This window comes from Paenibacillus sp. FSL E2-0177 (assembly GCF_037992975.1).
GTDB classification, from domain to species: domain Bacteria; phylum Bacillota; class Bacilli; order Paenibacillales; family Paenibacillaceae; genus Paenibacillus_AQ; species Paenibacillus_AQ odorifer.
In genome coordinates this window covers 3,402,621-3,460,291 of record NZ_CP150307.1, presented here as the reverse complement: position 1 = coordinate 3,460,291, position 57,671 = coordinate 3,402,621, and the positions used below count along the sequence as shown (strand labels likewise).

The 57,671-nt window shown below is 40.5% G+C and carries 51 protein-coding genes (2 of these 51 cut by a window edge); 9 read left to right on the top strand and 42 right to left on the bottom strand.

Translation table 11 applies throughout. The features are described from left to right. From MHI25_RS15550 to MHI25_RS15535, 4 genes are all read right to left on the bottom strand, one after another. Positions 1 to 217, bottom strand: partial view of a DUF1569 domain-containing protein gene (locus MHI25_RS15550; protein WP_076125859.1) — the start only. Its footprint begins 233 nt before the window's first position; only the first 217 of its 450 coding nucleotides appear in the window; the start codon lies at positions 215 to 217; its stop codon lies off the left edge, out of view. A 601-nt stretch (positions 218 to 818) separates the two neighbouring features. After that, a complete protein-coding gene (locus tag MHI25_RS15545) occupies positions 819 to 1,700 on the bottom strand; it encodes an aminoglycoside phosphotransferase family protein (protein ID WP_340395640.1) in 882 nt (293 codons plus the stop codon). A gap of 98 nt (positions 1,701 to 1,798) precedes the next feature. Beyond that, entirely contained in the window at positions 1,799 to 2,362 is a 564-nt protein-coding gene (locus MHI25_RS15540; protein WP_340395639.1) for a hypothetical protein, read from the bottom strand. A 345-nt stretch (positions 2,363 to 2,707) separates the two neighbouring features. Continuing rightward, positions 2,708 to 3,055 (bottom strand): VOC family protein, encoded by a 348-nt coding sequence (locus MHI25_RS15535; RefSeq protein WP_076125591.1) that lies wholly within the window; start codon positions 3,053 to 3,055, stop codon positions 2,708 to 2,710. 884 nt (positions 3,056 to 3,939) lie between these two features. On the opposite strand from MHI25_RS15535, the gene MHI25_RS15530 reads away from it, so the two are divergent. Further along, complete coding sequence (locus MHI25_RS15530; protein WP_340395638.1) at positions 3,940 to 6,999, top strand: ATP-binding protein; 3,060 nt, start codon at positions 3,940 to 3,942, stop codon at positions 6,997 to 6,999. Between the two features lie 45 nt (positions 7,000 to 7,044). Here MHI25_RS15530 and MHI25_RS15525 read toward each other — a convergent pair whose 3' ends face one another. The 5 genes from MHI25_RS15525 to MHI25_RS15505 form a co-directional block, all read right to left on the bottom strand. Then, positions 7,045 to 7,839, bottom strand: coding sequence for an SDR family NAD(P)-dependent oxidoreductase (locus tag MHI25_RS15525; protein WP_340395637.1), 795 nt, complete (start codon positions 7,837 to 7,839; stop codon positions 7,045 to 7,047). Between the two features lie 165 nt (positions 7,840 to 8,004). Beyond that, a complete protein-coding gene (locus tag MHI25_RS15520) occupies positions 8,005 to 9,030 on the bottom strand; it encodes a helix-turn-helix domain-containing protein (RefSeq protein WP_340395636.1) in 1,026 nt (341 codons plus the stop codon). 18 nt (positions 9,031 to 9,048) lie between these two features. Next, on the bottom strand, positions 9,049 to 9,996 hold the full coding sequence (locus MHI25_RS15515; protein ID WP_076190360.1) for an LLM class flavin-dependent oxidoreductase: 948 nt from the start codon (positions 9,994 to 9,996) through the stop codon (positions 9,049 to 9,051). Then, a complete protein-coding gene (locus MHI25_RS15510; protein ID WP_076184608.1) occupies positions 9,977 to 10,339 on the bottom strand; it encodes a hypothetical protein in 363 nt (120 codons plus the stop codon). The genes MHI25_RS15515 and MHI25_RS15510 overlap by 20 nt, the downstream gene beginning before the upstream one ends. 37 nt (positions 10,340 to 10,376) lie before the next feature. Next, positions 10,377 to 10,826: an OsmC family protein gene (locus tag MHI25_RS15505; RefSeq protein ID WP_038571065.1), complete on the bottom strand. Its 450-nt coding sequence runs from the start codon at positions 10,824 to 10,826 to the stop codon at positions 10,377 to 10,379. 151 nt (positions 10,827 to 10,977) lie between these two features. Here MHI25_RS15505 and MHI25_RS15500 point away from each other — a divergent pair, with 151 nt between their 5' ends. Continuing rightward, positions 10,978 to 11,463: a nucleoside deaminase gene (locus MHI25_RS15500; RefSeq protein WP_076190361.1), complete on the top strand. Its 486-nt coding sequence runs from the start codon at positions 10,978 to 10,980 to the stop codon at positions 11,461 to 11,463. A gap of 123 nt (positions 11,464 to 11,586) precedes the next feature. On the opposite strand, the gene MHI25_RS15495 is transcribed toward MHI25_RS15500, so the two are convergent. Beyond that, positions 11,587 to 12,486 carry a glycerophosphodiester phosphodiesterase gene (locus tag MHI25_RS15495; RefSeq protein ID WP_339174297.1) on the bottom strand — a complete coding sequence of 300 codons (900 nt, stop codon included), beginning with the start codon at positions 12,484 to 12,486 and terminating at the stop codon, positions 11,587 to 11,589. 327 nt (positions 12,487 to 12,813) lie between these two features. Here MHI25_RS15495 and MHI25_RS15490 point away from each other — a divergent pair, with 327 nt between their 5' ends. Continuing rightward, positions 12,814 to 13,788, top strand: a complete 975-nt coding sequence (locus MHI25_RS15490) for a glycoside hydrolase family 43 protein (RefSeq protein ID WP_340395635.1) — start codon at positions 12,814 to 12,816, stop codon at positions 13,786 to 13,788. 49 nt (positions 13,789 to 13,837) lie between these two features. Beyond that, positions 13,838 to 14,980, top strand: coding sequence for a glycosyl hydrolase family 8 (locus tag MHI25_RS15485; protein WP_076190363.1), 1,143 nt, complete (start codon positions 13,838 to 13,840; stop codon positions 14,978 to 14,980). A gap of 82 nt (positions 14,981 to 15,062) precedes the next feature. Here MHI25_RS15485 and araA read toward each other — a convergent pair whose 3' ends face one another. From araA to MHI25_RS15470, 3 genes are read right to left on the bottom strand one after another with little or no spacing between them, the layout of a single operon-like run. Then, a complete protein-coding gene (gene araA, locus MHI25_RS15480) occupies positions 15,063 to 16,487 on the bottom strand; it encodes an L-arabinose isomerase (RefSeq protein ID WP_038571054.1) in 1,425 nt (474 codons plus the stop codon). Positions 16,488 to 16,519: 32 nt separating this feature from the next. Further along, the gene (locus MHI25_RS15475) at positions 16,520 to 17,215 is read right to left on the bottom strand and encodes an L-ribulose-5-phosphate 4-epimerase (RefSeq protein ID WP_036677359.1); all 696 of its coding nucleotides are present in this window, start codon (positions 17,213 to 17,215) and stop codon (positions 16,520 to 16,522) included. Between the two features lie 16 nt (positions 17,216 to 17,231). Next, complete coding sequence (locus MHI25_RS15470; protein WP_340395634.1) at positions 17,232 to 18,839, bottom strand: FGGY-family carbohydrate kinase; 1,608 nt, start codon at positions 18,837 to 18,839, stop codon at positions 17,232 to 17,234. Positions 18,840 to 19,147: 308 nt separating this feature from the next. Here MHI25_RS15470 and MHI25_RS15465 point away from each other — a divergent pair, with 308 nt between their 5' ends. Next, positions 19,148 to 20,230 (top strand): GntR family transcriptional regulator, encoded by a 1,083-nt coding sequence (locus MHI25_RS15465; RefSeq protein WP_076125610.1) that lies wholly within the window; start codon positions 19,148 to 19,150, stop codon positions 20,228 to 20,230. 99 nt (positions 20,231 to 20,329) lie between these two features. Here MHI25_RS15465 and MHI25_RS15460 read toward each other — a convergent pair whose 3' ends face one another. The 7 genes from MHI25_RS15460 to MHI25_RS15430 all read right to left on the bottom strand — a co-directional run bounded on the left by MHI25_RS15460 (position 20,330) and on the right by MHI25_RS15430 (position 26,717). Further along, positions 20,330 to 21,340 (bottom strand): AraC family transcriptional regulator, encoded by a 1,011-nt coding sequence (locus MHI25_RS15460; protein WP_076184602.1) that lies wholly within the window; start codon positions 21,338 to 21,340, stop codon positions 20,330 to 20,332. A gap of 110 nt (positions 21,341 to 21,450) precedes the next feature. Next, complete coding sequence (locus MHI25_RS15455; RefSeq protein ID WP_076184601.1) at positions 21,451 to 22,044, bottom strand: AAA family ATPase; 594 nt, start codon at positions 22,042 to 22,044, stop codon at positions 21,451 to 21,453. A gap of 68 nt (positions 22,045 to 22,112) precedes the next feature. Continuing rightward, positions 22,113 to 23,102 carry an ABC transporter substrate-binding protein gene (locus tag MHI25_RS15450; protein ID WP_340395633.1) on the bottom strand — a complete coding sequence of 330 codons (990 nt, stop codon included), beginning with the start codon at positions 23,100 to 23,102 and terminating at the stop codon, positions 22,113 to 22,115. A 129-nt stretch (positions 23,103 to 23,231) separates the two neighbouring features. Next, the gene (locus tag MHI25_RS15445) at positions 23,232 to 24,206 is read right to left on the bottom strand and encodes an AraC family transcriptional regulator (protein WP_076125617.1); all 975 of its coding nucleotides are present in this window, start codon (positions 24,204 to 24,206) and stop codon (positions 23,232 to 23,234) included. 176 nt (positions 24,207 to 24,382) lie between these two features. Next, positions 24,383 to 25,288 (bottom strand): hypothetical protein, encoded by a 906-nt coding sequence (locus MHI25_RS15440; RefSeq protein ID WP_340395632.1) that lies wholly within the window; start codon positions 25,286 to 25,288, stop codon positions 24,383 to 24,385. Then, positions 25,285 to 25,941 carry a sigma-70 family RNA polymerase sigma factor gene (locus tag MHI25_RS15435; RefSeq protein WP_249267686.1) on the bottom strand — a complete coding sequence of 219 codons (657 nt, stop codon included), beginning with the start codon at positions 25,939 to 25,941 and terminating at the stop codon, positions 25,285 to 25,287. Before MHI25_RS15435 ends, MHI25_RS15440 begins: the two co-directional genes overlap by 4 nt. A 74-nt stretch (positions 25,942 to 26,015) precedes the next feature. After that, entirely contained in the window at positions 26,016 to 26,717 is a 702-nt protein-coding gene (locus tag MHI25_RS15430) for a hypothetical protein (protein ID WP_340395631.1), read from the bottom strand. 32 nt (positions 26,718 to 26,749) lie between these two features. Here MHI25_RS15430 and MHI25_RS15425 point away from each other — a divergent pair, with 32 nt between their 5' ends. Then, entirely contained in the window at positions 26,750 to 27,646 is an 897-nt protein-coding gene (locus tag MHI25_RS15425) for a GNAT family N-acetyltransferase (protein ID WP_340395630.1), read from the top strand. An 84-nt stretch (positions 27,647 to 27,730) separates the two neighbouring features. Here the strand turns inward: MHI25_RS15425 and MHI25_RS15420 are convergent, their stop codons facing one another. From MHI25_RS15420 to MHI25_RS15410, 3 genes are all read right to left on the bottom strand, one after another. Then, on the bottom strand, positions 27,731 to 29,641 hold the full coding sequence (locus MHI25_RS15420) for an alpha/beta fold hydrolase (RefSeq protein ID WP_340395629.1): 1,911 nt from the start codon (positions 29,639 to 29,641) through the stop codon (positions 27,731 to 27,733). Positions 29,642 to 29,771: 130 nt separating this feature from the next. Next, on the bottom strand, positions 29,772 to 31,532 hold the full coding sequence (gene dhaK / locus MHI25_RS15415; protein WP_340395628.1) for a dihydroxyacetone kinase subunit DhaK: 1,761 nt from the start codon (positions 31,530 to 31,532) through the stop codon (positions 29,772 to 29,774). A gap of 1 nt (position 31,533) precedes the next feature. Beyond that, entirely contained in the window at positions 31,534 to 32,670 is a 1,137-nt protein-coding gene (locus tag MHI25_RS15410) for a glycerol dehydrogenase (RefSeq protein WP_076099237.1), read from the bottom strand. Positions 32,671 to 32,873: 203 nt separating this feature from the next. On the opposite strand from MHI25_RS15410, the gene MHI25_RS15405 reads away from it, so the two are divergent. Next, positions 32,874 to 33,932 carry a PocR ligand-binding domain-containing protein gene (locus tag MHI25_RS15405; RefSeq protein ID WP_076125624.1) on the top strand — a complete coding sequence of 353 codons (1,059 nt, stop codon included), beginning with the start codon at positions 32,874 to 32,876 and terminating at the stop codon, positions 33,930 to 33,932. Positions 33,933 to 33,956: 24 nt separating this feature from the next. Here MHI25_RS15405 and MHI25_RS15400 read toward each other — a convergent pair whose 3' ends face one another. From MHI25_RS15400 to MHI25_RS15390, 3 genes are all read right to left on the bottom strand, one after another. Continuing rightward, entirely contained in the window at positions 33,957 to 34,883 is a 927-nt protein-coding gene (locus MHI25_RS15400) for a VanZ family protein (RefSeq protein ID WP_076278469.1), read from the bottom strand. Between the two features lie 158 nt (positions 34,884 to 35,041). After that, positions 35,042 to 37,000, bottom strand: a complete 1,959-nt coding sequence (locus MHI25_RS15395) for an RICIN domain-containing protein (protein WP_076278468.1) — start codon at positions 36,998 to 37,000, stop codon at positions 35,042 to 35,044. A gap of 208 nt (positions 37,001 to 37,208) precedes the next feature. Beyond that, positions 37,209 to 37,634: a MerR family transcriptional regulator gene (locus MHI25_RS15390; RefSeq protein ID WP_076190371.1), complete on the bottom strand. Its 426-nt coding sequence runs from the start codon at positions 37,632 to 37,634 to the stop codon at positions 37,209 to 37,211. Positions 37,635 to 37,803: 169 nt separating this feature from the next. Here MHI25_RS15390 and MHI25_RS15385 point away from each other — a divergent pair, with 169 nt between their 5' ends. Together MHI25_RS15385 and MHI25_RS15380 are read left to right on the top strand one after the other, a co-directional pair. Continuing rightward, positions 37,804 to 38,124, top strand: a complete 321-nt coding sequence (locus MHI25_RS15385; protein ID WP_076125630.1) for a carboxymuconolactone decarboxylase family protein — start codon at positions 37,804 to 37,806, stop codon at positions 38,122 to 38,124. A 20-nt stretch (positions 38,125 to 38,144) separates the two neighbouring features. Beyond that, complete coding sequence (locus tag MHI25_RS15380; protein WP_076278467.1) at positions 38,145 to 38,540, top strand: cupin domain-containing protein; 396 nt, start codon at positions 38,145 to 38,147, stop codon at positions 38,538 to 38,540. A gap of 68 nt (positions 38,541 to 38,608) precedes the next feature. On the opposite strand, the gene MHI25_RS15375 is transcribed toward MHI25_RS15380, so the two are convergent. From MHI25_RS15375 to MHI25_RS15300, 16 genes are all read right to left on the bottom strand, one after another. Beyond that, the gene (locus MHI25_RS15375; RefSeq protein WP_076278466.1) at positions 38,609 to 41,773 is read right to left on the bottom strand and encodes an ATP-binding cassette domain-containing protein; all 3,165 of its coding nucleotides are present in this window, start codon (positions 41,771 to 41,773) and stop codon (positions 38,609 to 38,611) included. Positions 41,774 to 41,876: 103 nt separating this feature from the next. Then, positions 41,877 to 42,293, bottom strand: a complete 417-nt coding sequence (locus tag MHI25_RS15370; protein WP_076125634.1) for an SRPBCC domain-containing protein — start codon at positions 42,291 to 42,293, stop codon at positions 41,877 to 41,879. A gap of 2 nt (positions 42,294 to 42,295) precedes the next feature. Next, complete coding sequence (locus MHI25_RS15365; RefSeq protein ID WP_038571021.1) at positions 42,296 to 42,616, bottom strand: metalloregulator ArsR/SmtB family transcription factor; 321 nt, start codon at positions 42,614 to 42,616, stop codon at positions 42,296 to 42,298. Between the two features lie 216 nt (positions 42,617 to 42,832). Continuing rightward, positions 42,833 to 44,305, bottom strand: coding sequence for a 6-phospho-beta-glucosidase (gene ascB / locus MHI25_RS15360; RefSeq protein ID WP_076278465.1), 1,473 nt, complete (start codon positions 44,303 to 44,305; stop codon positions 42,833 to 42,835). 42 nt (positions 44,306 to 44,347) lie between these two features. Beyond that, positions 44,348 to 45,646, bottom strand: coding sequence for a PTS cellobiose transporter subunit IIC (gene celB, locus MHI25_RS15355; protein ID WP_038571015.1), 1,299 nt, complete (start codon positions 45,644 to 45,646; stop codon positions 44,348 to 44,350). Between the two features lie 59 nt (positions 45,647 to 45,705). Then, positions 45,706 to 46,029 (bottom strand): PTS lactose/cellobiose transporter subunit IIA, encoded by a 324-nt coding sequence (locus tag MHI25_RS15350; protein ID WP_051490993.1) that lies wholly within the window; start codon positions 46,027 to 46,029, stop codon positions 45,706 to 45,708. A 23-nt stretch (positions 46,030 to 46,052) separates the two neighbouring features. Then, a complete protein-coding gene (locus MHI25_RS15345; protein WP_036677859.1) occupies positions 46,053 to 46,370 on the bottom strand; it encodes a PTS sugar transporter subunit IIB in 318 nt (105 codons plus the stop codon). A gap of 143 nt (positions 46,371 to 46,513) precedes the next feature. After that, positions 46,514 to 48,436: a BglG family transcription antiterminator gene (locus MHI25_RS15340; protein WP_340395627.1), complete on the bottom strand. Its 1,923-nt coding sequence runs from the start codon at positions 48,434 to 48,436 to the stop codon at positions 46,514 to 46,516. Positions 48,437 to 48,658: 222 nt separating this feature from the next. After that, entirely contained in the window at positions 48,659 to 49,549 is an 891-nt protein-coding gene (locus MHI25_RS15335) for a hypothetical protein (RefSeq protein ID WP_036677862.1), read from the bottom strand. 213 nt (positions 49,550 to 49,762) lie between these two features. Beyond that, complete coding sequence (locus MHI25_RS15330) at positions 49,763 to 50,683, bottom strand: zinc ABC transporter substrate-binding protein (protein ID WP_340395626.1); 921 nt, start codon at positions 50,681 to 50,683, stop codon at positions 49,763 to 49,765. After that, positions 50,680 to 51,522 (bottom strand): metal ABC transporter permease, encoded by an 843-nt coding sequence (locus tag MHI25_RS15325; RefSeq protein WP_036677866.1) that lies wholly within the window; start codon positions 51,520 to 51,522, stop codon positions 50,680 to 50,682. The genes MHI25_RS15330 and MHI25_RS15325 overlap by 4 nt, the downstream gene beginning before the upstream one ends. Beyond that, on the bottom strand, positions 51,515 to 52,258 hold the full coding sequence (locus MHI25_RS15320; RefSeq protein ID WP_305953547.1) for a metal ABC transporter ATP-binding protein: 744 nt from the start codon (positions 52,256 to 52,258) through the stop codon (positions 51,515 to 51,517). Before MHI25_RS15320 ends, MHI25_RS15325 begins: the two co-directional genes overlap by 8 nt. A gap of 238 nt (positions 52,259 to 52,496) precedes the next feature. After that, positions 52,497 to 54,299, bottom strand: a complete 1,803-nt coding sequence (locus MHI25_RS15315; RefSeq protein ID WP_340395625.1) for an alpha-L-fucosidase — start codon at positions 54,297 to 54,299, stop codon at positions 52,497 to 52,499. Beyond that, on the bottom strand, positions 54,293 to 55,459 hold the full coding sequence (locus MHI25_RS15310) for a glycoside hydrolase family 88 protein (protein WP_340395624.1): 1,167 nt from the start codon (positions 55,457 to 55,459) through the stop codon (positions 54,293 to 54,295). The genes MHI25_RS15315 and MHI25_RS15310 overlap by 7 nt, the downstream gene beginning before the upstream one ends. A gap of 47 nt (positions 55,460 to 55,506) precedes the next feature. Continuing rightward, positions 55,507 to 56,538: a glycoside hydrolase family protein gene (locus MHI25_RS15305; RefSeq protein ID WP_339174252.1), complete on the bottom strand. Its 1,032-nt coding sequence runs from the start codon at positions 56,536 to 56,538 to the stop codon at positions 55,507 to 55,509. A 16-nt stretch (positions 56,539 to 56,554) separates the two neighbouring features. Next, on the bottom strand, positions 56,555 to 57,671 hold the 3' portion of the coding sequence (locus MHI25_RS15300) for a glucuronate isomerase (RefSeq protein WP_340395623.1). The gene runs 83 nt beyond the window's last position; only the last 1,117 of its 1,200 coding nucleotides appear in the window; its start codon lies beyond the right edge, outside the window — the gene reads right to left on this strand; the stop codon is at positions 56,555 to 56,557.

Below are 57,671 nucleotides of genomic sequence, written 5' to 3'. Positions count from 1 at the left end.
CATTGTAAAAAATAGATTTCACAAACCCTCCTATTAATATTCCTAGCCAACTTCTAGGAGGAAAGGAGTTTCCATTTGCGATGTCTTGAAATGCTGAACAGTGAGCCAACATTTGAGAAACATTCATTTTTCCCCACTGTGGGTTTGAATTAGGACTTAAATTCTCGATACGGCTCAGTATTTCCGCTGTATGTAATTTGTTATATATATTTTCCATAAACACACTTCCATTACGTTTTTTGGGTTTTCGATTTTTTCATTATTAGTTCTGGTGATCCATATATCACGATAAGCTATTGTATTCATGATTGCATCATAATAATTTTACAGTATACTGCCGATCTAATATTCGCCATTTCCATTATTCTATCCTTTATTCACTATCATGTCCTTTAACGTAATAAAGCTATCCATCATGGAGGTAGCTCCTCGTCTTAAACTGTTATTGAACTATTGTTTCCCTTTAGCTTAATATACTACGGAGAAATTTAATCCACTTCGGCTCGTATGCTTCACTAATTGGAATCCCTGTATAATAACTATGATAAGGGTCCATTTCCCATATCTTTAAAAGCCCCTCGGAAACTTCATACTTAAATATGGGAGAGCTTTTGTCCGCCCTAATATAATACTTATTGCATACAACACAGTACAAAATCTGCGATTCATCGGAGAAATATGAATAAATATTAAGCTCAGTGTTACAGGCTTCACATCGACGTATTCGATCGCGGTTTAGCCATTCAATAATTAGTTTCAGATTATCATCTCCTCCGTAAAACAAGGAATATCCTTCGCAAACTAACGTGTCCGTCAGTTCAACAACCTACGGATTTCTGCAATACAGAAATACTTTCCTTTAGGAACGCCCTATTCTTTTCAATCCCTCTATTTTTACACCAGACAACAGCACTAAAAGCATCGTAAAAATCATAAAAGGGTAGTACTGTTTCCAAATCCATTAGAGGACGAATTGTTGAATATCCCTCTTTATACGAAATTCTACTTTGAGGATTCACTTTCCAAACATATCGGTTAATTTTTGTGAAATCAATTTCCGAGGATCCACTCCGTGCACTCTCAAAATCAATAATTCCAACAACCATATTATTATTTGTTAGTATATTACCTTGTCGAAAATCCATATGAACAACACACGGGCCATCAGGAGGAGGTAAAACTGAGAAAGCACCCTCAAAGTAATTAATACATTTTTCGAAAAGTCCTCTCTCAAGGACTTCCTTGCAAGGTTCTATAAATTTTTCAAAGCTATTTCTTATATAAAGTCTCCAATTGTTCTGATTAAAAAATTGAAAACCGTCTAATCCTTCCACACCATATCCCGGCATTTTAACTTCATGCAGCTTTGCGTGAAGTACTCCAATTTGAAATGCTAATTCATCGTCAATAGCACCTGTACATGGTATACCTTTAATCTCAGATAAAAGTAATGCACCAGAAATTAAGTCATCCCCACTCCAGAAGTCTAACACCTTTGGAACCGGTAATACCTCCCTCAACAGTTCAAGCATACGATATTCGCGATATAGTTTATCCCTGTTATAAGGGATCTTCGCATACAGCGTTTCTCCATCAGTAAGATTCAGCTTGTATACTTGTGAACTAAAGGACTCAGGAACATTATCTATACTTAATACATTAAGGTTAAATCTTTTTATGATTGTTTCTACTAAATTCAACTCGCACCTCACATGTTATGAATGAATAGTAATTAGTTCAGCTATCTTATTCTTAATTTTATTGAACTATCCTAACCATTAGTGTAATAAAATTACACTTAGCCCTTTTTCCTTCTTGCTCTCAGGTAAATGACCGAAATCACTATTAGTCCTATTGCAATTACAATATACAAATCAATATCCTGCTCAAACATTAACCACATCTTGTATTCTAGGTGTACTTGCTGTTTGGGTCGAAGTCCTTCACCGAATAGTTCTGTTGCTTGGTTAAGGTTATTCATTTCAATTGTTGAACTGCATGGACTACTGCTTGATTCGCCATCCACTTCGCTAATGTATATTAAGTATTTATTACCTTCCTTGAAATCAAAACCCCAAGTGTAGTCTGTTCTCACAATAATTTGAGAGTCAACTTCAGTTTTCCAACTTCGTTCAACATCCACTAATAAATATCTGATTTTCTCTTTTGGCCCCGTAAATCCTTCTTGTTTCAAATCGACCTTTATTTGTTTTACTTCACCGTAAATTGCTCCACCGTAGACCTCTAGGGCTTCTTGGGGACTTCCTAACTCGACACAGGATAAAGCTTTAGCATCTTGTCCATTTGCAATAAAGAATGCGAATGTGAATAAACATATTAACGTGATTAAACGAAGTTTCAATTTACCACCTACTCTTATGATTTTATTACATAACTTATTTATTGACATAAGTTATAGGTGAAATGTTGCACTAATTTTCCAATTCCTTCAATGAAATAGGGAGTACACCTCGACGGTATGCTCCCTATTTGGGTTGACAATAGTATTTCGTTGGCCGTGGATGCAGTGCAAGCGCCGCACCCCAGAATATAGAAGTTAAAGTTCTTTCTGGGAGCTGAAAGCTTTGAAGAAATATTCCCCACGGATTTGACAACTTTATTCCCTAATTCATTTACAATTAGATATTGAACTGAGCTTTTATAAAAAAACGCACCTGTTAGCTCAATAGCAATAATCTGCAACTCCTTACTTCTCCCAAAGCTCGATCAGTCGACCTTCTGGATCTTCAATCCAAATAAACTTTCCAAATTCACTAATCTCTATTTTCTTTGCAAGAGGTACACCAATCTGTTCAAAATGCTTAATCGTCTCGTTTAGATCATGCACTTGGAAATTCAACATCACTTGTTGTTCTATTGGAAAATAACTGTCATCCTCGGTAAAGAAAGAAAAAATAGTCTCATTTCCCACTTGAGGTTTTATCACAGTCCCATTCCAATTCTCAATGTCAAGCTTCAACACCTCACTGTACCATTTTTTTGTAGCTTCAAGATTCTTAGTTCTCCAGAATATTCCTCCGAAACCTTTAATCATCGTATCTACATTCCTGTCTGCATTGAATTTTCTAATAATATACCCTTTAGGATTAAGGAGAATCCACCGTTAACCTCCAGTCATTACACCGAAGGTTAGTACTAACGGGGTATTCAAAATCACATTCACAATAAACGAGAAGCCAAGCATATAACAAATGGCATTAGAAGCAGGAGTGAAGTCTATCGGACCCTATAGTCGCTATTAACCATAATTCGGCTCATTTGAGAACCTATCGGACTCTATAGTCGCTATTGGCTCGAAAAGCCCTCATATCACGCATGTTTGGAACAAATAACGCCTCTGGGGTCCGAAACACTTCTTAAAAGTCAAAATTCAGCCGAATAGCTGCATCTGAGTCCGATCGCTCATGGTGAAGATAGCGTGTGGGAATACAATACGCACAACAAGCAGCATAGTCGCACATCCGGTATCACAAACGCCAAACCAGCAGCATAGTCACAAATTAGGTAACACAAACGCCAAACCAGCAGCCAAATAGCACATTCGGTAATCCAGACGCCCAACAGAGAAGCACCAATCAAGTATCCGAGTGTTCGAGTGTTCGTGTGTTCGTGTGTTCGTATGTTCGAGTGTTCGTGTATTCGTGTGTTCGTATGTTCGTGTGTTCGAGTGTTCGTGTATTCGAGTACGCAAATGTTCAAGGAGATACATCATGCTTCTTCCATGTGGAGAACATTCCTCTTAGCCCCACGCAGTGTCCGTTGCTCACTACTTCTCCTTCTTATGTAAATAATCTTCATTTTAGATTCTAGATTAGAATTATTTGCTATAATGTTCTCATGAAAAATAAAACTATCCTAAACAAATTAGCTATCATTCTACTTTTTATAAGCATTCTCTTTGGCCTACGCTGCATTTGGTTGAGTATATTTAAGGTTTCCGACACTGTACCTGTGATTAACAATGGGGTACTGGATTTACGCGGCCAGGATCTGGAGCAGGCTAACTTATTCAGGCTGGATGGTGAATGGAGCTTCTATCCTTCGCAATTCGTTTCATCGAAGACTTCTACTATACCAAAGCTATCCCACTCGCTTCAAGTTCCTGGAAATTGGAGCCATGTTATGGGAAGCGATCAGAATTCTTCTTATGGTTATGGTACGTATCGTCTGCGAATTTTGGTAGACCCGCTTCAGCAACCTGTCTCTTTCTGGATCAAACAAATTTATTCCGCTTCCAGTGTGGAGATTAACGGCACTCCTATTCTCAATAATGGGGTAATAGCTCTTGATGCCGATACATATGTACCCAAAACCACCTCATATACAGCAGCTTATTTTTCAAAAAACACCACAGTGATAGATGTATTTATTCACGTAGCTAACTTTGATCACCCCTATAAGGGCGGTATAAAAGGCCCTATTTTCTTTGGCTCTCAGGAACTCATTGACCGGACATACTTTTACACTGTCGGATTTCAAATGCTTACAGCAATTATCTTACTACTGCATGGGCTTTATGCCTGTATTCTGTACTTATTTAATCCTAAAGAACGTGCTCTGTTTCTTGTAGGGTTAATGACCTTATCTGTAGCTGTAATCCTTTTAGCTCGAAATGACAACTTAGTGCTTTCATTACTGCCGATTAATTATACTTGGTCCTTAAAAATCCGTTTGATCGCCTTCTTATGGCAAAACCTTTTTATTCTGCTTGTTTTCAGGAAATTCACCTCAGGTGCCAAAGTCAACAAGTGGTTACGTGCTTACACATGGTGTCTTTTCCTTTATACCTTGTTTATATTTATTGTCCCTGCTTATTTAGTCAGCACATCCATTCATTTGGGAATCATTCAAGTGTTCCAGTATATTCCCTTCATTTGGTTGCTCTATAGCTTAGGGCGCTTATTGTTCAAAAAGCAAGATGATAAAGATGTTGTTTTTCTGCTGTTATCAGGTGCGGCGATCGTTTCTAATTTGTTATGGAATTTGTGGGATAGTAACGGACACTATTCAATTGTCTATTATCCTTTGGATATTATCGCAGCCATCGTGGGCTTCTCAGCTTATTGGTTTAAAAAGTATTTTCAAAATGCTAAAGAGAACATGGAACTAAATGAGCAGCTGAAAAAAGCAGACAAACTTAAGGACCAGTTTCTCGCTAATACCTCACATGAGCTGCGTACACCGCTTCACGGAATCATGAATATCGCGCAAAATATTGTCACAAAAGAAAAGGACAGACTTTACGAAAGTAGCCGTCAAGATATGGAACTGCTGATTACAATCAGCCGCCGTATGTCTCATATGCTTGGTGATCTACTGGATGTGGTCCGTCTTCAGGAGCATCGTGTTATTTTACAACAGGAACCTATTTCGGTTCAATCGGTAGTTCCCGGTGTGATTAGTATGCTTCAATATATGATTGAAGGTAAGCCAGTACAGCTATCTATGGATATCCCGGAAGCTATGCCGCCAGTTCGTGCGGACGAGAAAAGACTGGTGCAGGTTTTATTAAATCTGGTGCACAACGCGCTCAAATACACCGAAGCAGGACTTGTAACTGTTAAGGCTGAGGAACAGGACGGACAGGTTCTTATCTATGTGACAGATACCGGAGTAGGCATGACTGAAGAGACTATGGCACGGATATTTCTACCCTATGAGCAAGGCCCTCACGGAATAAATGACGGGCGTGGAATTGGGCTGGGATTAAGCATATGCCGGCAGCTGGTAGAACTGCATGGAAGCAGCCTAAGCATTCAATCAGAGCTTGGTAAAGGTTCAACTTTTAGTTTCACACTCTCTCTTGCCGATTCTTACAGCGAACAGATAATAAAACAGACGGAACCTACAGTTTCGTATATGGCAGATGAGATTCATAGACAGATGACTGAGTGGGGAATTTCCGAACATCAGCCAAGTAATCACTCTGAAAAAATTCCGCCGCTTTTTACAGAGATTAAGGTAAATATTCTGGTGGTAGATGATGATCCTGTCAATCTGAATGTACTAAAGGGTATTCTTGAAACCGAACCTTATATCATAACTACCGTGAACTCAGCCCATGAAGCATTAGAATTGTTGGATAAAAGGAACTGGGACTTACTTATTGGCGATGTTATGATGCCACAGATGTCGGGATACGAATTAACACAGAAGGTTCGTACTCGTTACTCCTTATATGAGCTTCCGATTCTACTGCTTACTGCCCGTAGTCAGCCTGAGGATATTTATACTGGATTTTTGTCCGGTGCCAATGATTATGTCACAAAACCTGTAGATGCAGTGGAGCTTAAATACCGTATTCGGGCTTTAACTGCAATGAAGCTATCCTTCAATGAACGGGTGCGGATAGAAGCAGCCTATCTTCAAGCACAGATACAACCGCATTTTTTATTCAATACGTTGAACTCTATTGCCGCACTCAGTGATTTGGATACTAAAAAAATGCAGGAGCTCATTGGTGCGTTTACTTCTTTCTTAAGAATCAGTTTTGACTTTTTAAATATCGGAGAGCTCGTAAACCTCTCCCATGAACTGGAATTGGTAGAATCTTATCTGTATATTGAACAGACTCGATTTGCAGAAAGGATATCTGTTGTCTGGAAGATAGATCCGAATATTGACATCCTAATCCCTCCTCTATCCATCCAACCGTTGGTAGAAAATGCTGTTAAGCACGGTATACTTAAGCGCCAACAGGGTGGGACTGTTGAAATACGTATTATCCGTCTGCACAACGCTGTAAAGATTGAGGTGGAGGATAATGGGCAAGGTATGGATTCCGGGACCCTCTCTTTACTGCTGAAGCCAATGATGGAAGGCAAAGGTGGCATCGGGCTGGCCAACACCCATCGGAGGTTAAGTCAATTATATGGTCAAGGTCTCTCGATCCAGAGTAAGCCTGGAGAAGGCACCTTGGTATCCTTTGTTGTACCAGAGGACAGTGATAATTTTTCAAGCAAAAAAGCCGCTCCATAAGGAGTGGCTTTTTTGTATCGTTATCTATATCCTTTTAGAGTAAGCTTAAAAAATAGTCGGCACCATTCCCCCATCCATGCGAATTGGAGAACCTTTAAATGCAGAGGCATAAGGACTGCATACAAATGCTGCTAGTCTGCCTATTTCAAAAGGTTTAGTAAATCGTTGTATTTCAGATTGAGGAAGATTTGTAGTCATGAATTTTCTTTCTTTTTCTGAAAAAGTCATATCTTCATTGGAGTATATCCCATCAATAATTTGATGCACATTTTCAGAAAGTGTTGGTCCTGGCATGATTGTATTGACTGTAACTTCAGTTCCTATCGTTAACTTAGATAAGCTTTTTGACAATGATAATAACATTGATTTGGTCATTGCATATTGAGGCATTTGGCCTGAAGGCATAATGGCTTCTTCACTAGCAATAAAGAGAATGCGGCCATAATCTTTTTGTAACATTTTAGGTAAATAGAATTTTGTTAATCCATTCGCAGCAAGGACATTAGTACGGAAGTATTTTTCGAATATTTCGTCGTCAACGTCCTCATATTTCATAATTTCATAGATACCCATATTATTAACTAAAATATCTATATTAGGGTATTTTTCGAATAAGGCTTCTCTTTGTTCAATATTCACAATATCCGCTGTAGCATTTTGTGGAGAGGTAGCCGGGAAATTTGACTTTATTTCATTTACAGTTTGTTCTACCTGATCATAATTCCGTCCATTAATTAGTACATTAACTCCTTCTTTAGCAAGTTCAAAGGCGATTGCTTTGCCAATACCTTTTGTTGATCCTGTAATTAAAGCTGTTTTATTATTTAATCCCATATCCATATTACATTTCTCCTTTTATCACGGCGTGCTGAGTAGTTGTCATTTTAAGAACAGTCCTGTGTGCCGGCTAGGATTATATTATCGTACCGGGGTTGTTCAGTAACTAGCGGATTGCGCCAAAGTTCTTGTTTAACACGCCAATGATAAATCTCTGAAATACTGTCTTTATGAAGAGGGTATCGAGTTTAAACCTAAATGTTCAGTGCGCCAATTTGAAGGAGTATCACCTTCCCAAAGACGAAAGGCACGGTAGAACGAGTTCTGGTCTTCATATCCAATCAAGAAAGCCACTTCTTTAATATCAAGCGATGGATCTGCCAGATACTCTCGTGCTTGCTCATGTCTAGCTTGTGTCAGCAATTGCTTGAAGCTTGTGTTTTCTTCAGTAAGCCTGCGTTGCAACGTACGGTCACTCATACTTAATGCCTTCGCAACAGCTTGAATGTCAGGGCGTCCTCCGCTGAAGCTGCGTTTCATGATCCATTTAACCCTCTCGGTTATAGAGCGAGTGCCCTTCTGTTCAGCAAGCGTCCGGTCCAAAACGGGAGTCAGAATCTCCAGCAGCTCTTCGTTGTACGAGATAAAAGGCCGATCCAAATCATTTCGACGCAACGTCAAACGATTATATTGAGCACCTATCTGAATTCGGCAGCCGAAATAAGCTTCAAGAATCTTTACATTTCCTATAGGCTGTGAAAACTCGACAAGCTGTGCTGTCAAAGGTAGACCTGTGCCTCGCCGCCCAAGCTCTAGAAGAAATGCCAAAGTGAGGCCTAGTAGCAGCGGTGGACCAAAATGCCCGGGATGCTGCCATTCCAATTCGATTGTACATAGCTCGCCTTCTTCGGTAAAACGCAAGCTTTCAGGAGGGCACATTTGTTTGTATCGTACCATTCGCTTAAGAGCATCGCGATAGTCCTTAGCATGGTATGTTGCTAAGACCGTAGGCGGATATTGTGTAGTTTCAAAGACGGTTGCAAGCTTAATGATTCCTTCGGCTGGATCCCCAATGAGATCGGAATATGCCTGCCAGACTGCGAAATATTGGGCGGTGGTGACTTCTGACTCTGTGATCTGGCTAAGTGGAAGATTTGCTTTGCTGGCTACATCTTGTGCAGTTATTCCTAATTGACTTAATCCAGCCCAAAATCCTGGTGGGATTTTAATTTGATCAGAGGTATGAGACTTCATACATATGGACCTCCTTTATTAAGAACTCCAGCACGCTTGGGCAAGCAGTTCGAACGAATGTAACCGTTTCTCATAATCTGGAATCATGGTAACGATAATGAATTCATTAACTCCATACAAAAGAGATAACCGTTCCAACTTACCTTTAACACTTTCCGGAGTACCTACCAGCAGCTTGCGTTCCAAGGGCTCCGACTTCGCTTCGGCAGAACCTTCTTGTTGGAATAATGCCGTACCAGATGAGGCCAATCGCTCTGCCTCTTCCTCAGTCTCGGCGCAAATGACGCCAACAGCAACCATGGCCTGCGGTTCAGGAGAAAGTGAAGAAGGAGTAAAGGTTTCACGGTAAGCCTGCAAAACCTCCTCCCCTGCTACATCGCTCATGAACTGGCCGAACACATAACCTGCTCCAAACTCGGCAGCATATGCCGCGCTTTTCTTGTTTGTACCCAGCAGCCATAGCTCTGGAGATACGGGAGGGACCGGACGGGCGGTTATTGAACGTCCTTCATAGGAATAGTTACCCTGCAATAATTCAGTGACGCCTTTAAGCAGTTCTGGCATTTTCCAAACATTTTCGAGAAAATTTCCACTCAGTGCTAAACTTACTTCAGCAGTACCGCCGGGAGCTCTGCCTAATCCAAGGTCGATGCGTCCCGGGTACAAACTGGCCAGCAAATGAAATGCTTCCACCACCTTTAGCGGCTTATAATGTGGCAGCAATAAAGCGCCTGAGCCAAGGCGAATGTGTGCTGTTTTCGCTCCAATATGCGATAAAAGCACCTCCGTAGAGGTACATGCTAATCCCGGCATATCATGATGTTCAGCAACCCAATAACGAGTATATCCCAGTCTTTCTGCTGTCTGAGCCAGCTTCACTGCTTGTCCCAATGCGGTACTAGCATCCACCGTATTAAAAACAGGTACAAGATCTAATACACTAAGCTTAATGGATGTTGTTGTCATGGTTAAGTCCTACTCGAGGGTTTCGGTAAAATTCGATCATATCGATAAAAATAAGCTTGTAATCAACTGCAACCGCGGCCAGATCATACATTCGGCCATGGCCGTCTTCTTTGGAGGCAAAAACAACATCGTGCCGCAGCTTATCCATAATCATTTTGCCGATGAACTGATGCTCGTATTCCGCGTACTTCTTTTTGAAAGCTTCATTAAATTCCCACAGCTCTTGGTAAGACCGCTCTAGCATTGCGTTTACCAAAGTCAGCTCGTTGCCCTCTTTTTGTACAGCCACGTAATAATTTCCGCGCTCATCCTTGATCAAATCCTTATATAACTCAACGTTCAAAGTTAACATCTCCTCTCTGATTACCTAGGACTCAATTTTATAGGCTTGCAGTCAGCACCGTTGGCTCTGTCGTGATTTCTACATTTCCTGCAACGGCTCTGGAAATCATGCAGGAGCCTTCTGCTTTATGGGCAATTCGGATGGTTTTATCGATATCGTCCTGTGACGCATCTTTGGTAAGGGTGATTAGGGGTGAATGTTTGATGGCTTCATATGTAAAAATGTTATTCGTTACATCGACCGTCGCCTCTGAGGTTAACGTCAGCTCTGAAGTCGTAAGCCCTGCCCGCTCCAGCATTGCTGCAAGTGTAATGAGATAACAGGTTGCTGCTGCTCCCAAAAGCATCTCATCCGGATTCGTTCCTACTCCGGGTCCTCCCATTTCCTTCGGAATGGAAATTTGAGTCTTAAGCTGTCCAGCTTCAATAGTTCCGTCACTGTTACGGCCACCGTTCCATACGGCGTTCAATATAAATGGGTGCTTCATTTTTATATATCCTCCCTAGCTTGATATTGCATGATATATTTTTCATCGAATACTTTACATGCTAACATAGAAGAATGTGGTGAACAAACAGGCTCAGGCCTACTATTCATGAAACTTATCTATAAATTAAAATTCAGGAGGTTCTACCATCATGATAAACGACACGGATATCAAACATCTTAAGCGTTGTATTGAACTTGCCCAAATTGCACTCGAAGCTGGGGACGAACCCTTTGGTTCCGTCCTTGTATCAGCAAGTGGCGAAGTGCTGGCGGAAGACCGCAACCATGTAGGTAGCGGTGACCATACTCAGCATCCCGAATTCGCTTTAGCCCGCTGGGCAGCTCAGAATATGACACTGGAAGAACGTAAGCAGGCAACAGTGTATACCTCCGGAGAACATTGCCCTATGTGTGCAGCGGCACACGGTTGGGTTCATTTAGGACGAATTGTATATGCCAGTTCCTCGAAGCAATTATCGGCGTGGTTAAATGATATGGGAATTGCAGCATCACCCGTCCGTAATTTAAGTATTCAAGAGGTTATTCACGATGCGTTCGTAGATGGTCCTGTACCCGATCTTGCAGAACAAGTACGGGAGCTTCATCTACAATTTCACGAGAAAAGACTTCATTAGTATGACGAAACAAAAATAATTGATTTTTCCGTAAAAAAAGAACCTTTGGATAAAGGTTCTTAGGCTGTCGAGAAAGTCTCGACAGCTTTATTTATGCCCAGAAAAGGGTGATTTCACATCCCTTTACCTTTTATTATTCTTAATTACTTCGCTAAAGCGGTCAGGGAAATTTGTATGTACACCATCTACACCCCAAATTACGGCTTTATCCATATTCACTTGATAATTCACAGTATATGGAAACACCTTTAGCCCTGAATTTTTTGCCTGCGCGACATATGCCGCATTTATTTTTTGAAAGTTAGGACTTATGCCTACCGCATAAGTTTTTAATCTATTCACATAGGATTCTGATATTTTATAAACAGGGAAATCATACCATACAATTTGATAAAGAGGGACTGCTGGATTTATGGAATGGAATCTACGTAAACTCGCTTCACTAAATGAATGAATAGCAACATGAGCCGACAGATCATAATTTAAAATTTCTTCGTTTAACAATGCCTCGATGTTCGAATTCGACGTGGGATCTTTAATCTCAATCATATAGTCCACTTCTTTTCCGAACCTTTCAAATACCTCTTTTAGTGTCGGAATACGTAAATCTACATATTTATCTCTAGCGAACATGGGATATTGTTCATTAAACCATGAACCCGCGTCTAATTTTGAGATCTGCTCTAAAGTAAAATCCTTTACATACCCTTTAGCATTCGTGGTACGGTTTACGGTCCCATCGTGAATAACAACAGGAACATGATCTTTTGTTAACTGAATGTCTAACTCGATATAATCGGTCTTCATATCAATGGCTAGCTCGAATGCAGGTATTGTATTCTCAGGAGCATATCCTGAAGCACCACGGTGAGCGATGGTATATACTTTATCCGCAGGCATGATAATTTCCTTTACTTTAATGCGAATCCAGGGGGAATAAGCATACAAAGAGGTGAACAATAAGATTAATAAAAGCACATGTATACCTATAAAGTAGGTTCTGGAATTTTGAATTTTTTGCATTAAGCTGACCTCATCTTTTTAAAAATATAATGTAGAATACTTGGTGTCTTTCGCTCTAACATTCATTCTTGTGTAAAATTATGATTTATATTCCCTTATGTTAATCTCACCTCATCGTATTTGTAAGGTCAAAGTTTGGAGATTTCTATTGTACCAGATTATCTAGAGAAAATATTGTGAGGCAGCATAAATGGGAAGGGATCTGCAAGGTCAAGAAAGCAACATCTAAACTTTGTGGGGTATAAACTATAGTTGCTATATATACAGAGTCCTAAAGTTCTTATACCATTAACTTTGTAAGCGATTAACTTTATAGGAGGAAATGACTTGACAAAGCCAGTGCAACCCAATGAACCTCTCGTAACTCATATTTATACTGCGGACCCTTCTGCTCATGTATTTGAAGGCAAGATTTATATTTATCCCTCTCATGACCTGGATCACGATATGATCTCTAATGACAACGGTGACCAATATAATATGGAGGATTACCATGTTCTGTCTATTGATGGAGATGGCTCCCCTTGTATCGACCACGGTGAAGTGCTTCATGTGAAGGATGTCCCATGGGCTAAACAGCAAATGTGGGCTCCGGATGCAGCATACAAAAACAATACCTACTATTTGTTTTTCCCAGCCCGAGACCATGACGATATTTTCCGAATTGGGGTTGCAACCTCAGCGTCACCTTCGGGACCCTTTACACCTGAACCGAACTACATTCCTGGCAGTTATAGCATTGATCCCGCTGTTTTCGTTGATGATGATGGCAAATCATATATATACTTTGGGGGTCTTTGGGGCGGTCAACTTGAAAAATGGCAAACCGGCTCATTTGTTGCGGATGCAGAGGGACCGGCTGAAACGGCACCTGCTCTAGGACCTATCGTAGCGGAGCTGAGCGAGGACATGCTGAGCTTTGAAGGTGAGCCTAGAGAAATATCCATCGTCGATACGAACGGAAATCCGATTCTTGCTGGAGATGAAGAGAGAAGATATTTTGAAGGTCCTTGGGTTCATAAATATAACGGTTATTATTATCTTTCTTATTCCACGGGTACTACCCATAATATTGTATACGCTATCAGTAAAGATCCGCTTGGGCCTTTTGTATATCAAGGAAAAATACTTACACCCGTCCTGGGCTGGACAACACACCATTCTATTGTTCAGTTTAAAGAGAAATGGTATTTATTTTATCATGATAGTTCTTTATCTGGTGGTGCTGACAACAAGCGTTCTGTAAAATATACGGAGCTGAAATACAACGATGATGGCACCATTCATACCATCCATCCTTAGTTTTTATTGAAATGGAGTGCATGCTGTAGTGCATAGGAGGGGAAATATCATGCCAATAACACAACAAGGTGCTTTTTATACGGGGAAATATCGCAATTTATTTAAGGAGCTCGGCTTTTCTGAAGATGAAATCAACGCTAAACTCGAAGAAACTTGGAGTGATTTGTTTTACGGAGATCCGAACGTACGAATCTACTATCCGCTGGACGAGGATAAAAGCTATATTCTGGATACAGGTAATCTGGATGTTAGGTCTGAAGGAATGTCCTACGGGATGATGATGGCTGTTCAAATGAATAAAAAAGATGAGTTTGATCGTTTATGGAACTTCTCTAAGACGTTTATGCAGCACAAAGAAGGCCGTTATGCCGATTACTTTGCTTGGCACTGCAAGCCTGACGGTACAAGAATTTCTCAAGGACCCGCACCGGACGGGGAAGAGTTTTTCGCCATGGCTTTGTTTTTTGCCTCAAAACGTTGGGGGAACGGTCCGGCACCTTATAATTATTCCGAGCAGGCTCGAATAATATTGCGTGCTTGTGTACATAAAACTGAAACAGGCGCTGGTGACTCAATGTGGGACGCGGAAACGAAACTGATTAAATTCGTACCGGAATCCACCTTCAGTGATCCATCTTACCATCTCCCCCATTTCTATGATTTGTTCGCTTTGTGGGCTGATGCAGGTGACCACATGTTTTGGCGAGAAGCGGCGGAAGCCAGCCGCTCATATCTACACACTACATGTAATCCTATAACTGGTCTCGCTCCCGAATATGCTAATTTTAACGGCACCCCGGCAGAACCCCAGCCTCATGGTGATTTCAGTCATTTTTTCAGTGATGCTTACCGGGTTGCGGCTAATATCGGTTTGGACTGGGCATGGTTCCAAAAGGACAGCTGGCAGGTCGATCAATGTAACCGGATTCAAGCTTTTTTTAGGAATATCGAAGTTTCCAATTACCGGAGGTATACCATTGAGGGACAGGCATTCGACGAACCGGCGCTGCATCCGGTAGGCCTTTTGGCGACCAACGCTATGGCTTCGCTTGCTTCTGATGGCCCGGAGGCAGAGCATTTTGTCCGTTTGTTTTGGGATACACCTTTGCGAACTGGACAACGTCGTTATTATGATAACTGTCTGTACTTCTTTAGTTTACTGGCCCTAAGTGGAAACTATCGCATTTATTGAAGTAAATCGAACAAAACAATAGGACTCCATTCCTCAAAAAGCCGAGGAATGGAGTCCTATTAATCGTAATAAAGCTTTGCTATTATTTAATAACTACATATTCCAAGTTAACAAGTTTTGCGTAAGCAATAATTTGGTCTGTTGTAAGAGTTAATGAAACAACGGTGTGGTGACCGCCACCATTTTCGATCCAAGCTTTAACTCCGTCTTGGAAGTTTGGTTTAACATTCCAAAGCACACGAGCTACTGGAAGGTTTGGAGCTGGAACAGTTGGTTCAAAAGCAGTCACTTCATTAATCAAAAGTTTGTAATGCGTACCGAAGTCAGCCATGGAAACCACTACACCGTCTCCTGCTTTGCCGTCAAATACTAAACGGGCTGGATCGTCTTTACCACCAATACCTAGTGGAGACACGATGATTTTTGGTTTGTTGCTTGCCAAAGTTGGATCTACTTCAAGCATATGGGATTGAAGAATAGATTCTTGTCCAACTGTCAATTCATAAGTGTAATCTTCCATAAAGCCAGTCGATTGGTTATGGCTCATCACTTTAAGCAAGCGGTCGAGAGCTGCAGTCTTCCAGTCTCCTTCTCCAGCAAAACCATATCCTTGTGCCATCAAACGTTGAACAGCAAGTCCTGGAAGTTGTTTCATTCCATGTAAATCTTCGAAGTTTGAGGTGAAGGCATTGTAGCCACCTTGATCAAGGAAACGTTTGATAGCAATTTCATAGCTTGCTTGAACTCTTACGCTAGCTTCCCAAGCTTCTTTGCTGTTAGTGCCATAGTCGAATTCATACAGCTCTGCATATTCAGCAAACAAACCATCGATTTCCTCTTCTTTAACTTCATTAATAACTTGAACCAGGTCACCAATACCAAAGTAGTCAACCGTCCAGCCAAATTGAATTTGGGCTTCAACTTTATCTCCTTCAGTTACACCAACGTTACGCATGTTGTCACCAAAACGAGCAACTTTGATATTGAAGCTTTCGTTATAAGCAACGGCTACGTCCATCCATTCTGCAATTTGCTTTTGAACTTCAGGGCGTTCCCAATAGCCTACAACCACTTTGTTTTGTTTGTTCAAACGGGCGTTAATAAAACCATATTCACGGTCACCATGAGCTGCTTGGTTCAAGTTCATGAAGTCCATATCAATTGTTGCCCATGGAATACTTTCATTATATTGCGTAGCTAGATGAAGCAAAGGTTTTTGCAGCATTTTTGTTCCGCGGATCCACATTTTTGCAGGTGAGAAAGTATGCATCCAAGTGATGACACCGGCAACTTCGTCACGGTAGTTAACTTCTTTCATAATGTTGGTGATTTTATCTGCGCTGACAGCCAAATCCTGCAATACTAGTGGGTAAGGCAAAACTCCGCTTTTATTCAAAGCATCTGTCATCGTTTGTGCGTGCGCTTTAACTTCAGCCAATGCTTCTTCCCCATAAAGATGTTGCGAACCTACGACAAACCAAAATTCTTTTGCTACTGCTGTTGACATATTCATCCTCTTTTCATAATTTTGTGGTTTGATTATTTTTGACCGTAATAAGCGTCTTTCCCATGTTTGCGCAAGTAATGTTTATCTAGAATACGTTGTGGCAATTCTTCCGCAAAATGGTTCAACTCTCTAGCAAATAAATTCATTTTCGATACTTCATCCAACACTACGCTGTTCATTACAGCGGATTTTGCATTTTTCCCCCAAGTAAAGGGTCCGTGGCCTTTAAGCAAAACACCGGGAACCGCCATAATATCTATCCCGCGTTGTTCAAAGGTTTCGATGATTACATTACCTGTTTCCGCTTCGTAACCCCGATCGATTTCCTCTTGCGTCAAGAAACGCGCACAAGGAATGGAGCCATAGAATGTATCAGCGTGCGTAGTTCCCATTACAGGAACGTCAAGTCCTGCTTGTGCCCAGATAGTCGCCCAAGTGGAATGTGTATGCACGATTCCGCCAATTTCGGAGTAATGTTTATAAAGTACTGCGTGAGTAGGTGTATCGGAGGAAGGTCTCATCTCCCCTTCAACCACATTGCCATCCAGATCAACAACTACCATATCGCTGGCTTTCATTGTTTCATAATCTACACCACTAGGTTTGATTACGAATAATCCACTTTCGCGATCAATTGCACTCACATTTCCCCATGTATACTTGATTAGTCCATGTTTCGGCAATTCCAGATTGGCTTGAAAAACCTCTTCTTTAAGTTGTTCTAACATCTTGGTCCCTCCATTTTCAGACTAAATTATCAACAGCGGATTGCTCAATCGCCAGACCTTTTTTATAACGTTCGATAAAGGTTTCAAAACCTTTAATGTCGGTTGCATCGGGATGAATTTCTTCTCCCTTTACATCTTTGAACACTTTTTGATCGAGGAAGTCTTCCAAGCTTTCTTCCTGATTTTTGTTCATCATGTAGGAGGCAAGAATAGCCATTCCCCATGCGCCGCCTTCTCCAGCTGTCGACATTACGGAAACAGGAACATTCAGTGAAGCTGCCATCATTCTTTGGCCAACAACCGGAGTCTTAAATATACCGCCGTGTCCTAAAATACTATCTATGGCTACATTCTCTTCTTTCGTCAAAATGTCCATTCCAATTTTCAAAGCACCAAAGGCGCTGAACAAATGTGTACGCATAAAGTTAGCCAGATTAAATTTACTCTCAGGCGAACGTACAAATAACGGACGACCTTCTTCTAACCCCGTAATGTTCTCACCCGAGAAATAACCGTAACTGAGCAATCCACCGGCATCTGGGTCTGCTTCCAAAGCTTTATTCAGCAGTACGCTGTACAATTTGTCAGCTTCGACCTTTTGCCCCATCGCTTCATAGAATTCACGGAATAATCCGAGCCAGGCATTAAGGTCACTTGAACAGTTATTAGCATGAACCATACCTACTGGACTTCCGTCTGGCGTAGTCACCATATCGATTTCCGGATAAACCTTGGAAAGCTCTTTTTCCAATACGATCATGGCAAAAACAGAGGTTCCTACGGAGACATTCCCGGTACGTTTTCTTACACTATTGGTAGCAACCATACCGGTTCCTGCATCCCCTTCTGGAGGACTAAGCGGAATCCCAGCTTGTAATTGCAATGATGGATCCAGAATTTTGGCTCCTGCTTCGGTTAATAGACCTGCTTGCTCACCGGCAACATACACCTTAGGAAGAAGGTCGCTGGTCTTCAGCGAATAACCTTTGCCAGCAATAAGCTCATCAAACTGTTGTATCATAGATTCATTATAATTTCCTATGGATTCATCAATCGGGAACATACCTGAAGCATCTCCAACACCAAGTGCTTTGTTGCCGGTCAATAACCAATGAATGTATCCTGCTAACGTTGTAACAAACCGAATCTGCGGCACATGTTCTTCTTTGTTTAAGATCGCCTGATAAAGATGAGCAATACTCCAACGTTCAGGAATATTGAATTTAAATACATCTGTCAGTTCTTTGGCTGCCTTACCCGTTGTTGCATTACGCCAAGTCCGGAACGGAACGAGCAATTGATCTTGGTCGTCAAAAGCCATATATCCATGCATCATTGCAGAAAACCCGATTGAACCAACGGTTTGGAGGGTGATTCCGTAATTTTGTTGAACTTCTTGCTTCATCTCACGATAAGCATCTTGTAGACCTTTGATAATATCTTCTAGGCTGTACGTCCAAAAGCCGTCTTTCAACTGATTTTCCCATTCATAACTTCCAGAAGCGATCGTTTGAAAACTATGATCAATAAGTACTGCTTTAATACGCGTGGATCCAAATTCAATCCCTAGCGAAGTTTCTCCCTTATTGATTGCTTCTTCGATGATTAATCGATTCGATATCACGTTGGTCACCTCTCTGACAGCGCTTTTTTAATATAAAAGAATTCGCTTTCTTAATTGACAGCTTTAGTATAATTTTTTGTACGTACATTTGTCAATAAAATAGTTATATATACATACAAATATGGAGAAGATAATAATTTAACTCCGGACTTAGTTTGTTTATGATGATCTAAAGGTACGAAATATTTACATTTTTTCATAAAAAAAGAGCCCCTTTATATTTAATTCGTAGTCATGCTATAATTTGTACATACAACTTAACGAAATGTACGAATTATAAAGCGAACAAGTATGGAAAGAGGAATTACATGAAACCAAAGTATCAAGTGATTATAGAGGATATAAAAAGCAAGATCCTTTCAGGAGATTACAATGTAGGCGAACAAATCCCTACGGAGTCTGCCTTGCAGTCCTTGTACGAGGTTAGCAGACAGACTGTTAGAAAAGCCATTTTAGAGCTATCCAACGAAGGATTCCTCCGCAGCGAAAAAGGTTCTGGCACGTATGTCAGCAACCAATATCGCACAAAGACCGGCGGGAGTTCCCATAAGAAGACGATCGGTGTAATTACGACCTATATCTCTGACTACATCTTCCCTTCTATTATCCGGGGGATTGAAAGCCGAATGAATGAGGATAACTATTCACTACTATTGGCTAGTACCAATAACGATGTTGCGCAAGAAAAAAAAGCTCTCGAAATGATGTTGTCCTACGGCGTAGATGGTTTAATTATTGAACCTACGAAAAGTAATCTGTATAATCCCAATATTGCGTATTATCTGTCGTTTAAGGAGCAAGATATTCCACTCATTATGATTAATGCTTTTTATGAGGAAATAGAGCTCCCCTTCCTTTGTCTTGACGATGTGCAGTCCAGTTATCTGGCAACAAAAGAATTGATCTCCAAAGGCCACTCTCAAATTGGACTTATCGCAAAAATGGATGATTTACAAGGCAAATATCGAATGAAGGGTTATATCAAAGCCCTCGAAGAAGCTAAATTGCGGTTTTATCCAGAGCAAATATTTTCGTTCAACACCGAGACCAAACAAACCTTAGCCACGAACTTGAAGGATTTCCTAAATAAAAATAGAGATACCCTCTCTGCGATTGTCTGCTACAACGACGAGGTTGGTCTGGAAGTGGTCAATGCTTGCAGACAGCTAGACATTTCTATACCAGAGGAATTATCAATTATTGGCCAGGATAACTCCTATATTGCCCAAAATGCAAACATCAAACTGACCACTTTAACACATCCCCAAGAAACTATGGGCCGTGATGCAGCGGATTGGGTCATTAAAAAATTACAAGGAAAAAAGGATCTTCCCAACAATACTTATTATCAACCTGTGTTAATTGAAGGAGAAACAGTAGTCGAGAGATAGAATAAATTCTGAGGGATTTTGCGTTTCTCTTCATATGTAAATGTAATAACCCACCAGTCGTGACTGGTGGGTTATTTGCAACTGTTATCTCCGTATTCTTTAAAGGTTCGATTCGTGTTTTGAAGTCATCAGTACAGAAGAAGCAAACTGTTTCACAAGCTTGCCGGGATTGATCCCGTATTTCTCCCGAAACACCTCCGAGAAGTGACTTGAGTTGGAATAACCCACAGCACAGGATGTCTCATTAACGTTCAAATCACCTTGCTGCAATAGGTGTAGAGCCTTCTCCAGCCTTATATCCCGCAAATAGCCGAATACAGTTGTTCCGAACATTTCTTTAAAGCCAGATTTTAATTTGTTATCATTCATGCCAATCAATCGGGAGAGCTCCAACAGGCTTGGCGGATCTATCATCCGTTGCATCATGATGTCCCGCGCTTCACTAATTTTTGTCATGTCGCTTTTCGACAGCTTTGTTGTCCCAGAAGTACCTTCTGTTAGAATCGATTGAAAGCCCAACGACAAAAGCTCTAATGTACTACATTCGATCTCCAGATTTTTGGTGCTGCGGTTTTGAAGAGCTGCCAGCATTCGCTCAAGCACGATAGCAGTAGACGGCTGCATCGTTTCCTGAAAAACACGAAAAGATGCTTGGCCAAGAATGCGGTCAAAATCAGCGGATCTCCCACCCCCGCCTTCTTCCATGAAGTGATGGAAAGTCGAAACAGGAATACCTATGCCTAACATCAGATAAGATTCATTCCCCTGAAACTCAAATTGAGAGCCAACTTCATTCATGAGTTGTAGCGTACAGCTTCCCGGAACAAACTCATACTGGACACCATCAACAGAGACTTCTCTTTTCCCTTGCAAACAATAATTAAGCTCAACCATTGCTGTTTTGGTTACGAGAGGCACGCTGTAATCCTGGCGAAAGGTAAAATCGGATACCACCACATTGATATCAAAGCGTGGGACGAATCGACGAACGAACCCTTCTCCCCTTTGCGAATGTAGTGCCATGTGCTCTGTACGATCTCTATTCTGCCGCGGCAGCTCAAGCCCATCGAAAAAAAGATTGAAATTGTGATGAAAATCTATTCCAGTCATTGCTACCGCTCTCCGATCAAGTTTTTATAATAGTGAGAACCATTCTCATTATTATAAAGGATCCTCTCTTTTTTGACCCGCTTGAATATGGTGTTATCTGGATACGCCATCTAGGAAACACTAACATTTCTTTTACTTAATTTCTTAAATACCGAGTATTCCTTATTGGACTTAATAAAACTTAATATCTTTTCGGCACATTCTATTGAATTCATCTCTTCCGTATTTACTTCGAGGTCATATTCATCAAAGCAATATACTTTGCTAAACTGTGAAGCTGCTAGTCCAATCTTTCTATCTCCTCTTGTTTGCTCTCTTCTTATGAGTTCTTCTTTCGAGCATATTACACCTATAAATAACGTAGGCTGATCGAAAAATTGCTCAAGAAACACATTAAACCTCTTATCATTGTCGATTACGGTATCTACTATTACATTAAAACCCATTTCTATTAACAATTTAATTGTCGAGCGGTACACTGAGAATATGGAATCATCTAATATTTGGGAAACGACTTGATGATCTATTTCTCTTGTAGGTTCATCTGGAAATTTATTATTAATAAAATCATTGTAATTATTAAAAAAATCATCAATTGATAAATGATAAAAAGGAATCTCTTTCTGTTTTATCAGTTCAGTCGATATGGAGGTCTTTCCGGAACTTGAAGTTCCATTTAGAAAAACTAATATCCCTTGCTTCAATTTAATCATCCCTTCAAATAATAATCATTGCAACTCAGAGAATATTCGAGAAAAGATTAAATTATCCTTTACTGTTTGATATGTTCCTTGATTTGTTCGGATATTTGCTCCAACAATGCTTCTTTTCCTAAAGCAAAGAAAGCCTCATTATAATTTTGTCTGCTTGTCATGCGATATATATTATTCGATTTTGCAGCTTTCAGATTACTCCAGACCTTGCTTTGGTCAAGAACATTCTGGTCATTATCGGATAATAAAATGATATGGTCTGGATTAAAGGTAGACAGTGCTTCTAGACTTGTCACTTTCCCTCCCCATGGATCTGGCTCCGGTGTACCTGGCGCGAGGGGTAATCCTAGATCATTAAAAATCATATCCGCAATACCTGTGCGGGAATAGATGCGTATTTCTTTCTCTGTAGCTTCGATTACCGCAAACGTCTCTTCCTTGGTTATCTCAGTGATTTGATCATGTAGTAGTATAGCACGTTGATCATAGGCCTTCAGCCACGTTTCCATTTCCGCTTTCTTATCAAGCACCTCCGCAACAAATGCAAATCGCTCTCTAAAAGCGTTAAAGCCATAAGGCACCCTCACTGTTGGAGCAATCATATTTAGTTGATCATAGATTTTTTCTTGGGTAGGTCCTGCCAGTATCAAATCAGGGCTTGCTGCAATGATCGCTTCTAAGTTGACTTCCGTCTGAAACCATCCAGCGGGAGTTACATCAGGCAGTTCTTTTTTGAGAATAGGAGTGATTTCTAATGAATTAGCCATATCTGTATTCCCAGTAATAACAGGTTTATATCCAAGCACCAGAAGTTCTTCCGTTGAGCCGGATACATCGGCAATTCTAACCGGGTTCACCGGTATTACAATATCCCCTTTAGCATCCTTGAGGGTACGTGTTTCGGTCGAATTAGTAGCGACGGGTTCTGAATTTACCGCAGGTTGAGAATTTTCTACCTTAGCCTCCTGACCTGAATTCCCACACCCGTACAGCATCACCATCATGATTAAGGCGATTCCCACAAAAGAGATCTGTTTTAAACTGAACATTTTTCCAACCCTCTCCAATCTACTGATAATCATTCTCACTTCTAGCAAGTCCGATCATACACTCTGCTGATAGGACAGAACTACCGGCAGAGGGATTGAATAACGGTTTGGCGGATATTTATTTAATTTTTATCGTTTTTTAATTACTTCTGAAGGATTAATTCCATACTGCTTCCGAAAAGCTTCGGCAAAATGACTAAAGTTGTTGTAACCTACCATCGTCGCTGTTTGGCTGACACTAATCTCCCCGGTACTTATGATTTCCCATGCTTTTTCTAAACGTTTGTTCCGTAAATATGCAAATACAGTTGTTCCGTACTCTTCCTTAAATCCAACTTTTAATTTGTATTCGTTAATGCCTGCCAGCTTGGACAATTCGATTAGCGAAGGTGGGTTTGCCATGTGGTCAAGGATGATATCCCTGGCTTTTCGAATGTTTTCTCGGTCACTACGTGATAAATGCAAACTCCGTTTAGTATGTTTCTGCTCAAAAAGAAATGCGTCAAAATATACAGATAGGAGTTCTAATGCCTTCCCCTCTACGTACAACCGGCGCATGGAGGTATGATATGGACAGTCTCTCAATTGCACCAATAATCGGGTGGTTTCTGGAAGAATAGGCATACGGAACATTCGAAAAGCACGTGAATCTAACAGCCCGGATAAGCTGCGAGCATGTGAAGAGCCTTGATCCGCCATCCATGAATCGAATAGTGTAACCGGTACACCTATGGACAATAAACGGATAGGTTCAGCACTGCGATAGTGAAATTCCGCTTGGAAATCCTGCATGAACTGCAATGAACAACTATCGGGCATTAACTCATGGCTGGTATCTGTTACATGAACTTCCCCGCTTCCCTGCAGACAAAAGCTTAACTCAATCATCGCCGCTTCGGATTGAACCCGAACTAGGCGATCATCAGCAAAACGGTAATCACTATCAACAATTTCGATCCCGGAGGGTGTGATCACTCTATCGACGTATCCTTGTGTACTGGATTGTGCAAAATGTTTCCTCTCTGTAGTGCCCCTCATAGACGGAGCCTCAAACAAAGCATCGAAATACCCGTTATAGATGTTATGAATAGATGAACTTGTCATTCTGTTATACACTCAGCAGGTAAGCTGCACTCCGTAATCCCAATATTATGTTTTATCATGAGCAGATCACCTTTTCTCTTCTATTAAATGATAACGATTATCATTTAGATCATTATATGCGAGATATTAGATAACCTGCAATGTACAGTTTTTAAGGATCTCTTATCTCCGCCTTCTCAGTAAAGCGGTAGCACTTCTTGTGTCAGCCCTGAAAAGAGGTCGCTGGTTTGATCAAAAAAGGCATCAGGCAAATAATAATAAGCATCACCCATAGACACCACCTTTAATTCGGGAATGATATACATGGCGATATAAGTCCCGTCTTTGAGGTTGAACTGTAATTGATATGATTTTCCTTGGGATTGCGCCGCTGCAAGAGCTTCATATTCCTTAATGCTTAGCTCTGTTTTTTTTGCGCTGTACAAACCTTCGATAATGGACTCAACAATAGGATGATCAGTGATAGTCTTTTGCACGTCATTCCCCACATGATTCAGAATATAGATATCTTTTGCATGCTCCTTCAGATTAGCCAGATCTAGATACTCCTTCGCGCTCATTGCAGAATCGTCTACCTTCGCCACAATTTCAGCTAGATAATAATATTGCTCATCCTTAACTGCAATACGAAAATGGGATGGGTATGTTGGGATTTCATACAGCTTTCCACCCATAGCGAACGTAGCGGCATAATCTTTTTCCGCATTCTTATCCCCGTCATTCTTTCCGGGCTCTTGGTTGAGATCAAACTCTAATGCACCAAGCGATTTGTCAGGCTCCATACCTGTGAACTTAAACTGAGCGCCATCTGCTACGAATGCATAACGGTATCCATTGTAATTCAGAATTTTGCGAACCCCTGTGGGAGACGAGACTGGTGTCTGCTGTGATATTTGTGGTGAATTAGGCAACGGATTCTGCGGAAATTTATAAACGGCCACACCTAACACCAATGCAGCACAAGCTGCGAGTGAGCCCCACTTTACATAAGCTTTTTTATTAGTGCGTCTCGCGGAGTTGGCTTTTTCTATCAGATTTTCGTCTATGTAACCGATTGTTTTGAAGAGTTCTTTATTATTCAAAGGAAATAACCCTCTTTCTGAAGATATATTTGGAGTTTTTTGCGTGTTCTGAAAAGAATTGATTTGGTTTTACTTTCACTGATTGAGAAGCGTGCGGCAATATCGGCCAAAGAATCAGAATACCAGTAACGCCTCAAAAAAACATTCCGCTGATCTTCCTTAATGTTGTGTAGAAATTTGCTTATAGATTCGGCTATTTGTGCTTCCTCGTATTGGGTTTCAACGTTGTCTGAAGAGGATAAACAATCGTTTAATTCATTAAGAATCGTATCGAATTTTTTATTCCGTTTTTTAGCCATGTAATAATCGTATTTGTTCAAAGCAATATTTCGTGTGATTCTCCCCAGAAAAGAGGACAGCTTTGCAGGAGACTTCGGCGGTATTGCTTCCCATGCACCAAGAAAGGTATCGTTAACACATTCTTCCGAATCTTCAGCATTAGACAAAATGTTATGAGCGATCCGAGTACAATAATTTCTATATTTTTTCGATGTTTCTTCTACTGCCCTTTCATTACGTGCAAAATACAATTGTATGATTTCACTATCTTCCACTCCATCACTTCCGTTCGATTTGATTAAGCATTCACTTATAAAGTAGGAAAAGAAGTGTTTAGGTTGCATAAAAATATAATTTTCTATAAGCTTCGGCATTCAACGCTGATAATATGACATAAAAATACAAATAACCCCTCATCCTAAGGGATAAGGGGAAGTTATGATATCATCTAATTTTTAATTAATTCTACTTCCTTCATTGGAGCCCTTGTCTTACGGAGCATCATCCAGATCCCCCCCAGACAAAATAAAACACTACATCCCATGCCAAACAACGCGCTGGCGTTTAATGCCTGAGGTGAGCCTTTCATTGTAAGCACAGCCATTTGAGTGACAACAATGGAGACTAAGGCATCAGTAAAGCTAATCATTTTTAATGTTGATATAATGGGATTTTTGAGATGACGGTTAACAATATTTCCATGAATGGCAAAACCAAGTTTTGTAAAAGCGATCAGTGCTAACAAATATACAATGTAACCTTCATAAACCAAAGCGTCTCCGACTAGATAAATCCGCAGGCAGACCAACAGATAAGAAACCCCTAGAAGACAAAGTAAAACACCGCCACGCTTATAAACATAAAGCTCCATGGAATACCTTTGCTGTGGTGAACTGACTTTTTTAGCTAATGTATATTTATGAAGCACCTGTCCTTTGGCTATACACAGGATCAGATAATAAAGTGCATTTGTGATGAACCATCCGGATAATAGATATAACCCAAGAATTAACTTGCCTATACCAATAAAAGCATCGATGACTAAGGAAGCAGCGTTGAACATGGCGGTTCGATCTTGCGGATTTCCGAAGTACCGAACTAAGATTGCCTTAATATATATCATCCTTTCAAGAAAACCTTCATATCTCATTTTATGTTTCTAAGGGGACAATAGTATCATACTTGGCTCAACCCAGCAATAAAGCAATTAAAGTTCTGATTTATGATATATTAGAAAAGGTTGTGCAAATTCGGCAAGAGGAAATAGCAACAGCAATTGTTAATGGAGGCAGGTCGTATATGTTTAGAAAATTAACAGCAGCAGAGTTAGATGTTATTTTAAGCTCGATTAATAAGGAACAGCATTTTTTATATTATTCATACCTTACTTTTCGCAGACAAAACACAGTGCATTACGGTCAGTATTCTGACCAGGGCGAGTTGCTTGGAGTATTAGCCTTTTTAAGTGGCCTTCCGTTTAATGCTTTTTCTGTATATCCAGTTCAGCAATCCTTTTGTCTCAGTTCAATGTTGGCGTTCATGAAAGATGAATTACATCTACATAACCATGCGGTGGGTAGCTTTATTATTAACGAACAAGAGCTGCAGGTCTTTGCTTCTCAGCTTGAGTTCTACAATCCTCCCCAAAAATTACTTCTAATGAAACATATTCATGAAGATGTTCTACCAACAGCGGACAAGCATGTTATGCACTTAGGGCCTGCTCATTTCCAGCGAATTAAAGCAAAGATGAACGAGCTGCAAACCATGGCTTTTTCAAAAGAAGAATTACAGAATCCGTTCTATGGTGTGATGGCACAAGACGAGCTGATTGCTGTAGGAGGATACCATATATATAGTGAGGATTACGTTGAACTAGGAAATATCGGAACAGATGTGGCCTGGAGAAGAAATGGTTATGGTAAAAAAGTCTGTGCAGAGCTAACACGCCAAGGACATGCCATTTCAGCTAACGTATATTTGAATGTTTTTGAGGAGAATGTAGGAGCCATTTCTCTATATCAATCGCTGGGATATGAACTCATTTGCCAACAATACATCGTTGAATTTGTTATTTAAATTAAAAACGTACTGCAGCTAATGCAGTACGTTTTTTCTATCTAAACCTCTTACGCCGTAGGCATATTCTTCGTAGAAGATCTCTCAAAATGTAAATGTATTGGCTGCGCCCATCATCACAATAATCATACAATTCACCATGGCTCCCAGCCATATTTTTCCTGTGCACTTAAAGAGGTAACGCGAAATATAAGCTGCAATAAAAAGCTGGAAAACGAGAGGGAAAAGGACTAGTATTCTGAGCCAATCTTGATTTTGCCAAAAAGTTACGCCTGTTGAAAATAACGTTCCGTATTGTACCCCAATGAGCACTAGAATTCCAAGCACACCGCCTGTCCCGCTAATGAGCAGATCCCTCCATTCTTTCTGCCCTTCAACTGGGGTGGTAGAGTTCACGGCAATTGACTGTGCAACATAAAATATAAAGAAGAAAAGCATATAACGTAAGCCAATTAATAATTGATTCGGAGTGAATACTTTAATTGCCAGTACCCATAAGCGGAAGTCTGTCTGAAAGAAATAATCTGCAAATGCAACCAAAGCATAGAATCCAGTGAATATACATACAGCAAGTGCAAAAGTCTTCAGCAGTTCTTTCAAATTTGTTTTTATTCCCCAGCTTTCAGAGTGCTCATTATAATTTTTTCCTGATAAACGAGTGGTTAACCAGAATAACAATAGACCCACAAGGCCGTTAAAGATTGCCCAGATTAAAATAAAGTTCATGGCGGTTTGTGGAAATAAACTACGAGGCTGAAGGATATTCTGTCCAGCTATAATACTCCAGCGACTGATCGGAAGGTATGATATTGCCGAAATTACCCAGCTCATTATCCAAGAACCCCAAAAAAGAAATTTGCTTTTTCTGGTCTTAGGATCCGGTAACTTGGCAGGAGTAGGTTGAATTAGACTATTGAAACAAGGAAGCTTGAGGAGCAATACCGCAAAGGGGACAATAAATAAAAAGGATCCTAACAAGCCGATAAAGTTAAAGATCTCTTTCCATAACCATAATTGGTTGCCGGAAGATAACGGATTATTGATTTGAAACGCTTTCGTAAAAAAGTCTGCTAAATAACCAGTGCTCGCCACCGAAAAGTGTTGCCAAGGGTGGATCTCCGCTGGATTGTACACGACGCGCAAGGTTTGATCAGCTGCATTACCGTAATATTTGCCGATTTCCACAGCGTTTATCTTTTGATTCTCCGGCATTACTGAATTTATAGCAGCTAGTGATTCTGGGGCATCGCCAGAAAGATCGGCATTCCCTCTCACAAATCCGGAGCCGCCTTCATCATATTTGCCTACATTGATGCCTACATTGGCATGGATGTTTTGAAAAGTCTCATCGGTAGACTGTTCGACCTGAGAAACAATGAAAGCGGATGCAACTTTATTCAAAGCATCAGCCTTGGCTTGTTCACTTACCGTAATAACTGCGCCCTCTTCCGAAGAGGGATCTTTCGCCGCTTCGAGCTCCGCCAAATAAAGTTGGCCATAATACTGGAGTGTACTCCAGGTAATCATTCCACCCATAGAATGACCACTTATGCCGATTTTTGTAGAGTCTACATAATCAAGACTGGATGATGCATATTCCACTAGAGGAATCATCCCATTATTCTCTGACATTATCGTTGGGAAAAATGGCATATCAGGAGAGCTCGAGCCTCCATGCCATAAGAAATCCATTGCAATCACAGCAATTCCCCGACGGGAAAGTTCGATTGCGGTACTATCCTGCATCTCTTTATTATTTAAAAAACCGTGACTAGTAATGACGAGTGGAACTTTATGCTCTGCATTTGCTGAGACAGGCCTGAACAGGTTTCCCTCTATCCAAGTACCATTATCGGACGGAATCTTAAACTTACTAATCTGGACCTTGCCGTAATCTGTTTGCAAGAAAGAAGCTCCCACACAGCTGATCAAAACCATGGATAAAGCGACACATAAAAATTTCAATGCTAATCTCGTAGACAGAAACTTTTTCATCTGGTCTCCCCCCCAAAAAAAGTATCAAATGTGTAACACAAAATGGGCAAAAAAAATAACCTGAATCCGAAAAATTCATTAGTAGACCCCATGAGTAGATATCCCTCGGATTCAGGTTTATGTGTAGTTCTTATTTCATTGCTTTTGCCAGCTCTGTGAAAATAACCCCCAGCGCATGAGCACCCGCATCTGGATAACCGATGCTGCGTTCCCCCACTGTGCCGGCTCTTCCCATACGGGCAACGATTTCTATAGTATTTTTAGAACCTTGGACAGCTGCTTCCGCTGCTTTATTTGCCGCCACTTTGATATCGTCGCCTTGTTCTGCACTTTGGGTCCAGGCATCTGCAAACGGTACAAGCGCATCAATCAATGTCTTGTCTCCGACGACAGCCCCTCTGCCAAAAGATCTTTCACCCGTATCTTGAATCCCTTTGACAACAGACTGCATCATATCAGCAAACTCCTGAATGGTCAGCTCTTCCTTCTGCTGAACATTTTTGCTCGCTGCGCGGAAGCCTGATCCCCAGATCGGTCCGGATGCTCCGCCGCAATATTCCATAATGACCATGGAGCAGGCGTCAAGGAACTCACCGATATTAGTGAGATGATGAGCTAAAATATCTTCCCACTCGACTTTCAGCTGTTTAAAGCCCTTAGCTACACTCATCCCGAAATCGCCGTCTCCAGCGTGGGAGTCAAGCTCACAGAACGGAACTTCATTCTCGATAATAACCTGGCTCATTTGATCGAGCAGATAGACGATATTTTGCAAAGTAAACCGATTGTTCTTAATCACCGCTGCAGCAGCATCCGTATTATTCTTAAAGGATACATTGCTGTCTGCTTTCTCTTCTTGGATTACTTCAGTATATTTCACAGGCTCAAAAGGGCCTTTAATCGACAAGGCTGGTGTATCACAAGGCGCAGATAACCATTTCTTCAGTGTCTCATCCAGCTTCATTATCGTCACCGATGCACCTGCCATGTCAATGCTGGTCATGTAGTTACCAACAAACACTTTAAACACTTGCTTATTCTTAGCGGTTAATTCGCGGATGACAGAATTGTTCAGCAAATATAACTCTTGCAGCGGGGTGCCGCCAAAACCATTAATTAATACGGCTACTTCCTCCTGCTTCTGATCATTCATTTGGAAGTTGTCTAGCAAAGAGGTAACTATTCGCTGTGCTAATTCATCTGCGGGTACAATTTTCTCCCTGCGTATTCCAGGTTCTCCATGGATGCCAACCCCGTATTCCATCTCGTTCTCTTCAATATGAAATGTCGGAGTACCTTTGGCAGGCACGGTACAAGAGGTATAGGCGAAGCCTATGCTGCGCACATGATCAATTGCATGTTGCGCCGCTTCTTTCACTTCCGCTAAGGACAATCCAGCTTCTGCTGCTGCTCCGGCTACCTTATGAACAAGCACTGTTCCGGCTACGCCTCTTCTCCCTACTGTATAAAGGCTGTCTTCAACGGCAATATCGTCGTCTACTTTGACATAATCCACTTCGATACCGTCTTCAGTTGCTAGATGGGCAGCATTTTTAAAGTTCATGATGTCACCGCTATAATTCTTGATAATAAGCAGCGAACCTTTGGTGCTGGCTGTGCGGCGAATCGCTTGATAAACCTGAATTTGGGATGGAGAAGCAAACACATCACCGCATACAGCTGCATCCAGCATCCCGGTTCCTACAAACCCGGCATGAGCCGGCTCATGCCCGCTTCCGCCACCACTGATCAGGGTAACTTTATCTTGATTGATCTCTTTCTTAGAAATCACTTTGAATTTAGGATCGAAATCCAGCTCGGGATGCGCCAAGACAAGCCCGTTACACATTTCCCTAACCAGAGTCTCCGGCTTGTTTATTATTTTTTTCATCTTAAAGCTCCTTACTTGATTTATATTGACGGCCTAATTGATCGGCTGCCATAATTGCTGATGCAACCGCATCCTCCGTAATTGGGAACGGCATCGAATGGATAGATTCCTCAGCAATGCAAGCTTTTTTAGCAACCTCAAGCAGTTCCTCATAGGTTACATGCTCAACACCAATATCCGCTAAGCATACTGGGAGGCCAATCGAAAGACAGAAGTCCAACACTTCTTTTAATTCAGTCCGGTCTGCATTTTCAAGAACCAATTGAGCAATCGTGCTGAAGGCAACCTTTTCACCATGATAATAATGATGAGTTCCTTCCAAAGCAGTTAACCCATTATGAATCGCATGAATCGCTGCCAAACCACCACTTTCAAACCCAAGACCCGATAAAAGAATATTCGTCTCAATTATATTCTCCAAAGCTGGGGTTACGATATTCAGATCGCAAGCTTGCTTCGCCTTGAATCCATTCTCAAGCAATGTCTCATAGCAGAGCTTCGCAAGTCCCAACGCTGTTACTGTTCCTTTAGCTTCACCGCAAACCCCTTCACGAACTCCGCAAGGTAAACCTGCATTCACATTGGAGTAAGAATTTGCAGTAGCTCTTGCTTCAAAATAGGTTGAAAGTGCATCTCCCATACCTGCCACAAGAAATCTTGTAGGTGCATTGGCAATAACTGTTGTATCAATCATGACTACACTCGGGCTTTGCTTGAAATAAGCATAATCATCGAATTCACCTTCCGGAGTATAGAGCACCGCTGAGTGGCTTGTCGGAGCATCAGTTGCTGCTATCGTTGGAACGATAATCAGCGCTTCTCCTTCAGCTACACATTTTGCCGTATCAATCGCCTTACCTCCACCCAAGCCAATCGTACATGCACATTGATGTTCTTTGGCTAGCGCTTGTAATCTGGCGACTTCTTGTCTTGAGCATTCCCCGTGGAAGCCGCTTTCAACAAGAGTTATATTAAATTTCTGTTTAGTTGACTCCAGTTTGTCTTTCACACGTGTTACATCATCTGGATGGGCAATTAACAAAGCAGAATCACCAAATGTTTTTACGAAGTAACCTAAGTTCAATAATTCATTCTCACCTTGTACATATTTCGTCGGACTGATAAATGCTCTTCTCATTTTTCGTTCCTCCTCAGTTGTTTATAGTTATCATTATAGATTGCTCTAATTTAAGAAACATGAAACAATAAAAGCTTATTAAAGCGTTTTCTTATCGTATTTTTTTGTCATAATCGTGAAAAATCGAACTTTCATGTCATTGTGTTGAATTATTCTGTATAATGTTCATTAAGATTCTATAACTTACATAGGAGAATTTTGTGATGTCAAAATCCCGGTTCAATCTAGAAGAAATTATTGATTTGAAGAAATGGGAAAAGCTCCAGGATTCCTTATCTCTTGTAACCAAAATGGCTATTCTTACTGTTGATTACAAGGGTGTTCCTGTGACCAAGCACAGCTATTGCCAGCCATTCTGTCAAGGTGTGCGCCAGGACTCCCATCTCTCTCAATATTGTCAAAAATGTGATGCCCGCGCTGGGATTGAAGCGGTTCGCCAGAACAAACCGTTTATTTATTTATGTCATTTCAATATTATAGATATCGCGATTCCCATCATTATAGATAATCAATATCTAGGTGCAATTATGGCCGGACAGCTCAAGCTTCGTGAACCTGACGTGCCACAACTGGAGCAAATTGTCTCTCGCCCGCCGAATGTGGAGACGAACATGAAATTTAAAGCACTCAAAGAGGATTACCAGGCACTGCCTGTTTTATCCTACGATGAAGTAACAAAGTGTGTTGAGCTGCTGCTGCAGTTAAGTACCTATATCGTGGAGGAAGCCATTCAAAAGCATACTACTGTGGATTTGTATAAAAAGGTTCTGACCACCAATATAGAAGCACCCGCTTCTGCTGAAGCAATGGACGAGTCAGACCGTACGTATCGAAAAATCCAATCCATACAGCAGGAGTTATCCGGGGCCTTGATCGAGACCAAATTAAAGAATGGTGTACAAAAGTTCGTCTCTGTAAATTCTGTGCTTCAGCCTGCTTTTAATTACATTTATGCACACAAAAATGAGAATTTCAGCCTCAAAGAGATGGCTAAGCTTTGTCATATCAGCCCCAGTTATTTCAGCCGTATTTTCACTAAAGAAACTGGAGAGAATTTCTCCATCTTCATTGCCAGACTCAAGATTGAATGGGCTAAGCAACTGCTGGAATCCACGGATTCCCCGATCAATCAAGTCAGTGATGATTTGGGCTTTTGCGACACGGGCTATTTCATTAAAACCTTCAAAAAATACGAGAACCTCACCCCGGCTGTATATCGGAATATGTATATGAGGCGATCAGCAAAAGAAACCCTCCGTTAATAAAATTAACGAAGGGTTAGTTCCTCATTCCCACCAATGCTTCATTTCACTAAATCCTACATCCCATAACTTCACATTCCCTTTAAGGATAAAGGTTATTTCTTTTACGGTAACTAATGCCGTATTGTTGAGTTCGGCTTGGGAACTATATTGTTCACTGGATTGAAGGATCATGTTACCATCAGCTATAATCATTAGTTCACTGCTAGAATTTTCATTTTGCGGGAATCCAAAGCTGAAATATAACCATACCTCTTTTTTATCACCCAAAGTATAGGTGTATTTTTTAATATCTTCACCTTCACTGCTGTACAAATTCATTTTTGGTATTATATTTTTACCTGCGATAGTGAAACTGGGAAGATTATGCGTGGTAGGCATGCTTCCCGTAAGCTTTTCCAACGTTTGTAATCCCTGCACGGGTCTTTCACTTTTCTTCAGAGTTAAATCAATGATCTCAGAGATTCCCATGATTCCAACCAATAGCACAACAACAGATAATGCCGAAGTAAAAAGTGATCTCCTGGTGATTTCCGGGGAAAATCCAATCTTATATGCACAAAATCCGATCATTGCCCCTAACGTATTGGAGATGACATCGGCTACATCAAAGGAACCCAAAAAAGTTAAAGCTTGAAGACTTTCCAGCACAAAAATTGTTAAGATAAACAAACAAATAAACTTCTTAAAATGTGTACGATACAGCAAAGGAAATAATACGCCAAAAGGAATAAAAGCAGCGATGTTCCCAAAGTCATAAACCCAAGAAAAGGATAGGTCAAAGAGATCAGGAAAAAGAAGCGGAACACTTTCTGGAATCAACATAAACGTATATTCATACTGGCTTGTTGCATGCTCTACTCTATTGAAAGCAAAAAACAAAAAATATAAGATCAACAGTGTATACAAAATAGTTCCTATAATAAGAATCTTTCGTAATTTCACTCCCATAATAACTTCACAATTCCCTCCATATGTCGATGGAAATAGTATATCTCTCCAAAGTGACATTCCCGTGACACTGAAGGTGACGATTTAGTCATTCAAAGCTTATATCGACCAAAAGTCATCACCCTTAATTTAAGGTCGATGACTTTTGGTTACATAAATTATCTATTCGAGACTAGTTTCCAGTGCTGGCCAGCAGAACCTGTATTATTTGTTTGAATAATATTTGCCCCCTCTGTCGTCGAACCCTGATCTACTGCCAGAGCTTTTCCACTATTACGATTAATAATATTGTAAAATTCACCTGAGGACTCCAAAGTCCACTGCTGGTCATTCGATCCGTTATCATTCCATTGTACACTTTGAGCACCGTTAGCTAATGAACCTCCTAAAATGCCCAGGTTTTTACGACTATTAGTATTGACCAGCTTCGTATAGCCATCAGCTGTGCTGACTACAAACCAATTTTGGTCATGGGATGAAATTCCGCTGGTCCACTGAACCGCCTTCCCTTCATCCGCCATCGAACCTTGATAGATACCCAACACCTTACCACTGTTCTCATTAACTAATCGATAACTGTCCACCATAATATGTCCTTCATCTGGAACCAACTCCCAGAGCTGATCAGTGCTGCCTGCATCAGTCTGCTGTATAACTTGGGTACCCTCTTCAGTAGAACCCTGCGCTATACCTAACGTCTGACCACTGTTACGGTTAACAATCTTGTAGTAGTTACCAGAGGCTTGTAAAGTCCACTGCTGGTCATCGGAATGGTTTTCAGTCCATAAAACGGCTTTAGCTCCTTCTGTTATTGATCCTTCTAATATTCCGGCGACCTTTCCACTTTTTGCATTCACAATGGATTTGTAACCGTTAGGAGCATAACCACTTTCCGCTGTGGAAATGAGCCAATATTGATCCAAAGAATTAGTCCCGCTGCTCCATTGGACGAGCGGATTGCCATTCGCAGTTCCACCTTCCAATACACCTAGAGCCTTCCCACTCTTCACATTAATTAATTTGTAGTAACCTACGGACATATCACCATATTTCACCGTGTTTTTCCCACTAAAAAATCCGGCTTGAGGGATAAATAAGCGGCCATTGCTAAGCGGCAGTAGTTGGCGGTTATACCCTGCATCTACGGGCGGATTATATGGAACCCAGCTTCCGGATGCATCCAATCTAGAAGAGTTGATCAGCACTTCTTTTTTTCCTGCAACGTTTAATACGAGTCTCCCATCTCCCAAAGCAGAAATATAGGGACTTCCTCCGTACCCTACAAGAGATCCTACTTCAGTTGGATTCCAGCTCTCAGGATCTGCTGAAATTTTCAAATAATTGGGCACGCCCGGGTATCCGACCATCTCATAGGTCATTGCGTAATTACCATTGCCCAGCTTAGCGATTGTAGGCATTCCTGGACGTAATTTACTGTCTGCAAATGCCACATCAACTACCACAGGTCCCCAGTTTGTACCCTCCAACGTAGTCTGATGAACTAACTTCTGGGCATGGGCAGGATCACGTTCATCTGAATAATAAACAATGAGTTTGTTGTTGTGAACCAAAAAGAAAGGCTCCCAAATGGGATCGTAACCAATATCGTTTCGTCCACCTTCAGCAATGGTGCTTACATATGTCCATGTTCTACCTAAATCATTGCTTTTATATAATTCCAACTTGGTAGCTGCTTTGTTGCTTGGCACAGAATTTCCTGCAAGAAGCATAGTACCTGCAGGCATGTTACCTATAGATTGGGGGAGTTCAAACAATTCAGGGCAATTTAACATTCCCCAACCGTTTTGAGTATCCTCCACTTCTCCAGCCTGATTCCAAGTGACACCATTGTCAACGCTTTCATAAATAGGGAAAACAGGGGTGGTATTAGAGGTTTGTTCAAATGTAGCATACATTTTATTATTGTTGATGCCACTATATTTAAGCTGGATTGCCCTAGGTGATAAAGCCCCATAGGATGGTGAATCTGCTGGTGGTACATATAAGACATTAGGACCGAAAGCGTTTACAATATTGCCGTCAAAGCTAATCCCTGTGCCAACCACTGTCACTAAAACCAACAAAAAAGACAAAACCTTCCTCAGTTCTCTTCTCAAAAGTAATTTCTCCTTTACTCTGGTTTTTTTAAACGAATACAGCTTCAATATAATTAATAAACGGATAAATGAGAATGTAATATCTCGACCGGATCATGCAATATAATTACACAAATAGACTCTCATCTTCGAATTCAAGTTTTGAAATTAGAAGAGGTAGATGAACAACCTTTGATAATCAAAAGTTGTTCATCTGCCTCTTAACTTATTAGGAATCTACTTTTTCTTCTTGATGTGATTTCTTTTCATTGTGATAAAGGACGAATTCGTATTTATTCCCCGTTAGTTGATCATTATAAAATACAATTTTACGGTTCAGTATATCTAAGTTTTGTTGCAACGCCTTAATTTCTTGTTCCACTTGTTGCTTACGCTGTTCAAGTAAATTTTTCCGTTCAGGAATTGTCTCGTCCCCCATAGCCCGCCACTCGGTATATTGCTTCAATTCTGCCATCGTCATTCCTGAATCTTTTAAATGAAGTAAAAATTGAACCCAACCTATATCCTGATCTGTATATTCGCGTAAATTATTGTCACTTCGATGTGGAGTAAGTAAGCCTTCCAATTCATAATATCTGAGCGTGCTCTTGTTAACACCGACGATTTCTGCAAATTCTCCAATGGAATAAGGCATGATCCCCACCTCCATTTCTAATTTTGTTTCTATTCAAAGGATATACTTAAATTAATAAAAAACCAAATGGCGGAGTATGAATCCATTTTTATGGCTTGCCTTAAAGTGTACTTTAAGGTCTATACTTCATTTTGAAGCAGTTAATCATCGATGAAAGGGATGTTCTTATATGGCTGAAAAACAAACAGCAGGACGAGACTTGTTAGGAGAATTCGCTCCGAAATTTGCTGAACTGAACGATGATATCTTATTCGGTGAAGTGTGGTCAAGAGAGAAAGAATTATCTGCACGTGACCGCAGCATGATTACAGTTTCAGCATTAATATCAGGAGGAAACTTTGAACAATTAACTCCACATCTGCATAAAGCAAAGGCAAACGGAGTCACAAAAGATGAAGTAGCGGAAATCATCACGCACCTTTCGTTTTATATAGGGTGGCCTAAAGCTTGGTCGGCATTTAATATTGCCAAAGAAATTTATAAAAATTAAACGAAAGAGGTTTTTTTATTATGGCTAATGAGCAACTAAGCAACAGTACTATCTTTCCACTCGGACAAAAGGTTGAATCTAATTTTATAGGTGATGCATACTTGCAGATGATTTATACTGATGCGACACCTTTGAATGCGCCTATTGGGAACGTAACCTTTGCCCCGGGAGCTCGCAATAACTGGCACTTCCATAAAATCGGACAAGTATTATTAGTTACCGGTGGTGAGGGTTGGTATCAAGAAAAAGGCAAACCAGCTCAATTCCTCCAAAGCGGGGATGTTGTGAATATTCCAGCGAACGTAAAACATTGGCATGGTGCTACAAAAGACAGTTGGTTTGTCCACTTAGCCATTTCACCCGGAGAAACAGAATGGTTAGAACCTGTTGATGATGAGCCTTATAATCAATTATAAAAAAACGCATCGAGTCTATAGACTCGATGCGTTTCTTTTCTATATCGTCTTTTTGAGAAAACTAAACTTTATTGCTCAAGAAATTGGTAAACTGCCATCATCTCTTGTTTATTCAACTCACGAATACGATTGAAAATTGGAATATCAGCAACAGCTTCAATATTTAAGCTTTCAGAAATAACGTCACTTACTTTACCCGTTAGCCAAGTTTGAACATCTATACCTTCAACGACTTCCTTACGCCCTTCATCATTGATTCCACTCGCATAACAACTAACACAGGGAATCGTTAATTTATATACGCCATCATGAAGTCCATCTTCCGAAATAACTTTTTTCCCTTTACAGAATGGACAGGGATGGCTTGCTTTAACCTTATTAATTAAGGTGACGATTTTTTTGTAACCAAACGCTTCATAGACATAAGTCAGCTTTTTATATTTTCCATTAGTGAAATACTTATCTATGATATTTTCTCTTGTTTCGTGGATATTGGCAAAATCACAGATCGTAATCCGGTTTTTCATGCTGATGGTTTCGATACTGCCGCTAATGCTGTCCCAGAATGGCAGGGCATTTTGTAACACCATTTCATATTGCGCAAAACTTCCTAACTCTAGTTCAAGCATTTTTAGAGCGACTTGTGTTTCCCTGGGTAATAGAGAGACCTCTTCTGTCAAAACCATATCGCCGCCCACGATGGCTTTCATTTTTTCTAGTACCTGTAATTCGCCAACAGTGCTAATAACTTGATCAAGGGGCATCCCGATAATCTCACGAATATCAGTGTCGCCGTATTTAAGCTTTTTATGATGATTTAATACCGTTCCTTGACAAATTGGACAGGTAATCATTTTTTTGGATGCTTTAATATGCTCTTTTATAATCGATTTCGAGATAACCATATAGTTCCCGATAATGGTATTAAAGCCATCCCAAGTTCTCGAGGCTTTAGCTGCTTTATCATAGAAGGACTTTTCCCAATACCCGTATAAAAAGGTGTGTTTTTCAGCTTCTGTCATCTCATTATAACTTTTGCTAATATCCTGTCCGAGCTCATTCTTTAACTCATCAAAGATGAATTTTATTTTTGGTAATTGATAGAATTTCAGAATCTCCATCGCATCTGGATGTAATGAACCGTCCCAAAAGGGTACGTTCTTGTCCTGAAGAACAATATCAAAGTCAAATTCTTCAATCACACGGCGGCCCTTACAGCTTGGACAATGATTGTCTGATTGATAGAAATCAAAACTTTTTGTATCTTTATTAGTGGGATGCGCTGCCACAATATGGTTGATCAAGCCACCCATTTCATAAAGGAAAGTAAACTGACTATACAAGTGTCGTTCCAGATCAATGGCGATGACAGGCGCAATCGTATCCGATTCATATTCACCATAAATCAGGCGGGCCATGGAGGATAAGCTTTTTAAGATGCCACCTTTATAGATGTTCTCTGCATTTTTAAAATAGGGGATCTGACTTTCTTTTAAATAGTCAATTCCATTTTGTAGCTGGAGTGTTGAAGAAATGTGCGCAGGTGCCACACTATCAGCAGGATTTTGTTGACGATAATAATCATCTTGACTGAGAACATCAAGATGCTCCACAGGTGCAAGCTGTCTTTTGCCAAAATCAACGATAAAATCAGAGTTCTCTAACATATAGGAATTATGTTCAATCATGATTATGGAGACATATTCATCCTGCAGAATGTCCCTAATGCTGTCAATGAATTGATTTAAAATATTTTGTGATAAACCTTTGGAAGGCTCGTCAAAAATAAAAAGTGTATGTGGATTTCTTGAGCCCGCAAACAGCTCAGAAACTAAATGGACACATTGAAATTCACCCGTGGATAAGGACTGTGTTTTTCGCTCCAACGTCAAATAACCAAGTCCAAGCTTGATCAATAAGCTTAGTCTTTTATGAGCAATGTCCTCATTTGGCAGTTCAACAATAATATCTTCAATCGAGCGCTCAAAAATATCATCAATATCCTCACTGTACTTTGTGAGTTTCCTTTTAATATCAAGAAAAGTGGCAACGGTCGAGCGACTGGTAATCGACTGATTTCGATCTTGCCCTACGATCACCAGCTTATCTTTGGAATAACGCTTTAGAAAATCTTTGACCATACATTCATTAACCAGTGTAGATTTACCACATCCGGACTCACCTGTAAAAGTTACCAGTCTATTTTGAGGAATCTGAATTTCGGCCATTTGAATATTACGACAATAAAGATCATGAAATTGATAATATTCTGCAGGTGCTGCCTGATTTAGTTCTCTATTGATGGGCTCAGGACGTGGTGATTCTTCAACAATTTTCCCGCCATATTTGCCACTGCCAGGTCCAAAGAACAAGTGTTTATCCGCTGTGTCCAGCACCGTGTCAGAATGGTCAATGAGCCAAATTTGATTTTTATATCCCAACTGTTTAATCTCCGCTAAAATCTTCAATAGGGTTTGGTGATCGAGACCCACGGAGATTTCATCAATGATAATCACGGTATTTTCACTTGTTGCCATGAATTCTGCCAAGTAAAGTCGTGTTAATTCTCCGCCTGATAATGTACCCATAATACGATTTAATGTTAAATAACCAATATTCATATTGATTATATTTTTCAGAATTTGTTGTTTACCTTCACTTATTTTTAGAATATCTGCCTGTGATAAAATGGTCTCTATACTTAAGTCGTTTAGATCAGAAATACTCTTTGCTTGATCCAATAATTCAATTTTATATTGTTCAGCTGCTTGATTATAGCGTTTCCCCTGACACTTTTTACACTCGACATTTTTTGTAGTTCCACGACCCTTACAATCAGGACACCAACCCAATTCATTATTAAATGAAAAAACCTCTGGAGAGAGATTATATTGTTCAGCAAGAGTGACACGGATTTCAGTAAACACACCTGTATGTGTGCCAATGGTTGACCGAGGATTTGAAGATATGGATGATCTACCAAGAAAAAGAACAAGTGGCATTGCTTCCATTTTGATCGCACTGAAATTAGTCTCCATAATATTGGGGAATAAATACTGGTATTCAGCTTTTGGCAGTAAGGAAACGAGACGTTTTTTTGATTCTTCCCCAATCGTTTGACAAAAAGTTGTTTTACCAGATCCAGACAAACCAGCAATTCCTAACGACTCATCAACTGGCAGTACCGTTTCTAATCTGTTAATATTGTTCGCAATTAATTGATTTATTTTCATAGTAAGCTCATCTCATCTCCATTCTCTTCATCTAGTATTGCCATGATTTATTCCATTAAAAAGGGCACTTTCCTTGTTCCAGAAAAGCGCCCTATTCTTGAAATTATAATTCTGCTAATACCTTTTCGAGCTGACCACCCATATTTGTCCAAGCATATTTAGCACCTTCGATGGCTCCTTGGCGGGCTTTCGTCTCTTCACTAAATCCTGATTGATCTAAATGGAGATTAACCTTCCCCTCTGAATCTTGACTCAAAGTCCAAGTAACAGTTGTACTTTCTCCCGCACTATTCCAAGTATAAGATAACGTATGCGGCTCATCCACGACGAGTACTTCGCTATCTACAATTCCATCCCACCATTCATTTGGCTCAGCACGGAATTGAAATTTATGACCAACGACGGGTTTAAAATCATTACTCCAGATCCATTTCGCAAGCGTATCCGAATCCGTTAAAGCATTCCATACCTTCTCGATCGAACTTGTAAATTGAAAATCTAATGATACATCTGGTTTCATAGTTATTCCTCCAATATAAGTTTTAATTTATCAATTCTTTGTTTCCAGAATCCTTCATAAAAAGATACCCAATCTTGAATTTCTTTCAAAGGATTGGCATTCAACCGATACCTCGTCTCTCTGCCAACCTTTCGAGCAATTACGAGACCAGCATCTTTAAGTATATTTAAATGCTTCGAAACGGCTGTACGACCCATTTCAAAATGAATCGTTATCTCATACAGAGGTAATTCATCAACATCAGCCAGAATTTGAAGAAGTTTTCGTCTTGTTGGATCCGCAACAGCGTCATAAACATCTCTCACTTGACTATTGTCGCTCACAACCACCCCCACCTTTTCCGTAATATTTCCTGTAATGTCACCTAGTATCCATCATTATTAATTAATAGGACACCATTTGGTGTCTAATTGATTATAAGACACCAAATGGTCACATGTCAACAATTCAGTAAAAAAAGCATTACCAAAAGCGAGTCCAGCATAGGACTGCTTTTGATAATGCCTCCAGATAAATCATTTCGTTGTACGCTTTAATAATTAATCTAATTGTTCTCCATTAGTAGCGATAACATTTTTGTACCAATAAAATGATTTTTTCTTTATACGACGTTTTGTACCTCTGCCCATATCATCTTGGTCCACATAAATGTAACCATAACGTTTGGACATTTGATTTGTTCCTGCACTCACCATATCTATGCAACCCCAGCTTGTGTAGCCCATTACATCTACACCATCTGCAATGGCTTCTTTTATTTGCTTAATATGTTCTTTTAAATAATCAATTCGGTAATCATCCTCTATAACATCGCCTTCTTGTAATACGTCTAAGGCACCTAGGCCATTCTCTGCAACAAGTACCGGCTTTTGATAGAGGTCATACAATTGGTTTATTGCAGTTCGTAAACCCTTAGGATCAATCTGCCAACCCCAATCACTCGATGGTAAATAAGGATTTTTCACTCCGCCTGTAAGCAAATTCCCTTCAGCGCCTTCTATCTTTTCTGGATGTGCACTGACTGCACCAGACATATAGTAGCTAAAGGATACATAATCCACTGGATAGTCTTTCATGATTTGTTCATCCTCGGGCTCTGTTTTCAGAACTATATTTTTTTCTGCAAACATTCGAGCGGTGTAAGCCGGATAGTAACCTCTCGCTTGAACATCAGTAAAGAATAAAGAGGTACGTTGTTTATCAACTGTGGCTTGAACGTCGTCAGGATCACAGCTATAAGGAACAAGAAGTTGATAACTAACCATACATCCAACCATTGCTTGAGGATTACTTTCTTTACACGCTTTGGTTGCAAGTGCACTTGCGACAAATTGATGATGCGCTCCTTGAAACATTGCTTGTTCAATATTCGGGTGATTTTCTTCGATAACCCCTAAACTTACATATTGGTGGTGTACTACACAGTTAATTTCATTAAAAGTCATCCAATATTTCACTTTATGCTTGTATCTTTCAGCTACAGTGGTTGCATAGCGAACAAAGAAATCTATAACTTTCCGGTTCACCCAACCTCCATACTTAGTTGTTAGATGAAGTGGCATTTCATAATGGGATAAAGTAACAATAGGCTCAATTCCATATTTGTTCAATTCATCAAACACACGATCATAAAATGCAAGACCTTCTTCATTAGGGATTAATTCATCCCCATTTGGAAAAATACGAGTCCAAGCAATGGACATACGGAAGGCTTTAAAACCCATTTCGGCCAATAAAGCAATATCTTCTTTATAGTGGTGATAAAAATCCACCCCATGTCTTTTGGGATAATACTTTTCACTTGCGGGATCTTGTGCTTCTTCTATTTGTTTATGAGTCATGAGGTGCCACTGGTCAGACCAGTTTTTTTTAGGGGTGTTTTCGTCAAAAATATATACATCTGCTAGAGAAAGCCCTTTACCGCCAACATTACTTGCTCCTTCTAGTTGATTGGCAGCTGCTGCTCCTCCCCATAAAAAGTTTTCTGGAAATGTCGTTTTCAATTCAAACATGTGTAAACCCTCCTTGTTGTTAAATAAAACATATGCTACGGATTAAACCTGTTGGATAAGGGCATCTTGTTCTTCTTTATATTTTTGATTATCCATTATTCTAAAGAACGGATAGTAAATAATAAACGCTACTGCAAACAGTACAATTTGTAAGATCATTCCCGAGATACTACCTGTCATCAAATATCCGCCGATAATTAATGGCATTGTTCCCGGAGGCAGTACACCTATTGGCAACGCTACTAATCCAAAATCCATGGAGAGATAGGTTATCAAAACAGTAACAATCGGTGTTATAAGAAATGGGATTAACATCATTGGGTTTAATACGATAGGCATCCCAAAGATTAACGGTTCATTGATATTAAATAGTCCTGGTCCAATCGTCAGTCGACCCATTTGTTTCAGCTGTTTGCTCTTCGCAAAGAATAACATAGCAATCGTTAGTCCTAGAGTTGCACCAGATCCACCGATAAAGATAAGATATCTGAATTCTGCTGTAACAATATTATGGACGGGTGAACCCGCTGCGTAGGCTGCAGCATTTTCTGAGGTCAATTGCAACCAGATAGGCAACATGACAGAACCTACAATGGTGGAACCATGTAATCCGATTGCCCATAATAAGTTGATTAACAAGAACACAACAATTGTTCCCGCTAAGCTTGTTCCAACAGTGGTTAATGGTTGTTGAAGAAGCTTGGCAACAATGGTATGCACGTTATCAAAACCAGTAAAGTTCTCAACAAGTAGGCGAACTCCCCAGACACTCACGATAACAAAGAAACCAGGAATAATCGCTGTAAAGGATTTAGCAACTGTTGGCGGCACACCATCCGGCATTTTAATAACTATATTTTTTTGTACGATTCTGCGATATATTTCTGTTGCGAAGATTGCGGTTAACAATCCTACAAATAATCCTTGACTCGAAAAATAATTCACGTTCATTGCTTTTGTAACAACATCATCTACTGTGAAAGAAGTTGATGGAGTGACTACAAAATATGAACATAATGCCACAGCCCCTGAAGAAAGCGGATCCACTTTATAGCTCTCTGCTAGTCTATATCCCACGGCAAATGTTGCAACTAATGCGACAAGGTTAAATGTACCATTGTACGGATATAGTAAAGCTGTTTTGATATTTGGATGGGCGACCAAGAAATCTAAATAGGCTGGAATTGGCAGGTTTGCTAAGATTAAAAAAATGGAACCGATAATAATAAACGGGATAGTTAAAACCATTGCATCGCGAAGCGCTTGTAAATGCCGCTGACCAGAGATTTTACCTGCAACTGGCATTACCTTATCTTCTAAAAATTTCGTTATTTTATCCATAGTTTCTTGCACGCTCCCGAAGAAGTATTTTCTTATTGCGATGCCACTTCTTTTTGATCCTATTTTGAAAGCTTATAAAGTTCAATGATTTCCGTAACAAGTAAAGAAATGGTCTCTACACTCATTAGTTGGTCTTCAGCATGCATAAGGATCAGTGAGAATTGAAGCTGTTCGCCATTTGCTTCTCTTTTGATTAATGATTTATGCATTTTATGACCTTCTCTAAAAAATTGCTTTGATTCTTCTAATTTTTCTTGTGCCTCTTTAAATTCTCCCTCTTTGGCTGCGTAAAGCGCCTCCATTACTAAGCTTTTAGCTGCGCCTACATTACTGATAATGTTAAAAGCCACAGTATAGTATTCCTCTTTCACTTCATCTACCATTTCTCTCTACTCCTCTCTTATCTCTATTTACTTTCAATTAATTGCAAGGCTTGTTCAAGTACTTTTTCACCGTTCATCATTCCGTAATTCAACATATCAATAGCTTCTATAGGAATGTTTTTATCTGCTAATCTTGTTTCTAATTGCTTTTTCATATATTTCACCTGAGGTCCTAACAATAAGACATCAACCTTTTTCTCTTGCAAAGTAATATCAATTTCAGATGCTGATTTAGCAAAAACATCGACATCCAACCCTTTTTCTTCAACAACCTTCTGCATTTTTGTTACTAAAAGGCTTGTACTCATTCCTGCTGAACACACTAACATAATTGTATTCATATTGACTTCCCCCTAAAATTATCATTTATTGAACACCTTTAGTGTAAACTTAAATCGCTTTCTTTTTAAGCTAACCTTTTTCCAAATCAACAGGAAACGGTTACATTGCAAATAGTAAGGCAGTACCTAGTTTCTCACTCACTCTAGTTTAGTAATTGTATAATTTCTTCCACAGAGTCCTTAGCAAGGATCTGCACAACAATCTCTTTATCCTCTATCAATGATCCTAGCTTTTTATACATTTTATCTAGGTCGACATTGTTTCCTTCTTTAATGTTTAATAAACAAATTAATTGCACCATTTGCTTATCATTCCAACGAATAGGACGTTTTAACGTACAGATTGTCCAAAAGGTTTCCGAGGTAACAGGAAGTGAAGGATGTGGAACAGCGACAAGATTTCCAAAACTAGTGGGTGCATAGGACTCTCTTTCAACTACTAAGGATTCATAATGCTCTGGTACAAGTCCTTGTTTTGTTAGCTCATTGCTTAAAAAATGAATCACACTCTCCTTTGTGGTAAATTCTTTTTTCACGAATACTCTAGATGCGTCAAGGTAAGAATGAGTTTCTGCCACCTGTTCTGAAGACAGTAAGACGTCCTTGATTCTTTTGAGGTCTTTAGCTTCTAGAAAGGTATTTACAACATAGACGGGAATACCTATATCTTCATTGATCGGAACTGTACTGATAATAAAATCAATCGAGGATAGGTCCGTTTCTGCTAATTTGTAAAAACTAATTGTGTCTACAATCTGCAATAGATTCTCAAATGAATTGATCAATCGGTAATAAAGTAATTTGGCACTTCCAACACCAGACGCACATACAAGAATAACTCGTTTTATTTTTTTGTTTTTATTTTTCATTCTTTCTAAAGCAACCCCAATGTGCAAAGCAATGTAAGCAACTTCATGTTCTCCAACTTCTGAATCCAAATAGTAGTTAATACATTTACTCGCAATAAGTGCTCCTTCGAATGCGGCTGGAAAACTCGTCTTAATATCATTTAACAGAGGATTTCTAAAATTCATGTTGTATCTTAATCTATTCATCGCAGGCCTAATGTGAAGGGTCAGGGCTTGAATAAATTCATGGTCATGGCCAAAATCCCAATTCAACTCAGTTTGTAAACTTTTTAAAATACAGCTGACAATGGAGTCCACTTCATCGAACTTACTGTACTCCGTTAGATTTTCTTTCGGCAGCAATTTTGTTCCAACCAAATGGATGATAATATAATTAATCTCTGAATCGGAAAAGAGCAGATCTGTGAACTCTTCTATGTCTTTAACAATTTCATGGGTAACAATTTTTTCAAAAGGATACTCTTCCATAAGATTTACCGACGGTTGTTCGATTAAAAATCCCTCTTCGATACGTTTACAAGCTATTATTAAGTGAATAGCGAGGTTTTCCAAGGAAATATCTGAAATCTCAATTTTGTATTTATTTACTTTGCCGATGATTATTTCTTTAATTTTCGTGTATACCTCTTTGTCAAACAAAGTAAAGTTATCGAAAGTTGGATCGGAGTTTTCTTCTCTTTTGTATAAAAAATTAGACAAACAAATTCGTTTCTTAAATTCATCGCCCTCTATAAACAGGCCATAATGAGGCCGATTAACTAAATTCAGGTTGTATTTTTCCAGTATCTTACGCACTTCTTTTAGATCGTTTTGGATTGTCGATTTAGATACAAACATCTCATCTTCAATAGTGGCCAACTTGATATACTTATTTTCTAATAAAAACCGACTCAACAAATAAAGAACCCTATTATCTTGTTCAGAAAAGTCTACTGTAGAAGGATTGATTTTATCATTAGTTAACTCATGTAATTTTTGAGAGAATGTATCTTTATCGATGATTCTTATAACGAAGCCTTTCCCACGAATTAACTCTATTTTTAGTCCTATTATGGCGGATATATTTTGTAACTCTTTCAAATCATTACGGATCGTTCGATCGCTAACATTCAGTTCCTTAGAAATCCATGCAGCTGTGACAGGTTGATTAGAATTAATTAAGTATAAAAGTATTTCTTTTTGCCGTTTTGAAAACAATTCTATCCCTCTTTCTTATCCAGAGTATGAATATGAGCTAATATTAACTGAAGCATACATTTACATACATTTGCTCATTTTTTTATATCGGTTACAATATCACTTCCTAAGAAAATTTGATAGTGTTCTTACAGTAACATACGAAACAGGCGTCCTCATTTAAGAAGACACCTGTTTGAATTTCAGCTTCGTTTGAGGAGTTATGGGCAAGAAATATGCGGGTTAACTCAACTTCTGCTGCAGTATAATTGCTAGTTCTTCCGCTGAATCCCACACAATAGGACGAATATCCTTAAGCTGTACAAAAAGTTTATCCGCCTCAATACTGTTTACGGTCCATAATACGGGTATGTTTAAACCAAGTGCATATCCCGCTGAAAAATACACCTCTGGGGATTGCCCCGTTAAATCTGCGATAATCAGTTTGCTTTCTGCGATTTGATCCAACTCGTATTTTTCGCCGTTTTGAGTTTTCGTATGTGTTAATAAGCGCGGCAGGAAACCACACTGCTCTATTTTGGGCAATAACTTCTCCAGCCATGTTGTAGACAAATTTTCTTCATCCGACACGAGCACGAGACAAGGTTTTAGTTTTTTACCTCCAGCGCTTTCCGCAGCTTCATTCCAGCCGGTTTCAGTAAGCTTAAAGGTCATGCCTTCCCTGATCAGAAGCTGATCACTAATCAACTTGTCTATGATGTATACCAGCTCTTGCAGATTGGGAGAATACGTCAAGTTATAGCTGCTAGAGAGGGGTTGAATGACAACCGCTTCCCCCGGGCCTTCAGAATGTCTATATAAATATTGCAGTAGACGGTTTCCTTTATCTTCAATGCTCACAGGTATTTTGGGTGAATTTACAATGGACTCTAAATCATCAGCAGATATAGTGATCTTTTCATCACAATCAGTCAGCTCACGTATGTAAGCCGATACTACATGCAGCATGTCGCGTTTCTTTTGATGCGGGAGCGAATTAATGGGTTCGTAGCTGTCTCTACGTAGACTATAAAACCCGCCTGGTGAACAAGAACAGCCTATATATCTATCGTTATCGCCTTCTGGTTCAATGGAAACAATCTCATCACAGAACAAACAGTGTTTCTTAATCATGACAACTCTTCACCTCTTATTAAGTGTTAGCCTCTACCTTACCAAGATTTTTTTGAAAAGTAGACAAGAAGATATTTCCTGTAGCAGGTTATCCCAAGGCGTAAACGTATTATTTCGAGGCTCGAATGTAGATTTTATTCAATAAAAAACCGACATAAGAATCAGCTGTAAACTGAACCTTCTGTCGGTTGATATAAGCTTGGAGCCAGGCATTTAGGATTGTGATAAACCTTCTATAACTTTATCAATATTCCATTTGATCATCTTAATGTATGTGTCGCCCTCTTCGCCTTTCTTAGCTAAAGAATCGGTGAAAATCTTAGAGTGTATCGGTACTCCCGTTTCATTTGCGATAGTTTCCATTGTTTTTGGATTTACGCTAGTTTCCAGAAATAATGCAGGCACTTGATTTTCATCAATGATCTTAATTATGTTTTTCATTTGTTCAGGCGTTCCTTGACTATCCGTATTGATCTCCCAGATAAAAGCTGATTCAAATCCGTAAGCTTTGGAAAAATATTTGAATGCTCCTTCGCTGGTAACAAGGATACGTTTCTCTTGTGGAATTTTTTCGACTGCTTCTTTTGCATATTGATCCAATTCATTCAGTTTCTTCACATATTCCGATTGATTATTAAGATAAAATTCTTTGTTGTCGGGATCTTTTTCGATTACACGTTTTGTGATGATATCTACATATTTTATTGAATTCTGAATATCCAGCCAGGCATGAGGATCTACCTGTGTTTCTTTTCCTTTTTCTGTTAGGTACATTGGAGATACTTCATCTGAGACTGCAAAAGCAACATCCTTTTTATTAGTCACATCTAGAAGATCTTGAAACCACCCCTTACCTGTTTCTAGGTTCAAACCGTTATAAAACACTAAATCTGCGCTAAAAACCTTACTTGTATCCTTGGGTAATGGATCGTACATATGCGGATCTGTTCCGATGGGTACCATACTGTAAACTTCAGCTTTCTCCCCTACAATGTTTTCGGTCATATCAGCGATAATGGAGTACGTTGCAACAATCTGCAGCTTATCATGGTCTGCTTCTCCTTCACTAACCTTTGAGCATGCGGTAAGAAGTACGATAAACATTGTCAAAGAGAGTATTTTTATGGTCTTCATCCTTGTTTCAACCCTTTCCTGAAAAAATTATTTTTGGGTGAGATTATAAATGAAATTCCGAACATGCTTACGCCGACCAGAACAATCGTGGCACTTGTAGGTAAATTGAATTTAAAGCTTACAATTACACCTATAATCCCGGATACAGCGCCGATTGTAGAAGCCAGGATAATCATGTGGAACAGCTTATTCGTCCAGAGATAGGATGTAGCAGCCGGAATAACCAGCATTGCAATCACAAGCACAATTCCTACTTGAGATAACGAAGATACGGTAACCACAGATAGGAGCATCATCAATAAATAATGATAGAACCCTGTTTTTAACCCATAGGCTTTGGAAACAACCGGATCAAACGAACTCATTAAAAGCTCTTTATACAGCAATGAAATGATGGCAATAACAACAATCATAATAATAAAGGATTGCATTAACTCCGACTGTGGGACGGCCAGAATATTACCAAACAGAATGTGAGTTAGATCAAGCCCGCTTTTGGCAAAAGTAATTAGGACGATACCTAGCGCAAAAAATGAGCTGAGAATAATGCCGATAGAGGTGTCACTTTTAATATTGCTTCGACTTGTAATAAATTGAATGAGAACCGCTGCTAATAGTCCAAATAGTGAAGCTCCAAGAAGAATGTTGATGCCTAAGATATAAGATAATGCCACCCCGGGTAACACCGCATGTGATAACGCATCTCCCATTAATGACATCTTTCTAAGTACAATAAAGCTTCCTAAAACCCCTGATACAATTCCAAGAATGATAGCAGATAATCCCGCGTTAAGTGCATATATCGGAATGTTTAATACTCCTGAGAAATAATCAATCATGATCTGTCGCCCCCATCCCTTTGATCACCAGATTACCTAAGGAGGCACCATAGGCGCTGAGGATATTCTCTGGCGTAAAGGTGTCTTTAACGTCACCAAAAGCAATTAATTTCTTATTGAGAATGATGACTTTGTCAAAATATTCTTCGACCTCATGCAAATCGTGATGAACGATGAGTATGGTTTTTCCTTCTTCGCGAAGTTGTTTTAGCAGCTTTACAATGATTTTCTCACTGACTAAATCTATGCCTACAAAAGGTTCATCTAAAAAAAATACATTTGCTTGTTGTGCAAGTGCCCTGGCGATAAAAACTCTTTGGAGTTGTCCCCCGGACAGATTGCTGATTTGTTTATTCGCAAGATCACTTATATCCACCATCGCCATACATTCCTCGACTCTTTGCCGCTCTGTTTTTCCGGGACGCTGGAAGATTCGCAAATTAGGGTAAGTTCCAGTCAGCACTGTATCCCTTACCGTGATTGGAAAAGAAAGATCAATGTCATTCTTTTGCGGCACATATGCGATCTTCCGTTTGTACTCAGAAATATCTTTTCCCTCCACCATAACTGATCCTGTTCTCTTCTTTATCACCTCTAGCAATGACTTGATGAATGTAGATTTTCCCGCACCATTTGGTCCGATAATTCCGATTGTATACCCAAAGGGGATATCAATATTTACATTTTCTAGTGCAGAATTACCGAAATAATCTACGTTTAGGTTTTTGATTTCAATCATAAAAAAACTCCTTATCTCTGTTAAGTTCATATGTAGCACTGTTCTGTTCATCCTGTTAATTTATTTCCCAATAGAAACAATGATTCCTTTGATTCAATTTGTTTCCCTAGGTAAACTTTTATTCTTATATACAATATATTTACCCGAGGGCAATATGTCAACAATATTCCTTAAATCAACAAAAAAAAGAACCCAAGTGATTTGAGTTCTTTTGCATTATTTCAATATAAAAATCTCATAGTTGCAGTAGTTTTAAACATCTAGGCTGCATCAAATAACCTCCTGTAATACCCTCTGCCTGCAATTGAATCGTATATTCTCCTGCCGTGGGGAAATACAGCTCACCTACTTGAAAGCTTTGAAAATTACTAACCCCATCAGTAGAATGAACTTTAGCTTGTAAAATTTGATCCGCTGCCTTGATGAGGTAGACTCCGCCACCACCATTCTCTCCTTCTTCGCTGCGATATTCGATACTAACCTGAAATCTTACCGGACCTAATGTCCGGACATGCCAAATTGCGGTATCCTCTCTATCCTTCCAGTCCAACAGATTATCATGGTCTTTTTTTCCTGTATCGTAACGGAGGGTTGGACCAACGATCTCACTTTCAAATACCCCTAATTCTTGTAAGGTATCTTCTCCAAATTCCAATAATCGGACTGGATTACCTTCTACAGGTTCTGCACAGACAATTGCGATGACCAGCGGCATGTTGTTAGAATTTTCGGCAAAGTTCGGTAAGCTGGGGAGTTCGACTTCCAGATCCTGCTCAGATAGCTTTGTGAAAATCAGCTCCTCCCCTCCATCTAAAGCAAATACCTTTTGAACAGCGGTCTTCAGACCGGGGACGATTAGCTTATTTCTCTTCTTAAGATCGAAAACATGCAGATATAATGTGTTTCCTTTCAGAGTGCATCTGCCCCATGACGGTTTGGCTGTGGGCGATTCTCCAGCACCGTAAATGCTATCCCCATTGGTATTTAACCAATCTCCTAAATCAAGCAAAATGGATTCGGATACCGGATCCCATTCCCCTGTTGCTGTTGGGCCGATATTGATTCCCAGATTTCCATTTTTACTTACAACATCGATGATCTGGCGGATGATAGTTACAGGGGATTTCCAATGGTGATCGGATCTCTTATACCCCCATGAGTCGTTTAACGTAATAATATTCTCCCAGTACTTACCAAGGTTACGAGTCGTAAGTTGATTATCAGATGTATTTGCATAATCTCCAAGTGGTGCTTTCCATACTCTGCTATTGACCAAACAATCTGGCTGAATTGCATGAACCGCCGCCAAAAACGCTTCTCCTTGCTCACGGGTCAGTTTGCCTCCGCAATCAAACCATATTAAACCAACTTTGCCGTAGTCCATCAGCAGCTCACGGACTTGAGGGATTGATTTGCTGTGCAAATATCGTTCAAAGCGGGTGCGTTTATCGGTATCATTTATCCACGTTTGAACGTCATCGTAAGCGCCGATATTCAGTGGATAATCCCAGGTATTCCCTTGAGAGTCTGGATCATGCCAATCCATCGCATGAGAGTAGTAAATTCCGAGTACCATTTCTTCCGCACGACATGCCTCCATTAGTTCCCAAAGGGGATCACGGCCCAATGAGGTGTGCTTGACGATCGAATATTCGGATACACTCGAGTCATACATCGCGAAGCCGTCGTGATGTTTAGCTGTAAAGATGATATATTTTAGGCCAGCACGCTTGGCAGTCCGCACCCACTTCATTGCATCAAAAGCTGATGGATTGAACGCTGCGGCCATTTCCTCATATTCAGCCACTGGGATCTTCGCGCGTAGCATAATATGCTCACTGTAAGAAGCTTGTATTTCTTTTCCCTTCCATTCACCCGCAGGCAGGGCATAAGGGCCCCAGTGAATAAACAAGCCGAGCCTGGCTTCCTGCCACCATTCCATACGCCGAGCCTGCTCGTTATCTATCGGAGTTTCGACCGACTGTATACTATACGGATCATCGAGAAGGTTTTCTGTTGTTTTTCCGTTCCTTACCATAACTGAAGAACGGCTCCGCGGAGTTTAGATACAGCCTCGACGAAGAAATAATCGCCATATATCAGTGGCGTATCAATGTGCACACCCCCTGGAAGATTGGATGTTCCAGAAAGAATCAAGCCCTCCTCTTCCGGAATGTCCCAAGTCCCATAATTCTCATAAAGTGAGCGAACGATTTGTTCTGCGGCTCGTAGGTAAAAAGAGGCTTCCGCCTGTGGTACGATCTTTGCCAGCTCAATCAAGCCACATGCCGCACATGCACCAGCAGAGGTATCACGCGGCTTTTCGCCTGCATCAGGTGCCCTGAAATCCCAGTGAGGTACATGATCCTCCGGAAGATTAGCTAAGAAGAAGTGCGCAGCTCTTTTAGCTCCCGTTAGAAACTTATTCTCTCTGGTATAGTGAAAAGACAAAGTAAGACCGTAAATCATCCATGCGCTGCCCCGTGCCCAAGCGGATTCTTCCGCATAACCTTGGCCGGCCATAGCGCCGATTTTTTCGCCTGATTCCGGGTTGAACTCCAGAATATGATAACTTGATCCATCCGGACGTAAAAAATGCTCAACTACCGTTTCCGCATGCGCAGCGGCGATATGCCGGAAACGCGGATCCTCTGTAACTTCCGATGCCCAGTATAGTAAGGGCAGATTCATTACAGTATCAATGATGGACCATCCCGCCCGGTTTATCTTCTCCGTGTCATGCCAGGCTCTGATAAATGACCCTTTCAGGTTAAAGCGGCTGGCCAGTTGAGCAGCAGCCATCAACCCGCGCTGCTTGGAGCGTTCATTACCAGTCACTCGGTAATTGGCCAAAGCTGAGAGTGTCCATATAAAACCAGCATCATGATGTACGGTAAGGGCATAAAGAGGTTCATCCAATTTCTCTTCAATTTGCTCGGCGATTTCTTGCAGCGCCGGATGATTACCTTCTGCGGCAATCTGCCACAAAATACCCGGCCAGAACCCTGCTGTCCACCACGATGGACGCATGTTGTCGTATACTCCGCTCACGGAAGCATGCGGAAAACTAACACCAATTCGCTTACTAGTCATTTCCACTTTATTTACAATTTGTTGCCAAGCGCCATCCGCCCATTCCAGAGTAGACTCCGAAATTGCCAGTCCGCGAGTTTGTTGAGTTGGTATTACTTCACTCATTTTAGTTCCTCCTGTAAACACTGATGATATTTATGAAATTTAATTTCTTAAAGCGTTGTCCGTAGTGGAATTACCATATTCCAAGTGTGCTTCGCATTTCGAAACCCTCCCGGTCCATCTGCTACTGCAGCGAATAAATGGGTAGGGACCCCTTCTTGAAATAATAGGAACGGACGTTCAAAGCTTCCCATCCACTGCTCTGTGCCGTCCTCCCAGAGTACCCGCCGGGAATACGATTGCGTTGAATCAGCCAGCTGCCAGTCGGTTCCATCCGTAGATGATGCAAATATCCCACCGTGCTTTTCTCCACATATCCGGCCATCCATATCCTTGGCGATCATTTGGTACCCGTCCGTGGTCCGCCAGATAAATGGATCTTCAATATGAGACCGCTCTGGTGGAAACAGCGGTGCGTTGTTAATTACTTTATATGGCCCTTCGTCCTTAGATGAACCGGCAATGCCAAGCGTCATCTGTCCATAGGAATTGCCCTCGTATTTGCGGGCTTTATATACCAATAGCAAGGAGCCATCTTCGCGGATACAAGGAGCCGGATTGGATGTGAGAAAGCTGTCGAACCTGCCCGGACGTGTAGGCAGAATAGGTGCGTCCATCCTTATCCATGGTCCGAATACACTGTCGGCTATAGCTAAGCCAACACGTTTGTTGGCACGAGCGGCAATCACCCGATAGTCGTCAAATTCCACTGTTTCATTAGGCTGCGGCTCAGCGAATGGATGAGTTGAACCCATATAATACAACAGATACTTATCACCATAACGAAGGATATGCGGATTATGGGTGCTTCGTCCGTCCCAGTATTCCGCTCCCCTTGCGGGTAGTACGGTTTCTTGGTACGTATAGGGTCCTTCCGCGTTATCGGCAGATGCGCGGACAATTTCTGAGCGAAGTAACCATCCCGGATGCATCGGCAGCCACTTCGGCCAACGGGATGCAAATAAATGAAAACGCCCATCCTCGCCATGCACAGCTGAACCGCACCACACCCACCAATCCTCCATGCGGAACCCTCCGTTCAAAGGAGCAGGCAACATTCGGTCCATCAATGAAAAAGTCATATTCTCCCTCCACGGCTTATTGCTTTACATCTGTTAGTCCATAACGTTTAGCAGCACTGCCATGTAGCCATTCCGCAGCAATATTCAGCGCCTCCTCCCGGCTGATCCAGCCTTCCGCTATTTGACTTTCCAAAAATCGCGCAAGTATTTTTTTAACGATCAGCAGCTTGCCATATGTCCATTCGATACAGCGCGCATCCGAGACAATGAGCGAACACTTGAGCGGGGCGAGTGCCTCCAACCGATACTGCATGCTCTGCAAATAGGTACTGGGTCTGAAGTTATACCACCACATCCCACCTACATGAACGTTAGGGAAATTCCATGCAGCCTGCACAATATCCAGGTTATTTAATTCTGAAGCCACCACCAGCTCAAATGGAATGGAATACCGTTCAAACAAACCATACAGTTTAACAATCCGTAGCGGATCGTTAACTGGCGCAGCCGATGTATTACACCATCTGCGTTCGACGCCGAGAAACAGCTGCAAGAACATTCCTCTTACTTGCAGTTCCGAACAGATATGATGAAGGAGCAGCATCATGATTTCATCCGGTTCAGTTACGCTGCTAAGATTGTAAACATCATGAGCATTGGCTTCAAAGGCTGGCAACGTAGTCATGATTCCCGGACAGCCCATCGTCTGATATGAGTGCAACTGCTCGCTAATAAACTTTTTCGCTTGAGTATAAGCCGCTTCCCGGCTGGGATCAGAGGCATCTGCAATATTCTTTGCCAGCTCAGGCAGCCAGGAGTCAATTCGAGGAATCAGTAGAGCATTTTCTCTCATGTGTGCAAAGTTGGCATGCTCCGGACGGTTTACAATAAACCGCTGCACATGCAGACGGTCAGCTACGTTTTGCGCCCAGCCGGGATCGTTACTTTGCTGTTTAACCGTTATATCCGCTTTGAACACCGACTCTGAATCAGTGATGGAGATACCGTACAAATCTTTCATGATTGCTGTAAAAGCACGATTCATCATCGTATTACGGGAAGCGTGGTAAGCTCTAACAAAAGAGTCAGTCCGCTTCTCTTTCGAAAGTTGGTCCGCATCCGCCGGATATCCTGCTGACTGAAGCTCTTGGTTCAACCAGAAATAATCGGCTATTTCCCAGAAGTCAGCCGCG

Bases quoted from the DNA above. Each gene is read 5' to 3' on its own strand.
- MHI25_RS15535 (WP_076125591.1), bottom strand. From the start codon at position 3,055: ATGATTAAAGGTTTCGGAGGAATATTCTGGAGAACTAAGAATCTTGAA.
- araA (WP_038571054.1), bottom strand. From the start codon at position 16,487: ATGTCAACAGCAGTAGCAAAAGAATTTTGGTTTGTCGTAGGTTCGCAA.
- MHI25_RS15435 (WP_249267686.1), bottom strand. From the start codon at position 25,941: ATGCCGAAGCTTATAGAAAATTATATTTTTATGCAACCTAAACACTTC.
- MHI25_RS15390 (WP_076190371.1), bottom strand. From the start codon at position 37,634: ATGCCTTATTCCATTGGAGAATTTGCAGAAATCGTCGGTGTTAACAAG.
- celB (WP_038571015.1), bottom strand. From the start codon at position 45,646: ATGGATAAAATAACGAAATTTTTAGAAGATAAGGTAATGCCAGTTGCA.
- MHI25_RS15420 (WP_340395629.1), bottom strand. From the start codon at position 29,641: ATGAAAAAGTTTCTGTCTACGAGATTAGCATTGAAATTTTTATGTGTC.
- MHI25_RS15500 (WP_076190361.1), top strand. From the start codon at position 10,978: ATGATAAACGACACGGATATCAAACATCTTAAGCGTTGTATTGAACTT.
- MHI25_RS15445 (WP_076125617.1), bottom strand. From the start codon at position 24,206: ATGACAAGTTCATCTATTCATAACATCTATAACGGGTATTTCGATGCT.
- MHI25_RS15485 (WP_076190363.1), top strand. From the start codon at position 13,838: ATGCCAATAACACAACAAGGTGCTTTTTATACGGGGAAATATCGCAAT.
- MHI25_RS15350 (WP_051490993.1), bottom strand. From the start codon at position 46,029: ATGGTAGATGAAGTGAAAGAGGAATACTATACTGTGGCTTTTAACATT.
- MHI25_RS15465 (WP_076125610.1), top strand. From the start codon at position 19,148: ATGAAACCAAAGTATCAAGTGATTATAGAGGATATAAAAAGCAAGATC.
- MHI25_RS15460 (WP_076184602.1), bottom strand. From the start codon at position 21,340: ATGACTGGAATAGATTTTCATCACAATTTCAATCTTTTTTTCGATGGG.
- MHI25_RS15375 (WP_076278466.1), bottom strand. From the start codon at position 41,773: ATGAAAATAAATCAATTAATTGCGAACAATATTAACAGATTAGAAACG.
- MHI25_RS15330 (WP_340395626.1), bottom strand. From the start codon at position 50,683: ATGAAGACCATAAAAATACTCTCTTTGACAATGTTTATCGTACTTCTT.
- MHI25_RS15305 (WP_339174252.1), bottom strand. From the start codon at position 56,538: ATGACTTTTTCATTGATGGACCGAATGTTGCCTGCTCCTTTGAACGGA.
- MHI25_RS15380 (WP_076278467.1), top strand. From the start codon at position 38,145: ATGGCTAATGAGCAACTAAGCAACAGTACTATCTTTCCACTCGGACAA.
- MHI25_RS15520 (WP_340395636.1), bottom strand. From the start codon at position 9,030: ATGAAGTCTCATACCTCTGATCAAATTAAAATCCCACCAGGATTTTGG.
- MHI25_RS15310 (WP_340395624.1), bottom strand. From the start codon at position 55,459: ATGAGTGAAGTAATACCAACTCAACAAACTCGCGGACTGGCAATTTCG.
- dhaK (WP_340395628.1), bottom strand. From the start codon at position 31,532: ATGAAAAAAATAATAAACAAGCCGGAGACTCTGGTTAGGGAAATGTGT.
- MHI25_RS15475 (WP_036677359.1), bottom strand. From the start codon at position 17,215: ATGTTAGAACAACTTAAAGAAGAGGTTTTTCAAGCCAATCTGGAATTG.
- MHI25_RS15515 (WP_076190360.1), bottom strand. From the start codon at position 9,996: ATGACAACAACATCCATTAAGCTTAGTGTATTAGATCTTGTACCTGTT.
- MHI25_RS15430 (WP_340395631.1), bottom strand. From the start codon at position 26,717: ATGAGATATGAAGGTTTTCTTGAAAGGATGATATATATTAAGGCAATC.
- MHI25_RS15505 (WP_038571065.1), bottom strand. From the start codon at position 10,826: ATGAAGCACCCATTTATATTGAACGCCGTATGGAACGGTGGCCGTAAC.
- MHI25_RS15325 (WP_036677866.1), bottom strand. From the start codon at position 51,522: ATGATTGATTATTTCTCAGGAGTATTAAACATTCCGATATATGCACTT.
- MHI25_RS15405 (WP_076125624.1), top strand. From the start codon at position 32,874: ATGTCAAAATCCCGGTTCAATCTAGAAGAAATTATTGATTTGAAGAAA.
- MHI25_RS15345 (WP_036677859.1), bottom strand. From the start codon at position 46,370: ATGAATACAATTATGTTAGTGTGTTCAGCAGGAATGAGTACAAGCCTT.
- MHI25_RS15335 (WP_036677862.1), bottom strand. From the start codon at position 49,549: ATGATTAAGAAACACTGTTTGTTCTGTGATGAGATTGTTTCCATTGAA.
- MHI25_RS15370 (WP_076125634.1), bottom strand. From the start codon at position 42,293: ATGAAACCAGATGTATCATTAGATTTTCAATTTACAAGTTCGATCGAG.
- MHI25_RS15525 (WP_340395637.1), bottom strand. From the start codon at position 7,839: ATGGATATGGGATTAAATAATAAAACAGCTTTAATTACAGGATCAACA.
- MHI25_RS15410 (WP_076099237.1), bottom strand. From the start codon at position 32,670: ATGAGAAGAGCATTTATCAGTCCGACGAAATATGTACAAGGTGAGAAT.
- MHI25_RS15495 (WP_339174297.1), bottom strand. From the start codon at position 12,486: ATGCAAAAAATTCAAAATTCCAGAACCTACTTTATAGGTATACATGTG.
- MHI25_RS15400 (WP_076278469.1), bottom strand. From the start codon at position 34,883: ATGGGAGTGAAATTACGAAAGATTCTTATTATAGGAACTATTTTGTAT.
- ascB (WP_076278465.1), bottom strand. From the start codon at position 44,305: ATGTTTGAATTGAAAACGACATTTCCAGAAAACTTTTTATGGGGAGGA.
- MHI25_RS15315 (WP_340395625.1), bottom strand. From the start codon at position 54,299: ATGGTAAGGAACGGAAAAACAACAGAAAACCTTCTCGATGATCCGTAT.
- MHI25_RS15385 (WP_076125630.1), top strand. From the start codon at position 37,804: ATGGCTGAAAAACAAACAGCAGGACGAGACTTGTTAGGAGAATTCGCT.
- MHI25_RS15450 (WP_340395633.1), bottom strand. From the start codon at position 23,102: ATGTTCAGTTTAAAACAGATCTCTTTTGTGGGAATCGCCTTAATCATG.